The organism is Telluria sp. PB2R4, from assembly GCF_059685695.1.
In genome coordinates this window covers 1-54,837 of sequence record NZ_JCASIC010000021.1, presented here as the reverse complement: position 1 = coordinate 54,837, position 54,837 = coordinate 1, and the positions used below count along the sequence as shown (strand labels likewise).

At 66.2% G+C, this 54,837-nt stretch carries 54 protein-coding genes, 2 tRNA genes and 1 pseudogene (1 of these 57 only partly in view); 23 read left to right on the top strand and 34 right to left on the bottom strand.

What is annotated here, in order from left to right; genetic code table 11:
- The 6 genes from AC56LU_RS23605 to AC56LU_RS23580 form a co-directional block, all read right to left on the bottom strand.
- Positions 1 to 2,449 carry the 5' portion of an EAL domain-containing protein gene (locus AC56LU_RS23605; RefSeq protein ID WP_497178046.1) on the bottom strand. It extends 458 nt beyond the left edge of the window, so 2,449 of the gene's 2,907 nt are visible here — the first part of the coding sequence; the start codon lies at positions 2,447 to 2,449; the stop codon falls past the left edge of the window.
- Between the two features lie 217 nt (positions 2,450 to 2,666).
- The gene (locus tag AC56LU_RS23600) at positions 2,667 to 3,368 is read right to left on the bottom strand and encodes an MBL fold metallo-hydrolase (protein WP_497178037.1); all 702 of its coding nucleotides are present in this window, start codon (positions 3,366 to 3,368) and stop codon (positions 2,667 to 2,669) included.
- Positions 3,369 to 3,399: 31 nt separating this feature from the next.
- Positions 3,400 to 4,194 carry a sulfite exporter TauE/SafE family protein gene (locus AC56LU_RS23595; RefSeq protein ID WP_497178036.1) on the bottom strand — a complete coding sequence of 265 codons (795 nt, stop codon included), beginning with the start codon at positions 4,192 to 4,194 and terminating at the stop codon, positions 3,400 to 3,402.
- Positions 4,195 to 4,259: 65 nt separating this feature from the next.
- Positions 4,260 to 4,694, bottom strand: a complete 435-nt coding sequence (locus AC56LU_RS23590) for a YeeE/YedE family protein (RefSeq protein WP_497178035.1) — start codon at positions 4,692 to 4,694, stop codon at positions 4,260 to 4,262.
- A 13-nt stretch (positions 4,695 to 4,707) separates the two neighbouring features.
- Complete coding sequence (locus AC56LU_RS23585; protein WP_497178034.1) at positions 4,708 to 5,139, bottom strand: YeeE/YedE family protein; 432 nt, start codon at positions 5,137 to 5,139, stop codon at positions 4,708 to 4,710.
- A complete protein-coding gene (locus AC56LU_RS23580; protein WP_497178033.1) occupies positions 5,136 to 5,468 on the bottom strand; it encodes a metalloregulator ArsR/SmtB family transcription factor in 333 nt (110 codons plus the stop codon). The genes AC56LU_RS23585 and AC56LU_RS23580 overlap by 4 nt, the downstream gene beginning before the upstream one ends.
- A gap of 94 nt (positions 5,469 to 5,562) precedes the next feature.
- On the opposite strand from AC56LU_RS23580, the gene AC56LU_RS23575 reads away from it, so the two are divergent.
- Positions 5,563 to 5,922 carry a protein tyrosine phosphatase family protein gene (locus AC56LU_RS23575; protein ID WP_497178032.1) on the top strand — a complete coding sequence of 120 codons (360 nt, stop codon included), beginning with the start codon at positions 5,563 to 5,565 and terminating at the stop codon, positions 5,920 to 5,922.
- Positions 5,923 to 6,012: 90 nt separating this feature from the next.
- Entirely contained in the window at positions 6,013 to 6,762 is a 750-nt protein-coding gene (locus AC56LU_RS23570) for an MBL fold metallo-hydrolase (RefSeq protein WP_497178031.1), read from the top strand.
- 29 nt (positions 6,763 to 6,791) lie between these two features.
- Here the strand turns inward: AC56LU_RS23570 and AC56LU_RS23565 are convergent, their stop codons facing one another.
- The 3 genes from AC56LU_RS23565 to AC56LU_RS23555 form a co-directional block, all read right to left on the bottom strand.
- Positions 6,792 to 7,643 (bottom strand): universal stress protein, encoded by an 852-nt coding sequence (locus tag AC56LU_RS23565; RefSeq protein WP_497178030.1) that lies wholly within the window; start codon positions 7,641 to 7,643, stop codon positions 6,792 to 6,794.
- A 175-nt stretch (positions 7,644 to 7,818) separates the two neighbouring features.
- On the bottom strand, positions 7,819 to 8,580 hold the full coding sequence (locus AC56LU_RS23560) for a helix-turn-helix domain-containing protein (protein WP_497178029.1): 762 nt from the start codon (positions 8,578 to 8,580) through the stop codon (positions 7,819 to 7,821).
- A 227-nt stretch (positions 8,581 to 8,807) separates the two neighbouring features.
- Positions 8,808 to 9,164 carry a hypothetical protein gene (locus AC56LU_RS23555; protein ID WP_497178028.1) on the bottom strand — a complete coding sequence of 119 codons (357 nt, stop codon included), beginning with the start codon at positions 9,162 to 9,164 and terminating at the stop codon, positions 8,808 to 8,810.
- Between the two features lie 92 nt (positions 9,165 to 9,256).
- Here AC56LU_RS23555 and AC56LU_RS23550 point away from each other — a divergent pair, with 92 nt between their 5' ends.
- Both AC56LU_RS23550 and AC56LU_RS23545 read left to right on the top strand, forming a co-directional pair.
- On the top strand, positions 9,257 to 10,093 hold the full coding sequence (locus AC56LU_RS23550) for a universal stress protein (protein WP_497178027.1): 837 nt from the start codon (positions 9,257 to 9,259) through the stop codon (positions 10,091 to 10,093).
- Between the two features lie 40 nt (positions 10,094 to 10,133).
- Positions 10,134 to 11,189 carry an NAD(P)-dependent alcohol dehydrogenase gene (locus AC56LU_RS23545; protein WP_497178026.1) on the top strand — a complete coding sequence of 352 codons (1,056 nt, stop codon included), beginning with the start codon at positions 10,134 to 10,136 and terminating at the stop codon, positions 11,187 to 11,189.
- Here AC56LU_RS23545 and AC56LU_RS23540 read toward each other — a convergent pair.
- From AC56LU_RS23540 to AC56LU_RS23520, 5 genes are all read right to left on the bottom strand, one after another.
- Complete coding sequence (locus AC56LU_RS23540; RefSeq protein ID WP_497178025.1) at positions 11,179 to 11,775, bottom strand: universal stress protein; 597 nt, start codon at positions 11,773 to 11,775, stop codon at positions 11,179 to 11,181. The genes AC56LU_RS23545 and AC56LU_RS23540 overlap by 11 nt on opposite strands.
- Positions 11,776 to 11,870: 95 nt before the next feature.
- Positions 11,871 to 11,946, bottom strand: a tRNA-His gene (locus tag AC56LU_RS23535).
- 82 nt (positions 11,947 to 12,028) lie between these two features.
- Entirely contained in the window at positions 12,029 to 12,898 is an 870-nt protein-coding gene (murI, locus tag AC56LU_RS23530) for a glutamate racemase (RefSeq protein ID WP_497178024.1), read from the bottom strand.
- A 68-nt stretch (positions 12,899 to 12,966) separates the two neighbouring features.
- Positions 12,967 to 14,502 carry a fumarate hydratase gene (locus tag AC56LU_RS23525; RefSeq protein WP_497178023.1) on the bottom strand — a complete coding sequence of 512 codons (1,536 nt, stop codon included), beginning with the start codon at positions 14,500 to 14,502 and terminating at the stop codon, positions 12,967 to 12,969.
- Positions 14,503 to 14,524: 22 nt separating this feature from the next.
- Positions 14,525 to 15,127, bottom strand: a complete 603-nt coding sequence (locus tag AC56LU_RS23520; RefSeq protein WP_497178022.1) for a TIGR00645 family protein — start codon at positions 15,125 to 15,127, stop codon at positions 14,525 to 14,527.
- Positions 15,128 to 15,321: 194 nt separating this feature from the next.
- Between AC56LU_RS23520 and acs the strand changes: the two genes are divergently transcribed.
- Complete coding sequence (acs, locus tag AC56LU_RS23515) at positions 15,322 to 17,319, top strand: acetate--CoA ligase (protein ID WP_497178021.1); 1,998 nt, start codon at positions 15,322 to 15,324, stop codon at positions 17,317 to 17,319.
- Positions 17,320 to 17,369: 50 nt separating this feature from the next.
- On the opposite strand, the gene AC56LU_RS23510 is transcribed toward acs, so the two are convergent.
- Entirely contained in the window at positions 17,370 to 17,843 is a 474-nt protein-coding gene (locus AC56LU_RS23510; protein ID WP_497178020.1) for a GNAT family N-acetyltransferase, read from the bottom strand.
- Positions 17,844 to 17,879: 36 nt separating this feature from the next.
- The gene (locus tag AC56LU_RS23505; protein ID WP_497178019.1) at positions 17,880 to 18,245 is read right to left on the bottom strand and encodes a VOC family protein; all 366 of its coding nucleotides are present in this window, start codon (positions 18,243 to 18,245) and stop codon (positions 17,880 to 17,882) included.
- An 80-nt stretch (positions 18,246 to 18,325) separates the two neighbouring features.
- Between AC56LU_RS23505 and AC56LU_RS23500 the strand changes: the two genes are divergently transcribed.
- From AC56LU_RS23500 to AC56LU_RS23475, 6 genes are all read left to right on the top strand, one after another.
- Positions 18,326 to 18,652, top strand: a complete 327-nt coding sequence (locus tag AC56LU_RS23500; protein WP_497178018.1) for a helix-turn-helix domain-containing protein — start codon at positions 18,326 to 18,328, stop codon at positions 18,650 to 18,652.
- A 77-nt stretch (positions 18,653 to 18,729) separates the two neighbouring features.
- Positions 18,730 to 18,820: transfer RNA gene (locus tag AC56LU_RS23495), tRNA-Ser, on the top strand.
- Positions 18,821 to 19,059: 239 nt separating this feature from the next.
- On the top strand, positions 19,060 to 20,673 hold the full coding sequence (locus AC56LU_RS23490; protein ID WP_497178017.1) for an ABC-F family ATP-binding cassette domain-containing protein: 1,614 nt from the start codon (positions 19,060 to 19,062) through the stop codon (positions 20,671 to 20,673).
- A 33-nt stretch (positions 20,674 to 20,706) separates the two neighbouring features.
- Positions 20,707 to 21,726, top strand: coding sequence for a lipopolysaccharide heptosyltransferase II (gene waaF, locus AC56LU_RS23485; RefSeq protein WP_497178016.1), 1,020 nt, complete (start codon positions 20,707 to 20,709; stop codon positions 21,724 to 21,726).
- Positions 21,727 to 21,748: 22 nt separating this feature from the next.
- Positions 21,749 to 22,750, top strand: coding sequence for an ADP-glyceromanno-heptose 6-epimerase (rfaD, locus tag AC56LU_RS23480; protein ID WP_497178015.1), 1,002 nt, complete (start codon positions 21,749 to 21,751; stop codon positions 22,748 to 22,750).
- Positions 22,751 to 22,906: 156 nt separating this feature from the next.
- Positions 22,907 to 24,064 carry a sensor histidine kinase gene (locus AC56LU_RS23475; RefSeq protein ID WP_497178014.1) on the top strand — a complete coding sequence of 386 codons (1,158 nt, stop codon included), beginning with the start codon at positions 22,907 to 22,909 and terminating at the stop codon, positions 24,062 to 24,064.
- Positions 24,065 to 24,164: 100 nt separating this feature from the next.
- Here the strand turns inward: AC56LU_RS23475 and AC56LU_RS23470 are convergent, their stop codons facing one another.
- The 11 genes from AC56LU_RS23470 to AC56LU_RS23420 all read right to left on the bottom strand — a co-directional run bounded on the left by AC56LU_RS23470 (position 24,165) and on the right by AC56LU_RS23420 (position 33,134).
- Entirely contained in the window at positions 24,165 to 24,563 is a 399-nt protein-coding gene (locus AC56LU_RS23470) for a putative quinol monooxygenase (RefSeq protein WP_497178013.1), read from the bottom strand.
- Between the two features lie 75 nt (positions 24,564 to 24,638).
- Complete coding sequence (locus AC56LU_RS23465) at positions 24,639 to 27,215, bottom strand: hybrid sensor histidine kinase/response regulator (protein WP_497178012.1); 2,577 nt, start codon at positions 27,213 to 27,215, stop codon at positions 24,639 to 24,641.
- 68 nt (positions 27,216 to 27,283) lie between these two features.
- Positions 27,284 to 27,541 carry a hypothetical protein gene (locus tag AC56LU_RS23460; RefSeq protein WP_497178011.1) on the bottom strand — a complete coding sequence of 86 codons (258 nt, stop codon included), beginning with the start codon at positions 27,539 to 27,541 and terminating at the stop codon, positions 27,284 to 27,286.
- Complete coding sequence (gene ureG, locus AC56LU_RS23455) at positions 27,538 to 28,176, bottom strand: urease accessory protein UreG (RefSeq protein WP_497178010.1); 639 nt, start codon at positions 28,174 to 28,176, stop codon at positions 27,538 to 27,540. The genes AC56LU_RS23460 and ureG overlap by 4 nt, the downstream gene beginning before the upstream one ends.
- Before the next feature lie 2 nt (positions 28,177 to 28,178).
- Entirely contained in the window at positions 28,179 to 28,850 is a 672-nt protein-coding gene (locus tag AC56LU_RS23450) for an urease accessory protein UreF (protein WP_497178045.1), read from the bottom strand.
- A gap of 8 nt (positions 28,851 to 28,858) precedes the next feature.
- The gene (ureE, locus tag AC56LU_RS23445; RefSeq protein ID WP_497178009.1) at positions 28,859 to 29,374 is read right to left on the bottom strand and encodes an urease accessory protein UreE; all 516 of its coding nucleotides are present in this window, start codon (positions 29,372 to 29,374) and stop codon (positions 28,859 to 28,861) included.
- 9 nt (positions 29,375 to 29,383) lie between these two features.
- Positions 29,384 to 31,084, bottom strand: a complete 1,701-nt coding sequence (gene ureC / locus AC56LU_RS23440; RefSeq protein WP_497178008.1) for an urease subunit alpha — start codon at positions 31,082 to 31,084, stop codon at positions 29,384 to 29,386.
- Position 31,085: 1 nt separating this feature from the next.
- The gene (locus AC56LU_RS23435; RefSeq protein WP_497178007.1) at positions 31,086 to 31,400 is read right to left on the bottom strand and encodes an urease subunit beta; all 315 of its coding nucleotides are present in this window, start codon (positions 31,398 to 31,400) and stop codon (positions 31,086 to 31,088) included.
- On the bottom strand, positions 31,397 to 31,927 hold the full coding sequence (locus AC56LU_RS23430) for a GNAT family N-acetyltransferase (RefSeq protein ID WP_497178006.1): 531 nt from the start codon (positions 31,925 to 31,927) through the stop codon (positions 31,397 to 31,399). Before AC56LU_RS23430 ends, AC56LU_RS23435 begins: the two co-directional genes overlap by 4 nt.
- Before the next feature lie 38 nt (positions 31,928 to 31,965).
- Positions 31,966 to 32,268: an urease subunit gamma gene (locus AC56LU_RS23425; protein ID WP_497178005.1), complete on the bottom strand. Its 303-nt coding sequence runs from the start codon at positions 32,266 to 32,268 to the stop codon at positions 31,966 to 31,968.
- 23 nt (positions 32,269 to 32,291) lie between these two features.
- Complete coding sequence (locus AC56LU_RS23420) at positions 32,292 to 33,134, bottom strand: urease accessory protein UreD (protein WP_497178004.1); 843 nt, start codon at positions 33,132 to 33,134, stop codon at positions 32,292 to 32,294.
- A gap of 246 nt (positions 33,135 to 33,380) precedes the next feature.
- Here AC56LU_RS23420 and AC56LU_RS23415 point away from each other — a divergent pair, with 246 nt between their 5' ends.
- Complete coding sequence (locus AC56LU_RS23415) at positions 33,381 to 33,860, top strand: chemotaxis protein CheW (RefSeq protein WP_497178003.1); 480 nt, start codon at positions 33,381 to 33,383, stop codon at positions 33,858 to 33,860.
- A gap of 48 nt (positions 33,861 to 33,908) precedes the next feature.
- Entirely contained in the window at positions 33,909 to 35,519 is a 1,611-nt protein-coding gene (locus tag AC56LU_RS23410) for a methyl-accepting chemotaxis protein (RefSeq protein WP_497178002.1), read from the top strand.
- Between the two features lie 60 nt (positions 35,520 to 35,579).
- Here AC56LU_RS23410 and AC56LU_RS23405 read toward each other — a convergent pair whose 3' ends face one another.
- Positions 35,580 to 36,602 (bottom strand): porin, encoded by a 1,023-nt coding sequence (locus AC56LU_RS23405; protein WP_497178001.1) that lies wholly within the window; start codon positions 36,600 to 36,602, stop codon positions 35,580 to 35,582.
- 333 nt (positions 36,603 to 36,935) lie between these two features.
- On the opposite strand from AC56LU_RS23405, the gene AC56LU_RS23400 reads away from it, so the two are divergent.
- The 4 genes from AC56LU_RS23400 (at position 36,936) to AC56LU_RS23385 (ending at position 42,565) form a co-directional block, all read left to right on the top strand.
- Positions 36,936 to 38,000, top strand: a complete 1,065-nt coding sequence (locus AC56LU_RS23400) for an aldose epimerase family protein (protein WP_497178000.1) — start codon at positions 36,936 to 36,938, stop codon at positions 37,998 to 38,000.
- A 127-nt stretch (positions 38,001 to 38,127) separates the two neighbouring features.
- On the top strand, positions 38,128 to 40,866 hold the full coding sequence (locus tag AC56LU_RS23395; protein ID WP_497177999.1) for an ATP-binding protein: 2,739 nt from the start codon (positions 38,128 to 38,130) through the stop codon (positions 40,864 to 40,866).
- 19 nt (positions 40,867 to 40,885) lie between these two features.
- Positions 40,886 to 41,575, top strand: a complete 690-nt coding sequence (locus AC56LU_RS23390; RefSeq protein ID WP_497177998.1) for a fumarylacetoacetate hydrolase family protein — start codon at positions 40,886 to 40,888, stop codon at positions 41,573 to 41,575.
- A 132-nt stretch (positions 41,576 to 41,707) separates the two neighbouring features.
- The gene (locus AC56LU_RS23385) at positions 41,708 to 42,565 is read left to right on the top strand and encodes a hypothetical protein (RefSeq protein ID WP_497177997.1); all 858 of its coding nucleotides are present in this window, start codon (positions 41,708 to 41,710) and stop codon (positions 42,563 to 42,565) included.
- A 9-nt stretch (positions 42,566 to 42,574) separates the two neighbouring features.
- Here AC56LU_RS23385 and AC56LU_RS23380 read toward each other — a convergent pair whose 3' ends face one another.
- Positions 42,575 to 43,600, bottom strand: a complete 1,026-nt coding sequence (locus AC56LU_RS23380; protein ID WP_497177996.1) for an asparaginase — start codon at positions 43,598 to 43,600, stop codon at positions 42,575 to 42,577.
- 339 nt (positions 43,601 to 43,939) lie between these two features.
- Between AC56LU_RS23380 and AC56LU_RS23375 the strand changes: the two genes are divergently transcribed.
- Positions 43,940 to 44,350: a hypothetical protein gene (locus AC56LU_RS23375; RefSeq protein ID WP_497177995.1), complete on the top strand. Its 411-nt coding sequence runs from the start codon at positions 43,940 to 43,942 to the stop codon at positions 44,348 to 44,350.
- On the opposite strand, the gene AC56LU_RS23370 is transcribed toward AC56LU_RS23375, so the two are convergent.
- Positions 44,336 to 45,202, bottom strand: coding sequence for a pirin family protein (locus tag AC56LU_RS23370; protein ID WP_497177994.1), 867 nt, complete (start codon positions 45,200 to 45,202; stop codon positions 44,336 to 44,338). The two genes, AC56LU_RS23375 and AC56LU_RS23370, sit on opposite strands and share 15 nt — an antisense overlap.
- A 124-nt stretch (positions 45,203 to 45,326) precedes the next feature.
- On the opposite strand from AC56LU_RS23370, the gene AC56LU_RS23365 reads away from it, so the two are divergent.
- The 5 genes from AC56LU_RS23365 (at position 45,327) to AC56LU_RS23345 (ending at position 52,403) form a co-directional block, all read left to right on the top strand.
- Complete coding sequence (locus AC56LU_RS23365) at positions 45,327 to 46,862, top strand: dipeptidase (protein WP_497177993.1); 1,536 nt, start codon at positions 45,327 to 45,329, stop codon at positions 46,860 to 46,862.
- A gap of 372 nt (positions 46,863 to 47,234) precedes the next feature.
- Positions 47,235 to 48,365 carry a galactose-1-phosphate uridylyltransferase gene (gene galT, locus AC56LU_RS23360; protein WP_497177992.1) on the top strand — a complete coding sequence of 377 codons (1,131 nt, stop codon included), beginning with the start codon at positions 47,235 to 47,237 and terminating at the stop codon, positions 48,363 to 48,365.
- Positions 48,362 to 49,495 (top strand): M24 family metallopeptidase, encoded by a 1,134-nt coding sequence (locus tag AC56LU_RS23355; RefSeq protein ID WP_497177991.1) that lies wholly within the window; start codon positions 48,362 to 48,364, stop codon positions 49,493 to 49,495. The genes galT and AC56LU_RS23355 overlap by 4 nt, the downstream gene beginning before the upstream one ends.
- Positions 49,492 to 50,580 carry a galactokinase gene (gene galK / locus AC56LU_RS23350; protein WP_497177990.1) on the top strand — a complete coding sequence of 363 codons (1,089 nt, stop codon included), beginning with the start codon at positions 49,492 to 49,494 and terminating at the stop codon, positions 50,578 to 50,580. Before AC56LU_RS23355 ends, galK begins: the two co-directional genes overlap by 4 nt.
- A complete protein-coding gene (locus tag AC56LU_RS23345) occupies positions 50,577 to 52,403 on the top strand; it encodes a glycoside hydrolase family 2 protein (protein WP_497177989.1) in 1,827 nt (608 codons plus the stop codon). The genes galK and AC56LU_RS23345 overlap by 4 nt, the downstream gene beginning before the upstream one ends.
- 208 nt (positions 52,404 to 52,611) lie before the next feature.
- Here the strand turns inward: AC56LU_RS23345 and AC56LU_RS23340 are convergent, their stop codons facing one another.
- From AC56LU_RS23340 to AC56LU_RS23325, 4 genes and pseudogenes are all read right to left on the bottom strand, one after another.
- Complete coding sequence (locus AC56LU_RS23340; protein ID WP_497177988.1) at positions 52,612 to 53,280, bottom strand: hypothetical protein; 669 nt, start codon at positions 53,278 to 53,280, stop codon at positions 52,612 to 52,614.
- Positions 53,281 to 53,439: 159 nt separating this feature from the next.
- On the bottom strand, positions 53,440 to 53,877 hold the full coding sequence (locus AC56LU_RS23335) for a VanZ family protein (protein WP_497177987.1): 438 nt from the start codon (positions 53,875 to 53,877) through the stop codon (positions 53,440 to 53,442).
- 45 nt (positions 53,878 to 53,922) lie between these two features.
- Positions 53,923 to 54,243, bottom strand: coding sequence for a hypothetical protein (locus AC56LU_RS23330; protein WP_497177986.1), 321 nt, complete (start codon positions 54,241 to 54,243; stop codon positions 53,923 to 53,925).
- A gap of 413 nt (positions 54,244 to 54,656) precedes the next feature.
- Positions 54,657 to 54,837 (bottom strand): annotated as a pseudogene (locus AC56LU_RS23325) (IS1595 family transposase); the annotation flags it as partial.

The following is a 54,837-nucleotide window of genomic DNA, read 5'->3' as shown; positions in this document are numbered from 1 at the left end:
CGAGTTTCAGCAGCCGCGGGTCGATGCCGCTCTCGTTCACGATCTCCAGCACCTCGCGCACGAAGCCGGGCTGGCGGAACTGGTGGACGCTGACGTTGACCGCAACGCTCAGCCGGGCCATCTCGGGGGGGCGGCGCCATTCAGCCATCTGCCTGCAGGCGGCGCGCAGCGCCCAGCGGCCGAGCGGCAGGATCAGTCCCGACGCCTCGGCGACCGGAATGAATTCCGCCGGACCGACCGGCGTGCCTGCGGCATTGGTCCAGCGCAGCAGCGCCTCGGCGCCGCTGATCCGGCCTTCGCTGTCCACCTGGGGCTGGTAATGGAGTGCGAAGCCGGCATTGTCGAGCGATTCGCGCAGCTCCCTTTCCAGGGCAAGACGGCGGCTCACCTCCGATTCCATGTCTGGATGGAAGAAACACAGCGTATTCTTCCCTTCGCGTTTGGCGCGGTACATGGCCATGTCGCCGCGCTTCATCAGGGTATCGATCGCGCCCCCGGTACTCAGGGCGGCGCCCAGGCTGCACGTGATGTGATGCGTCATGCCGTCGATGTCGAAGGGTGTGCGCACCGCGTCGAGAATCTTCCTGCCGGTCACGGCGGCGTGATGGGCGGCTTCGGTTTCGTCCTGCCCGACGTTTTCGAGCAGGACGACGAATTCGTCGCCCCCGATGCGCGCGACCGTGTCACCGGTCCGGGTGCAGGCGCTGATACGCGTCGCCACCTGCAGCAGCAGGCGGTCCCCGGCCCCATGTCCGCGCAAGTCGTTCAGGTCCTTGAAATTGTCGAGGTCGAGGAAGAGCAATGCTGCTATCTGCCCAGCCCGCTGGTGCAGCGGCAGGCAGTGGTGCAGCCGCTCCATCAGCAGGCGGCGGTTGGCCAGGCCGGTCAGCGGGTCGGAATAGGCCAGCCGCACGATTTCGTCCTGCGCCGTTTTCTGTGCCGTGATGTCGCCCTGCGTGCCGACGTAATGGGTGATGCTGGCGGATCTGTCGCGCACCGCCGTGACCGTCAGGCGGGCCGGATACGCGCTGCCATCCTTGCGCGAGGTCCAGATCTCGCCTTGCCATTTTCCTTCGGCCTCGGCGGCCTCCCACATGACGGCACCGGCATCGCCGCCTTCGCGCGACAGCGAGACCGGCGGCAGCAAGCCGCCGGCCAGCTCGTCCGCGCCATGGCCGGTCATCGCGCTATAGGCTTCGTTCACGCGCAGGATGCGGCGGTCACGGCCGGCAATGAACATGCCTTCGGCGGACTGGAATACCGTCGCCGCCACGCGGTTCGATTCCTCGGCCTCCCTGCGCTCGGAGATGTCGAACGAAATCCCGCACAAGCCCTGGACGCTGCCGTCCTCGTTGAAGAGCGGTATCTTGGTCGTGAGCACGGTTACCTGCCGACCCTGGGCATCCGGCACCGTTTCTTCATTGACCACCCGCTGGCGTCCCACGATCGTACGCTGGTCGTGGCGATGGATTTCCGCGGCAACCGCTGGCGCGAACAGTTCGGTGTCGCGGCGCCCGACGATATCCTTGTCGTCGCGGCCGAGGAAGCTGCGCAGCGCCTGGTTGGCATAGGTGTAGCGGTAGCTTGCATCCTTGATGTAGACGAGGCTGTCCACGCTGTCCAGGATGGTGATCAGCCGTTGCTCCGTCTGCCGCAGCGCACCGGCCTTGCTCAGGTTCTGGCGTCTCAGCCATGCCGTCGTGCCCAGGGCAACGCCCAGCAGGACCAGCACGAGGCCCGCTGCCCACCGCAGGTAGGCGGGAACCTGCGCCAGCACGCCGCGCGACTGCCAGCGTTGGAGGATGGCGAAGTACACCGAGTCGGGGTTCGCCTGCCAGGCGCCGAGCCGGCGGTCGAACGCCGCCAGCAGCTCTCCATTCCGGCCCTTTCCCACTGCGTAGTAGAGACGGGATGGCTGGAACATGATGGGTGTCGCCACGATACTGCGTCCGGTCGCGTGAAAGGCGCCCGCGAAATGGCTGGCGACGACCGCATCGGCCTTGCCGGCCGCCACGAAGTCGAAACCTTCGGCGATCGATGTGACCGGCACCACCTGCGGATTGACCCCGAATTCGGTCGCGAAATCAATGAAGTAACGTTGTTGGATCGAGTCGGACAGGATGGCGACGCGCTTGCCGCCGATGTCGGTCATGGCGCTCAAGGCGACGTCCGCCCGCCGGAACACCTGCGACCAGCTGTGCAGGGCGGGGACCTGATGAAAGTCGAGCCGCCGGCTCCGCTCTTCCGACCAGGCCACGTCGGGCAGCACGTCGATGCTCCCCTGGCCAAGCGCGGCAAGGCACTGCGCCCACTGGCACCGGACGAAGCGTAACTCCCAGCCTTCGGCCTTGGCAACCTCGCGGAGCATATCGACAAGGATGCCTTCCGCCTGTCCTTCTCCAACGGGATACAGCTTTGGAGGATTGGCATAGACGCCGACACGGACCACGCGCGGTGCAGCCGCCGCCTGGGCCAGCAGGGCGAAGGTCAGCAGTAACAGGAGAAGTATCTGCCGCAGCAAGAAGGTCGAGCCTTTCGCGAGAATGGTAGGCCAGCCGGGGGCGTTTCTTGTGCGACGGCTGGACGGTAGTTACGTTTTACCAGATCGGCTGGAATGCGGTGCTTCGTTAGGTGTGCGCCGAATCGTCTCGCGACTGGCTGCCTCTTTAACCCCCATGAGGCAAGCCGAGGTTTTGATTCGCCGGCACGGCCACGTCGATCAGCTTCGGTTTCGGCAAATTGAGCTCACCCATGAGTTGAACGAAGTCGGCGCGGCTGCGCTTGGCCAGGCGTGCATTATGACGCCTTTCCCAGCCGATCGTCGACACCGCCTGGCCCTTGTAGTCGTGGCCCGGCCACATGAGGGTGTCGTCCGGCAGCGTGAACAGCTTGTCGTTGACGCTGTCATACAGGGCATCGGCACTGCCGCTCTGGAAGTCGGTACGCCCGCAGCCATCGATCAGCAGCGTATCGCCTGTGAAAACATTGCCGCGCCAGACATAGCTCATGCTGCCGGCAGTATGGCCTGGCGTATGCAGGACCCGGATCTCTTCACCAGTCCCGAAGGGGATCACCTCGCCATCCTTCAGCTGCATCTCGGCGGGGGCGATACCGCAACCGCTTGGGACCGCAGCGACCGCGCCGGTCAGCTGGCACAGCCTGCCGGCCGAGGTAACATGATCGGCATGCGCGTGCGTCTCGAGAACGTAACGCAGCTTCAGGCCCAGGCGCTGGAGATGCTGGAGGTCGCGTTCCCAGTGTCGCTCCACCGGGTCGATGATGACCGCTTCCTTTTCGCCCGGCGCGACCAGGATGTAGGTGAAGGTGGACGACTCGGTATCGAACAGCTGGATAGGGCTCGGGTTCATTTCGTTCTCCAAAAAATACCGCGTATTGCAATCAAGAGAGCAGGGCCTTGGCGAGCATGCCGAGCGCGACCAGGGCCGAGACCACGGCGAACGCCTTTTGCAAAGCCGGGCCCGCGACCCTGGCTGCAAGCGAACGGCCGCCCAGCATCCCGGCGAGGGCCCCGCCCGCGAATGGCGCGGCGAGCGACCAATCAATGCCTCCCTGCGCCGCCGAGGTGGCGACTGCCGCCACGGAAATGATGGCGATGACGGCAAGGGAGGTCGCCACCGCCGATTTCACTGTCAGGTCGGTGTAGCGTTGCAGGGCCGGCACCATCACGAAGCCGCCGCCGACGCCAAGCAGCCCGGAAAGAAGGCCCGCCAGGGCGCCTGACAGGCCGAGCGCCCGCATGCATGGGCGGGTCCAGACAAAGCGGCCGGTCTGTTCCCCACGTACGCAGACAAGCTTGTCGGGTACGTGGGCGGCTGCCGGCCCGGCAGCCTGGCGCCAGGTCTTGATGGCCACGTACAGCAGTGTCATGGAGAACAGCAGGCTCAGCCAGCGGCCATCGACCAGGCGCGCTGCCCAGAGGCCGGCCGGCGAGAGCAGCATGCCAGTCGCCGCGATCAGCAGCGCGGCCCGGTAGCGCACCTGCCCGTCGCGCAAGCCGAGGATCGCCCCCAAGGCTGCCGCCATCCCTACCGCCAGCAGGCCGACCGGCGCAGCCTCGGCAACGCCGATTCCGGTACCAAATACCAGCAGGGGAACGGCAAGGATGCCGCCGCCGGCCCCGGTCAGTGCCAGAATCAGCCCGACGACGAGACCGAGCAGGGTGGCCGTCAGCATGGCGAACCGCTGTGCCGAGTCACGGCGAGGACGATGTCAGGCTGGGTCGCACAGGCAGCCACGGCTCAAGCATTCCGAAGCGAGCGCGCACGATTCCATTCGAGCAGCTCGAACAGGCTCATGCCGGCCACCATGGCCAATGCAAAGATCCAGGGCTTGGCGCCGCCGGTGGCCAGCGAGGCCAGCGCCGGACCAGGGCAGTAGCCCGCCAGGCCCCAGCCGGCACCGAAGGCCAGCGAGCCGAGCACCAGGCGGCGGTCGATCCGGGTTGCGGTCGGCAGGCGCATGGCTTCCCCCAGCAGCGAGCGCTCGCGCCTGGCGGCAAAGCGGAATGCCACCAGGCCGACCAGGATCGCACCGCCCATGACGAAGGCCAGCGACGGGTCCCAGTTGCCGGCCAGGTCGAGGAAGCCGATGACTTTCGCCGGATCGGTCATGCCGGAGACAATCAGTCCGATGCCGAAAACCAGTCCCACAATCAGTGCCATCAGGATGTTCATATCGATGTCCTTGTCAAGCGAAGAGGTGACGCATCACGAAAACGGTGGCGAAGCCAGCGAGCATGAATGCCGCAGTGGCGGCCAGGGAGCGCGGCGATCGCCGTGACAGGCCACATACGCCATGCCCGCTGGTACAGCCGGCGCCATAACGGGTGCCCAGGCCCACCAGCAGTCCGGCGACGATCAAGGTCCCATCGTCGGCGGCAATGGTGGCAGTGGGGAGCGCCGCGAACATGGCGTAGGCGAGCGGGGCGCCAACCAGCCCCAGCAGGAATGCCAGGCGCCAGGCGATGTCGCCGCGGGCAGGGCGCAACAGGCCGCCAAGAATGCCGCTGATGCCGGCGATTCGGCCGTTGAACAGCACGAATGCAGCCGCGGCGGTGCCGATGATCAGTCCGCCTGCGAGCGAGGTCCAGGGTGTGAAGTTGATCCAGTCGATATTCATGTGCTGACTCCTTGGGTGGGCAGGCAGAACTGCTGGTACAGGACCTGCATGACCGCCAGCGCTTCATTGCTGTCGATGCGGTAGAAGATCTGTTTCCCCTCGCGGCGCGTACTGACCAGCTTTTCCTCGCGCAGTACGCCGAGTTGCTGGGACAGCGTCGGCTGGGCGATCCCCAGCAAGGCCTCCAGGTCGCTGACGCAATATTCATCTTGGGTCAGCTGGCACAGCAGCATCAGCCGGTCCGGGTTGCCCAGTACCTTGAGCAGTGCGCACGCCTGTCCCGCTGCAGCCCGCATGTCGTGCAAATTGAGTTGTTGTGTGTCCGGCATGGTCCACCTTTCTAATCTATTGGAATACATTATATCGACAGACAATCTATTTTTCAATATACTGTTGTTTTTAATCGATGCACAGGAGAACAGCGTGAGCATTCGTTACCTCAGCAAGAACTATGCGGTGGGACCACAGATCAGTCCGGCAGATGTCGCCCAGTTGAAGGAGCAGGGATTCGCAACATTGGTCTGCAATCGACCCGACGGCGAGGGCAGTAACCAGACAGCGTTCAAGGAGATCGCCGCCGAAGCGCACAGGCACGGAATCCAGGCGCTGCATCTCCCGGTGATACCGGGCAAGATCACGCCCGCTGACCGCGACGCCTTTGCCGCGCTGTACGCAGCGGCGCCCAAGCCCGTGTTCGGATTCTGCCGCACCGGCATGCGCGCCGAGACACTCTGGAGCGATACGCGGGATCGCTTGCAAGACGATGCAGGGCCTGCCGGCTAGACCTTTTGATGAGGGCAACGCGCGCCGGAAACCTCGGCGGCGACGTATACTGCGCTCACGAACACGCCCGTCTTCCAGAGGAGAAGCCGCATGGTTTTCCGCCAGCTTTTCGAGCCTTTGTCCAGCACCTACACCTATCTGATCGGCTGTCCGGAAACCGGGCAAGCGGTATTGATCGACCCGGTCATCGTCACGCTTGATCGTGACTTGGAAGAGGTCCGGCGGCTCGGATTGACGCTTGCATACAGCATCGATACGCACGTCCACGCCGATCACATCACGGCTGCCCTGGAACTGAAGAAAAAGGTGGGGAGCGCGATTGCTGCGCCCGCAGCCGAACGCGTTTCCTGTGCCGACGTTCAATTGGAGGAGGGGAGGCCATTCAGCGTGGGGGCGATGGACTTCCAGCCGCTTCACACGCCGGGCCATACGGCGGGCCATTTCGCCTACGTGCTGGGAGATCGCGTGTTCACGGGTGACGCATTACTGATTGAGGGGTGCGGGCGAACCGACTTCCAGCAGGGCGACGCGGATGCGCTGTATCACAGCGTGCGGGGCAAGCTGTTTACGCTGCCCGATGACACCCTGGTCTACCCCGCCCATGACTATCAGGACCGGTGGGTATCCTCCGTCATGCAGGAGAAAAAGCGCAATCCTCGTCTTGGGGGCGAGCGCACTGTCGAGGAGTTCCGGGAAATCATGGCTGGCCTCAATCTGCCATATCCCAAGTTCATCGACTATGCGGTACCGGGCAACCAGCAATGCGGGGTGTGCCCGGCTGACTTGCCTGCGAACCTGGGCAAATATTGCCGGCAGATGACCGAGAGTCCCCAGGGATAGATTGTGTCCGCGGGCGCGTGCCGCATGACTCAGTGCGCGACAAGCAGCGGAATCGCAGTGCGTTCCAGCAGCTCGCGCGTGACGCCCCCGAGCACCCATTCGCGGTAGCGGGTGTGTCCAAAGGCACCCGTCACGAGCAGGCCGGCGCCGCTATCGCGGGCCATTGCCATCAACGCCTCGCCTTCGCTCGAGGCAGTGCGCTCGAGGAGCACCTCGACACGTACGCCGTGTCGCGCCAGATAGAGCGCCATGTCGGCGCCGGGCTGCTCGCCGTGCAGCCCGGAGTGCTGGTCGGGATTGATCACGGCAAGCTGGACATTCGACGCCCGCTGCAGCAAGGGCAGCGCAGCGGAGATGGCGCGCAGGGCCTGCTTGCCGCCATCCCAGCCGACCACCGCGGTGCCCGGGATCACGCCGTTGGCATAGCCAGGAGGCACGACCAATACAGGACGGGCGCCGTGCAGTGCGACGTACTCAGGCAGGTGCGCGACGCGTCCGGGCGTGGCGGGTACGGTAATGCCGGCCTGGTCCTGGCCAAGCACGACCAGGTCGGCGTAGCGCGATTCCAGCAGCAGGGCATAAGCAGTGTCGTCGTCGGTTGCGCGCCCCTCGAACGATTCGAGCCCAAGGCGGACGGCTTCGCGCCTGAACACAAGGAGCCGCTCCTCGGCGGCATCGCGCAGGGCCTGGAAGTCGGATGCGGGGAGGGGGACCGGTGCACCGAAGGAAGCGGTCAGCACAGCATAGTCGAGCCAGCTAATGCCGGTCGCAGTCACGCCGACCAGGTGGGCGCCGTGGTCGTTTGCAAGCAGTGCGGCAGCGCGCAGGCGGCTGTCCTGTCCTGCTGCGCCATCGATATGCACGACAATCGTTTTATACATGTCAACTCCCTCAAGGAATCACTCGGCGCGCAAGGGCTGGAAATTGACATAACAATATCCGCTTGCTCTCCAAGGTGGCTTTGACGCAAATCAAAATAGCATCAGATGAATGTGGTAATGCCCGTCCATCAGCTGTGCTGTGGGACCGGACCGAGCTGCCGCCGCGCCATCCCCTTCATTGAGCGACCAGCGGTTTGTCGGCTGAAGCCGTCAACAGCGCTCGCAAGCGGCCGCGGTCGAGCAGCTCGATTTCGCGCTTGTCGAGGGCGATCCACCCCGCGTCGCGAAAGCGCCCAAGCAGGCGGCTGATGCTCTCGATCGTCAATCCGAGATAGTCGCCGATGTCGGCGCGCGACATGCGGAGAATGAAGCGGCGCCCCGAAAAACCGCGCTCGGCATACCGCGCGGACAAGTCCAGCAGCAGGCTGGCGAGACGCTCTGCCCCATTCATGTTCGCATACAGGATGAGCGATTGTTCGCGCGCGATCTCGTGGCTCAGCGCGCAGTGGAAGCGGTGCATGAGGGATGGCGAATCGTGCATTGCTTGCTGGAACCTTGCGTAGGGGATCTCACAGACTTCGCTGTCGTCCAGCGCCACAGTGGTGCAGGCGTGACGTCCCGTGTGAATCGCATCGAGGCCCATCAGGTCACCTGCCATATAGAACGCGGTCACGTGCGGGAGCCCATGATGGTCGGGACGCGACGATTTCAGGTGGCCGAAACGGACCGTGTAGATCATGGCGAAGGACTGGTCTGTGCGGTACAGGATGTCGTCGCGCTGGAGGCGCCGCCGGTAACCGATCAGGCCGCCAAGAAGCGAGAGATCCTGAGCGCTGGCGCCCGAAGGTCGGCACAAGTCGCGGGCAACGCAGCGGGGGCAGCCTGTCAGTATTGGAACCGGCACATGGATACCGTGTTGGAGCGACAACGCGTTCATACGTCCTCCCTGGCCTGTGGAAGGCCGCTTGGATAGTATCCGGCAAGCGCGCGGATTGGGCAAGGATGCCGAACGAAATTGAGCCGCGCGAACGCGCACGTGCAGGCCGGTTCGTTCGGGTGTGGAGGGCGTTAGCTCGGATCAATTTGATTTTAGTCAAACGCAATGGATAAGCATGCGCACAAACTTCGAGTAATGTTAAAGAGGGCGACTCGATGACTTCGTTTCTACTGCGCAAGCAGCATCCACACGCCACGATCCGGGCAATGGCGCATGCGCGTCAGCGCTTGCTCGTCCATGTCAACAAGGTCGCGGACGTATCGGACGAATGTTTTTGCCACGCCTTCGTTGGCCTGATTGCCGCTGTCGAAAGTGCTTTCTGCCAGGAGGAAATTCTCATGGAGGCAGCAGCGTATCCGGGCCTGCACGAACAGCGGCAGGACAACGCGCTGCTCCTGCAGGCCCTGCATCGCGCTGCGGTACAAGTGGAGGCCGGGGATATTGCGCTGGGACGCGAGGTGACGGCGGCATTGCCGGGCCTGTTGTCCTTGCATCGCTTGAGTGCGCTCCGCTTGCTCCGCCATGACGTGCGCGGCCAACGGGCGGGAGTGGTCCTCCGCAATGGCCGTCTCAGGATATACACGGGCTCCCGGCGCCGGACAGGGGAGGTTGCACGATGAGCTACCGGACCGTTCTGGTACATGCGGACCTGTCGCGCCATGCGCCGAAGCGCATTCGGGTCGCCTCGCAACTCGCCCGCGTGCACGACGCGCACCTGATCGGTGTCGCCGTCACGGGGGTGTCGCGCGAGGTCTTCCCGCACGGCTATCAGGCCGCGCCAGGCAGTCTGGAGGCCAGCTACTTCGATCCTCTCAGGGACAGCGCGGCGCGGGCGCTCGAACAGTTCGGCAGGATCGCGGAGGAAACAGGGGTCTCGCACGAGGCACGCCTGGTCTGGGACCTGGCCAGCGACGCGCTGGCCCGGCTGGCGCGGTTCAGCGACCTGGTGGTAGTGAGCCAGGACGATCCGAGCGAAGCGCTGGCTGAGACGATTGGGCGGATACCCGAATACGTCGCCTTCACCAGTGCCCGTCCGGTCCTGGTGGTGCCATGCGCGCCAGTCGCAGCGGATGCGCCCCAGCATATTCTCGTCGCGTGGAACGGCAGCAAGGAAGCCTCATCTGCGCTCCAGGCCGCGATCCCGCTGCTGCAGCGCGCGGCGCGTGTCAGCATCGTCTCGTTCCATTCGCCGGATGATGCCGATGTGCAGGAACTGCACTGCCGGGCGGACCTCGCCGCTTTTCTTGCCCGTCACCAGGTACGCGCGGAAATCCTGTTCTTCCACCGCCACGTCGATGGCGGACGCGCCCTGCTCGCCATGCTTGGGCAGGAGGGATACGACCTTCTTGTGATGGGCTGCTACGGCCATTCACAGTTCCGTGAATTGATACTCGGTGGCGTTACCAGGACGATCTTGCAAGACGCTACCGTACCCGTATTCATGGCCCGCTGATGTGGCCCGCGGGTCTGTCCGAGGTTCTCCAGGGGGTGACATGACAATGATGACTGCAGCAGTGTTCACCGGCCCGGGCCGCATCGCGCTCGACCGTAAACCAGTGCCGGTAGCCGGTCCCGGCGAAGCGATCGTCAAGGTGACGATGACCACGATCTGCGGGACGGATGTCCATATCCTCAGGGGAGAGTATCCGGTCGTTCCAGGCCTGACCATCGGGCACGAGCCGGTCGGCGTCGTCTCCGAACTCGGCCCGGGCGTGCAAGGAGTCGAATTGGGGCAGCGTGTCATCGTGGGTGCGATCACGCCCTGCGGCCAATGCCACGCGTGCCTGGACGCGCATCAGTCCCAGTGCGGAGGCCAGGCCATGGGTGGATGGCGTCTCGGGAACACAATCGACGGTTGCCAGGCCGAGTATGTACGGGTGCCGTTCGCGATGGCCAACCTGGCCCCGATTCCGGATGGCCTGAGTGACGAACAGGTGCTGATGTGCCCCGACATCATGAGTACCGGCTTCGGGGGGGCCGAGAACGGCGCTATCCGGATCGGCGACACGGTGGCCATTTTCGCCCAGGGCCCGATCGGCCTGTGCGCCACGGCCGGCGCACGCCTGCGTGGGGCCAGCCGGATCATTGCCGTGGACAGTGTGCCTGCGCGTCTCGAGATGGCCAGGCGGCTGGGCGCCGACCATGTGGTCGATTACCGCACAACCGACCCCGTCCAGGCGATCCTGGACTTCACCGACGGCCAGGGTGCCGATGTCACGATCGAAGCACTGGGCACCCAGCAAACCTTCGAGAGCTGCCTGCGCGCATTGCGTCCGGGCGGAACACTCTCGAGCCTGGGCGTCTATTCCGGCAAGTTGAGCCTGCCGCTCGATGCCTTTGCTGCCGGACTCGGCGACCATAAACTCGTCACCACCTTGTGCCCCGGCGGAAAACACCGCATGCGTCGCCTGATGAACATCGTGGCTTCAGGCAGGATCGACCTGCGTCCGCTCGTCACCCATCGCTTCCCCCTGGAGCGGATCGAAGAGGCCTACGAGCTGTTCGCGAACCAGCGCGATGGCGTGTTGAAGGTGGCAATCATGCCATGATGTGCGGAACTTCCGGAAAGTCCGGTGGCGACGTCTCACCGGGGACGCGCAGCAGCAGGACAGGGATCGCCGAGTTTGCCAGGACGTACTGGGCAACGCTGCCCGTAAAGCGCTCGTTGGCGTCGCTCGGTCCATGCGTCCCCAGAACGATCAGGTCACAGCCGTACTCCTCTGCCACCCGGATGATGTCGGGCCCCGGCGCTGTGGATAGCGGCGTGACCACCTCGCAGCTGACGCCACTCGCGCGTGCAATGCGGAGCACGGTGTCGACATGCGCAAGCGCGGCTTCGTGAGCACGCCTCAACTCCGCCTGCGCGTCGGGCATTGCCGCACTGCTGTCTCTCATCGAGAAACGTGGTTGTGCAACCGATACCGCAACGATGTGACCCGCCCCCGAACGTGCGAGCAGGGTCCCCATTTGCGCCGCGCGGACGGCGAGATCGGAACCATCGGTGGCAATGCATACCCGTTCGAGGAACATGATGGCTTGCCTGCGTCGAAAAAGAACAGCTTCGCCAATTACAACGCGGTTCAGTTTGATCGAAATCAAAAATATCTTTTGATTCTCGAAAAATGGCCAATGCATTCTTCACAGGCACGGTGTAGACGTCCGGACATGAGAAAACAAAAAAAAGGGTTACAAGCCGAGGCATGTAACCCTTTTTTCTTAATGCGAATTCTTGGGGTGGCTGATGGGACTCGAACCCACGACAACAGGAATCACAATCCTGGACTCTACCAACTGAGCTACAGCCACCATTGTCTTGCTTACATCTTGTTTGTCTCGCTGTTTCCGGGACAGAACAAGATTATACAAAGGTCTTCCCGAACTGGCAAATTTAAATGTGCGGCGCTGTCGGGTTCGAGGGCGCCGCCCCGATGGCGACCTCGTCTACCTGCGGTTCCTGGCCCAGCAGGCCGGCGAAAGCGGCGGACAGGGCCGCACCGCTCGCGCTGGTGAATCCGGTCAGGGACGGCGGCTCGCCGCCATGCTGGCGCAGCAGTCCGGCCGCCTCGAGCAAGCGCGCCAGCTGGCGCGCCACCGCATCCCCGGTGTCGATCAGCGCCACGTCGGCATCGGTATGGCGCCGGATCACGCGCTCGATCGATGCCTGCACCAGCGGATAGTGGGTGCAGCCGAGCACCAGCGTATCCGCACCCTGCGCCAGCAGCGGCGCAATATGGCGTTCCAGCATGGCGTCGAGGGCCGGCGCGCCGGGCTCGCCGAACTCGATCTGGTCGGCCAGGCCCACGCAGGCTTGCAGCAGGAAGCGCGCGCCGGTCGTGGCAACGATCTGGTCGCGCAGCAGCAGGAATTTTTCGCCGGCAAGCGTGCGCTCGGTGGCCAGCACGCCGACGGTACCGTTGCGGGTGGCGGCTGCGCCCGGCTTCAGGCCGGGCTCGACGCCGACGATCGGCATGTCGGGATAGCGTTCGCGCAGGATGCGCACGGCGGCCACCGTCGCGGTATTGCAGGCCACGACCAGCGCTTTCACGCCGCGCGCCACCAGGAAGGCGCCGATGCCCAGCACGCGCTCGATGACGACATGTTCCGGCTTGTCGCCGTAAGGGGCGAAGCCGGAGTCGGCGAAATAGAGGAGATGTTCTTGCGGTAGCTGTGCCTGGATATGGCGCAGTACGGAGAGGCCGCCGACGCCCGAGTCGAAGATACCGACCGGAGCGTCCTGTGGAGTGGTAGTGGATACCATGTGGCAGCGCATAGGGTGGTTGAACGCGTGGGCGGGAGACCCGCCCACCCTACGGAAGTGCGACGGGGTTACGCGGCGGTGACCGGGATGCCCTTGAGCGACTCGATCTTGGCCGACCATTCCTTCGGACCGGTGTTGTGCACCGAGGTGCCGGTGGAGTCCACGGCCACGGTGACCGGCATGTCGGCCACGTCGAACTCGTAGATCGCTTCCATGCCCAGGTCCTCGAAGCCGACCACCCTGGCCGACTTGATCGCCTTCGAGACCAGGTAGGCCGAGCCGCCGACCGCCATCAGGTAGGCCGACTTGTGCTTCTGGATCGATTCGATCGCGGCCGGGCCGCGCTCGGCCTTGCCGATCATCGAGATCAGGCCGGTCTTCTCCAGCATCATGTCGGTGAACTTGTCCATGCGGGTCGCGGTGGTCGGGCCTGCCGGGCCGACGACCTCATTGCCCACCGGGTCGACCGGGCCGACGTAGTAGATGACGCGGTTGGTGAAGTCCACCGGCAACTGCTCGCCCTTGGACAGCATGTCCTGGATACGCTTGTGCGCGGCGTCGCGGCCGGTCAGCATCTTGCCGTTCAGCAGCAGTGTCTGGCCTGGCTTCCACGAGGCGACTTCTTCCTTGGTGAGGGTGTTCAGGTCGACACGCTTCGATTTCTCGGTGTCGGCGGTCCACTGCACGTCCGGCCAGGTGGAGAGCGCCGGCGGTTCGATGTAGGCCGGGCCCGAGCCGTCCAGCACGAAGTGGGCGTGGCGGGTGGCGGCGCAGTTCGGGATCATCGCCACCGGCTTCGAGGCCGCGTGGGTCGGGTACATGTTGATCTTCACGTCCAGCACGGTGGTCAGGCCGCCCAGGCCCTGGGCGCCGATGCCCAGCGCGTTGATCTTGTCGCACAGTTCGATACGCAGCTCTTCCAGCTTGTTTTGCGGGCCGCGCTGCTTCAGTTCGTACATGTCGATGTCGTCCATCAGCGACTCTTTCGCCATCAGCATCGCCTTCTCGGCGGTGCCGCCGATGCCGATGCCCAGCATGCCCGGCGGGCACCAGCCGGCGCCCATCAGCGGCACGGTCTTCATGACCCAGTCCACCAGCGAGTCCGACGGGTTGAGCATCACGAACTTGGTCTTGTTCTCCGAGCCGCCGCCCTTGGCCGCGACCTTGACGTCGACGGTGTCGCCCTCGACCAGTTCCATGTGGACCACGGCCGGGGTGTTGTCCTTGGTGTTCTTGCGCTCGAAATGCGGGTCGGCCACGATCGAGGCGCGCAGCTTGTTGTCTTCGAATGCGTAGGCACGGCGCACGCCTTCATTGACGGCGTCGGTGACGGTGCCGGTGAAGCCTTCGAAGCGCACGCCCATGCCGATCTTGAGGAAGACGTTGACGATGCCGGTGTCCTGGCAGATCGGGCGCTTGCCTTCGGCGCACATGCGCGAGTTGGTCAGGATCTGGGCGATCGCGTCCTTTGCGGCCGGGCTTTGCTCGGTCTCATAGGCGCGCGCCAGATGCTGGATATAGTCGGCCGGATGGTAGTAGCTGATGTACTGGAGGGCTGCCGCGACCGATTCGATGAGGTCGCTCTGGGTGATAACGGTTGCCATGGAAGTTCTCGATCAGGAGGAATTAATGTTTTGCGTGCGTGGTCATGACGATGCGGTCGGTGTAGGCGATGGCCATGGCCGACAGCAGGAAAGCGCAGTGGATGACGGTCTGGAACAGCAGGGTTTTCTCGGTGTACGCAGCTGCGTTGATAAAGGTCTTCAGCAGGTGGATCGACGAGATGCCGATGATCGCCATCGCCAGTTTCGTCTTGAGTACCGAGGCGTTCACGTGGGACAGCCATTCGGGCTGGTCCGGGTGGCCTTCGAGGTGCATGCGCGAGACGAAGGTTTCGTAACCGCCGACGATGACCATGATGAGCAGGTTCGAGATCATGACCACGTCGATCAGGCCGAGCACCACCAGCATGATCGTGGTCTCGGTCAGCTTGATCGGGCGCGGGGCGCCCGGCACGGTGACCGCATCGAGAATGTGCGCAAGGGAATTGGCATTACCCATCGCGGCGCCGATCAGGTCCTTCAGCTCGACCCAGAAGTGGAACACGTAGACGCACTGCGCCAGGATCAGGCCCAGGTACAGCGGCAGCTGCAGCCAGCGGCTGGCGAAGATCAGGTTGTTGAGCGGGGTGAGCTTTTTTGCTTCGGTCGGGGGAATTAACTGCGCCATCGGGGTGCTGACTCCTGGAATGCTGGACGAATACAGCCGAGCATTCTACACCCGCCGGCACGCGCATGCCGGGTTCTTCGCCCCTTTGTGGCAAGGTTGGTAGAATGGCATTCGACCAGAAGCCCCCTGTAAGGGCTCAGTAAGCGTGCGCCCCTAAGGTGTTCGGTAAAAACCTACCAACTATGGAGACGATGATGGCCGAGAACGAGAGCAAACAGGAAGAATTCACCCTGCAAGAGAACCGCGTGTTCCCACCACCCGCCGAGTTCGCCAGCAAGGCCGCGATTTCCGGCATGGAAGCCTACGAAAAGCTGTGCGCCGAGGCTGCCAGCGACTACGAGGGCTTCTGGGCGCGCCTGGCGCGCGAGAACCTCGACTGGCACAAGCCGTTCACCAGCACCCTCGACGAATCGAACGCACCGTTCTACAAATGGTTCGCCGACGGCCAGCTGAACGCCTCGTACAACAGCCTCGACCGCAACCTGAGCAACGGCAACGCGGATAAAACCGCCATCATCTTCGAAGCCGACGACGGCACCGTCACCCGCGCCACCTATCGCGAGCTCTACGGGCGCGTCTGCCAGTTCGCCAACGGCCTGAAGTCGCGTGGGATCAAGAAGGGCGACCGCGTCATCATCTACATGTCGATGTCGATCGAAGGCGTCGCCGCGATGCAGGCCTGCGCCCGCATCGGCGCCACCCACTCGGTGGTGTTCGGCGGCTTCTCGGCCAAGTCGCTGCAGGAGCGCATCATCGACGCCGGCGCCGTCGCCGTCATCACTGCCGACGAGCAGTTGCGCGGCGGCAAATCATTGCCGTTAAAGTCCATCGTCGACGAGGCGCTGGCGCTGGGCGGCTGCACCACCATCCGCGACGTCATTGTCTACAAGCGCACCGGCGGCAACATCAATTTCCAGGAAGGCCGCGACACCTGGCTGCACGACCTGGTCGACAATCAGCCGGCCGAGTGCGAGCCGGAATGGGTCGATGCCGAGCATCCGCTGTTCATCCTCTACACCTCGGGTTCGACCGGCACCCCTAAGGGCGTCCAGCACGCCACCGGCGGCTTCCTGCTGTGGGCCGCGCTGACGATGAAGTGGACCTTCGACATCAAGCCCGATGACGTCTACTGGTGCACGGCCGACATCGGCTGGGTCACCGGCCACAGCTACATCGCCTACGGCCCGCTGGCGGTCGGCGCCACCCAGGTCGTGTTCGAAGGCGTGCCGACCTTCCCGCATGCCGGCCGCTTCTGGGAAACCATCGCCAAGCACAAGGTCTCGATTTTCTACACCGCACCGACCGCGATCCGTTCGCTCATCAAGGCCTCCGACGTGGACCCCAAGGTCCATCCGAAGAACTTCGACCTGTCGAGCCTGCGCCTGCTGGGTTCGGTCGGCGAGCCGATCAATCCGGAAGCCTGGATGTGGTACTACAAGAACGTCGGCCAGGAACGTTGCCCGATCGTCGACACCTTCTGGCAGACCGAGACCGGCGGCCACATGATCACCCCGCTGCCGGGCGCGACGCCGCTGGTGCCGGGTTCGTGCACCCTGCCGCTGCCGGGCATCATGACCGCCATCGTGGACGAAGCCGGCGCCGATGTGGCGAACGGGCAGGGCGGCATCCTGGTCGTCAAGCGTCCGTGGCCGTCGATGATCCGCACCATCTGGAACAACCCGGAACGCTTTAAAACCAGCTACTTCCCGGAAGAACTGGGCGGCAAGTACTACCTGGCCGGCGACGGCGCGGTGCGCAACAAGGACACCGGTTACTTCACGATCACCGGCCGTATCGACGACGTGCTGAACGTCTCGGGCCACCGCATGGGCACGATGGAAATCGAGTCGGCGCTGGTGGGACACCCGATGGTTGCCGAAGCGGCGGTGGTGGGCAAGCCGGACGAGACCACCGGCGAATCGATCTGCGCCTTCGTGGTGCTGAAGCAGGCACGCCCGAGCGGCGAGGACGCCAAGAAGCTGGCAACCGAACTGCGCAACTGGGTGGCGAAGGAAATCGGCCCGATCGCCAAGCCGAAGGAAATCCGTTTCGGCGACAACCTGCCGAAGACCCGCTCCGGCAAGATCATGCGCCGCCTGCTGCGCGTGCTGGCCAAGGGTGAGGCGATTACCCAGGACGTGTCGACCCTGGAAAATCCGGCGATCCTGGAGCAGTTGAAAGAAAGCGCGTAAGACGGAATCACCTCTGTCGCGCGTGCCCGCTTCCTCGCGAGAGGGGCGGGCTACGACAAGTTCTTGCTCATCACCGCGTTCCGCAAGGCCACGCCGCGCACGACCGGGAGCTGTTCTTCCTCCACCGTGAACCCGCAGCGCGCGAAGAATGGCTGCGCAGTCAGGCTGACGTGCGCGTGCAGCCTTGTGATGCCCTGTGAGGCGGCGACCTCATGCAGGTGCCGCATGAGCGCGCGCCCGACGCCCTTCCCGGCAAATTCCGCCGCCACGAAAAACTGGTCGATGTACCCGGATGGCTGCAGGTCGGCGAAGGCCGCCAGCTGGCCATCCAGCTCGACCACCCATGGCTGGTTCAAGGCGGTGCGCTCGATCCACGCCTGGCGGTCGGCGGGCGTGAGCGTGCGCGGCGCCCATGCGTCGATCTGCTCCGGGGTGTAGTCGCGGCAGGCCTGGCCGCGCACCGAGGACTGGAAGATCGCCAGCAGGGCGGTTTCTTCGCCCGGGATAAGGTAGCGGATGCGCATGCGCTTTACTCGAAGTTCTGCGTTTCGACCGGGTGATCAGGAGGAGGACAGCACGAAAGTATTACCGTCCGGGTCACGGAATTTCGCGAACGAACCCCAAGGCTGCACGGTCGGCGGCTCGATGAACTCAACCCCGCGCCCGCTCAGCTGGCGATAGGTGGCCTCGACGTTATCGCAGGCGAAGGAGCCGTTGAAAAAGCTGCCGATGCGGTCTTCCTGCCCGTCCGGGGTGAATAGCACGACGCGCGTGCTCGAATTGGCGATGCGCAGTTCGATCCAGCGCTTGCCCGGGCCCATCGGCTGGTCGGTGGCGATGTCGAAGCCGAGCTGTTCAGTGTAGAAGGCGAGGGCGCGGTCCTGGTCCGACACTGGGATGCTGACGAATTTAAGTTGAGTGATCATGGTGGTTCGTTGTGCTTGTCGTGGCGAGCATTATCGTGGGAGACTCGCGGCTGAGTGTGCGTTTAACTACTATAGTTTTTATGACTACCCGCCAGTCTTTGCTCGATGCCTATGTGTTCGAAGTCTTGATGCCCGACCTGGTCGGTCACGACCGGCGTCCGGCCGCCTTCGTCGTCTACCTGTATTTGTTGACGAGCGCAGAGGCGCTTGGGCGCGACCAGGTGCCGGCGAGCCTGCAGACGATCGCGGTCAGGACGGGGCTATCGAAGTCGGCGGTGCAGGTGGCGCTGCGTCACCTGAAGCGGCGCGGGTTGGTAGGAGAGGATGAGGTCGGCACCCAGGTGAACCCGGTGCGGCAGGTGCTCAGACCGTGGCGCCGGCGCTGGCCGGTCGAGGGTGCGTCATGACGCATGCAGGAACAGTCTTGTATAGCAGAGAATTATTGCTATAATAGGCGGCTTCGTGGATACACGAGACCCCATCAGGAGAGATGGATGAGTGGTTTAAGTCGCACGCCTGGAAAGCGTGTGTAGGTTCATAGCCTACCGGGGGTTCGAATCCCCCTCTCTCCGCCAAGAAATAAGAAAATGGCCACCCTCGGGTGGCCATTTTTGTTGCTCCACGGTGGAACCAGGCAGAGTCCTGCGGACTCGGCGTGGTTACGCTTCCGACCCACCAAATTTTGATATCATTCCCCTACATTCATTTTGGAGGTGTTCGTCCAATGCGCCATTGATGCCGCCGTCTGCTTGACGGCCAGTTCTCCCACCTTCCCGCATAACGCAGGGGAGTTCCGGCATCCTTGGAGGTACGCATGACGCACCCTTACCTGGCGCTCGACAGCGCCTCGTTCATTCTTCCCGACGGCAGGGCCCTGCTGTCCGGCCTCACCGAACAATTCGACACGCACCACACCGGCCTGGTCGGCCGCAACGGCGTGGGCAAAAGCGTGCTGGCGCGCCTGCTGGCAGGCGAGCTTGCGCCATCTTCCGGTCGCTGCATCCGCTCAGGCACGGTGCACTACCTGTCGCAGCAAGTCGACCAGGCCATGCATGGCTCGGTGGCCCTCCTTGCCGGCGTGCAGGATGTCTTCGAGGCCCTGGCGCGCATCGACGCCGGCAGCATCGCCGAGTCCGATTTCGAGCTGGTCGGCGAGCGCTGGGATTTGCCGGCGCGCTTCAGGCACGCGCTGGACGCGGCAGGCCTTGGCCATCTGGACGCCGGCACGCCGGCCGGCACGCTGAGCGGCGGCGAAGCCATGCGCGTGGCGCTGCTGGGCGCCATGCTCTCGAACGCGGAATTCCTGATCCTCGACGAGCCCACCAACCACCTCGACGGCGCTAGCCGCGCGGCGCTGGCGGCGCAGCTGCGTGGGTGGAAGCGGGGACTCATCGTCGTCAGCCATGACCGCGCGCTGCTGGGGCAAATGAAGCGCATCGTCGAACTGTCGCCGCAGGGCCTGCGCAGCTACGGCGGCAACTATGCCTTCTATGCCGCGGCGCGCGCCGCCGAACAGGAACACGCCCTGCGCGAGGTCGAACACGCGCGCCAGTCGATGCGGCGCGAGGAGCGCAGCATGCGCGAACAGCGCGAGCGCCAGCAGCGCCGCCAGGCGCAAGGCGCGCGCGAGGGCAAGACGGCGAACCAGGCGAAGATTTTGCTGGGACGCCAGAAGGAGCGCAGCGAGAACAGCGCCGGCCGCCTGCGCCAGCAGCATGACGAAGCGCGCCAGGAACTCAGTGAACGCGTGCGCGAGGCGGTGCAGGCGCTCGGCGAAGATGGCGCCGTGCGCCTGCACGCCACGCAGGTGGACGCCGCCGCGCAGCGCCGCGTCGCCGAACTCACGGATGTGGAACTGCCGTTCGCACTGCCGGTCCTGCGCCGCATCAGCCTGGTCATCACAGGCCGGCAGCGCATCGGCATCACAGGGCCGAACGGCAGCGGCAAGTCGACGCTATTGAAAGTGATCGCCGGCGAGTTCAAACCCTTGGCTGGACACGCCGCGCGTGACCCGGCCTGCGCCTGGCTCGACCAGCGCCTCGGCACGCTCGACCCGGCCCGCAGCACCATCGACCAGTTGCTGGACCTGAACCGCGGCTCAGGGCAAGACCGGCTGCGCACCTGGCTGGCGCAGATCGGCCTCGACGCGCACAAGCTGGTGCTGCCCACCGGACAGCTGAGCGGGGGCGAGCGCCTCAAGGCGGCGCTTGCCTGCGCGCTGTACGCCGATCCGCCGGCCCGGCTGCTCCTGCTCGACGAACCGGGCAACCATCTCGACCTGGCATCCACCGAGGCGCTGGAAGCGATGCTGCGCGAATACACGGGCGCGCTGGTGGTGGTGTCGCATGACGAGGTCTTCATGGAACGCATTGGTCTGACTCACCGCCTGGAGGCGACGCCCGCCGGCTGGCGGCAGCGATTGTTATAATCGCGGATCACATTGCAGGAAGACGAAAGACCCATGTTGCGCACGCTTGTCATCTCCCCCAACTGGATCGGCGACGCCGTCATGGCCCAGCCGCTGCTGCGCCGCCTGCGCGAACAGCATCCGGATCGCCCGATCGACGTGCTGGCGCCGACCTGGGTCGCGCCGGTCTGGCGCGCGATGCGCGAAGTGGACGAGGTCATCGAATCGCCCTTCAAGCACGGCGCGCTGCAGTGGAAGGAGCGCAAGGCCTTCGCGAAGATGCTCAGGGCGCGCGGCTACGCCGATTCCTACGTGCTGCCGAACACGCTCAAGTTCGCGCTGATCCCCTGGCTGGCGGGCATCAAGCGGCGCGTCGGCTACAAGGGCGAGATGCGCTACGGCCTGGTCAACGTCATGCACCACGACGACAAGGCTGCCCCGCGCCCGATGGCGCAGTTTTACGCGGCGCTGGCCGACGAGCCGGTGCGCCTTCTAGCGCGCCTAGAGAGGCTGCCCGAGCCGGAGATGGTCGTGGCGCCAGAAATGGCCGACGCCGCCATCGCCCGTTTGCAGCTGCCGCCGGGTACCTACGTGGCCTTCGCGCCCGGCGCCGAATTCGGCCCGGCCAAGCGCTGGCCGGCTTCCTACTTCGCCGAGCTGGCGCAAACCATCCGCGCCAACCGGCCGGACGCACAGATCCTGCTGCTCGGTTCACCGAAGGACCGCGCCGTCTGCGACGAGATCACCGCCATCGTGCCGCAGGCGCACAACCTGGCCGGTTCGACTTCGCTGAGCGAGGCGATCGCCCTGATCGCGCGCGCGGCCGTGGTGGTGACCAACGACTCCGGCCTGATGCACATCGGCGCCGCGCTGGGCCGTCCCGTGGTGGCGATCTATGGCCCGACCGATCCGCGCCACACGCCGCCGCTGTCGCAACTGGCCAAGGTGCTGTGGCTGCACATCGAGTGCTCGCCCTGCCAGCAGCGCGAGTGCCCGCTGGGCCACCAGAATTGCATGAAACAGATTTTGCCCACCGATGTGTGGCAGCCGCTGCAGCCGATGCTGGCAGCCTGATTGAACTGAAAGAGGTAAAAAAATGATACTCGTTACTGGCGCAGCAGGCTTCATCGGAGCCAACCTGGTCCACGCGTTATCAACGCGCAAGCCATTCAGCGTGTTCGCGGTCGATAACATGTCGCGTCCGGAGAAGTTCCTGAACATCGTCGATGCCGAAGTGGCCGATTACCTTGATAAGGAAGATTTTGTCGTACGCCTGAAGGCGGGCGAATTCGACGGCAAGTTCTCGGCGGTGCTGCACCAGGGCGCCTGCTCCAACACCATGGAGACCGATGGACGTTACATGATGAGGAATAACTACGAATACACCATCGCGCTGGTCGAGTACTGCCAGCGCGAGCGTATTCCCTTCATCTACGCCTCCTCGGCCGCGGTGTACGGCGGCGGCACGGTCTTCAAGGAAGCGCGCCAGCACGAGCGGCCGCTCAACGTCTACGGCTATTCGAAATTCCTGTTCGACCAGTACATGCGCCGCCATTGGCAGCAGCACGGCATGGGCAGCGGCAGCCAGGTGGTGGGCCTGCGCTACTTCAACGTGTACGGCCCGCTCGAAGGCCACAAGGGCACGATGGCCTCGGTGCCCTTCCACCAGTTCCACCAGTTCCAGAAAGAGGGCAAGGTCAAGCTGTTCGGCGCCAACGAAGGTTACGAAGCCGGGACCCAGATGCGCGACTTCATCTACATCGACGACGTGGTGAAGGTGAACCTGTTCTTCCTCGACCACCCGGACAAGCGCGGCGTCTATAACCTCGGCACCGGCCGCGCCCAGCCTTTCAACGACCTGGCGGTGGCCACGGTGAATGCACTGGCGAACGAGGGCGGCACGCCGCTCACGCTGGAACAGATCGTCGACCAGGGCCTGCTGGAATACCTGCCGTTCCCGGACAAGCTGAAGGGCAAATACCAGAGCTTTACCCAGGCCGACATCGGCGCGCTACGCGCCGCCGGCTATGCCGAGCCCTTCACCGATGTGGCGACCGGGGTGGCAAAATACATGGACTACCTGAAGGCAAAGGCTTGATTTATCAGCTTTGCTAATAGTGCAAGTTCATTCATAAGCTAAGCTGATGAGTTAGTCTCGCTGGCATTCACGCGCCGCGCATAAAAACCGTCGTGTAGACTCGGATCACGTTCTCATTTGACAACGCGACCGATATCTCAGACGTACTGAGCAGCAATGAATGCCAACCTGACCGGACACCTGTCCCCGGACGATCCCGAGCTCTCGCCCGTCACGCGGGCCATCGTGGCCCTGCGCGAGCCGATCCTGGATGCCTGGATGGACGAGGTACGCGGCACGGTGGCGCAGGCCAGGGAATTGCCGGTGCCGATCCTGGCGAACACGCTGCCGGCCTACTTCGACACCCTCGCCGCGCTGCTCACGCCGGGCTTTTCGGCGCGCGTGGTCACCGACCTCGGCGCCGTCGCCAGCGAGCATGGCGGCGAGCGTGCGCGCTTGACGAGCTACGACGCCACCGCCCTGATCCACGAGCTGCAGATCTTCCGCGACGTCCTGCTGCGCGAACTGGCGCGCCACGGCGTGACGCTCGACGAAAGCCAGCGCGCCACGCTGGTGGCCCACCTCGACGCCACCATCCGCGAAAGCGCCAATGCCTTCACGGTGGTGCAGGCGGCGCTGCGCGAGCAGTTCGTCGCGGCGATGGCGCACGACCTGCGCACTCCGCTGTCCACCGCCCAGCTGGCGGCCGAGATGATCAACCACACGAGCAGCGACGAGAGCGTACGCCGCTACGCCGACAAGATCGTGGCCAGCACCCAGCGCATCGACGGCATGACACGCGAACTGCTCGACCGCATCGCCTTCTGCAAGACCGGGAAGGTAGCGCTGCAGATCGAGCGCTTCGACATGGTGGCGCTGGTGCGTGAGGTGGTAGGGTCGGCCGAGGCCTTCCATCCGATCGAACTGGTGCCGGGAGACGAGGCGGTAGAAGGCTGGTGGTGCGGTGAGGCGGTGCGGCGCGCGATCGAAAACCTGGTCAACAATGCGATCAAGTATGGCGCGCGCGAAGCGCCGATCTGCGTGACGGTATCGACCACGGTCGGGCGCGTGCAGGTAATGGTGCATAACCAGGGACCGCCGATCTCGCCGGAAGACAGCGAGAGCATCTTCCAGCTCTTCCGCCGCGCCGGCAACCAGGGCCTCGGGGAAAACAAGGGCGAGGGCTGGGGCCTGGGCCTGCCTTACGTGCGGCGCGTGGCCGAGGCGCACGGCGGCAGTGTGCTGATGTCCAGCTCCGTCGAGGATGGCACCGTGTTCGTCATCGACCTGCCGGTGGATGCCCGGCCCTTCGCCGGCGCCCCCACCGCCGCTTGACGGGCGCCTAACAACCCCCCATTGCTGCGTTGCATTCGTCTCGCCGTACTAGCGTACTGTCTTCGACGATGCGCCTTGCCCTGGGGGCTTGTTAGACGCTTTATAGCGACTTTTTCGACATGGTGCCGTGCCCACCCACCGGCTCGGTCTCGAAGCGCTCGCCGAAGCCGGCGATCAGCGGCCGGCCCTTGGCGATCGCCGCCTGCACGGCGGGCAGCGACAGCGAAGCCTTGTGGCTGGCCTGGTCGACCCAGGTCTCGGTGATCCACAGCGCGTCCGCTTCCAGCTTGTCCTTGGCGATGCCGTAGCTCAGGCAACCCGGCATCGCCGCCGTGCCTTTCAGGAGGATGGCGATGAGGGCGTCGCGCTGGCCCGGCTGGGCGCGCATTTTTCCGATCAATCCGTACATGAGTGTCGCTTCCTTCCTCTCTGGGGTGGCCTGGGCGGCCAGGGGCAGGGCGGCCAGCGCGGCAATGGTGCTGCGACGAGTGATGGTCATGGCGGGCCCCTGTTCAGTAAATGACGAGTATAGGCGCACCGGCCACGCTGCCGCAACGGGAAGCAGCGCATTGCACTACGCGCTGACCCATGCGCCGGCCACGCCGGCCACGATCTTGTCCAGGCTCGCCATGTCCACCGGCTTGACCAGGTGGTGGTCGAAGCCGGCCGCGGCGCTGTTGCGCCGGTCCTGTTCCTGGCCGTAGCCGGTCACCGCAACCAGGGTCGCGCCGGCGGTGGCCGGATGGCGCCGCAGGCGGCGCGCCAGCTCGTAGCCGTCCATCTCCGGCAGGCCGATGTCGAGCAGGCACAGGTCCGGCGCGAACGCGGCCGCCTGCGCCAGCGCCTCGAGCGAATCGTGTTCGACCCGCAGTTCATGGCCTTGCGCGCCCACGTACAGCGCCAGCATCTGGGCCGCGTCGACGTTGTCGTCCACCACCAGCACTTTCAGGCGCCTTCCCTGCGCCGTGACGAAGTCGAGGCTATCTTCCGTGCCGGCGCCGCGCTCCACGCAGCGCGGCAGGCGCACCGTGAAGCTGGTCCCCATGCCCTGGCCGGCGCTGGAAACGTGCACGCTGCCGCCGTGCAGCTCGACCAGGCTGCGCACCAGCGCCAGGCCGATGCCCAGGCCGCCGAGCGAGCGGTCGGGCGTGCGCTCGCCCTGCACGAACATGTCGAAGGCGCGTTCCAGTTCGCTCGGCAGCATGCCGATGCCGTTGTCGCGCACTTCCACCAGCACGGCCTCGCCGGCCCCACTGACCGTGACGGCGATCTGGCCGCCGCGGTCCGTGAACTTGGCCGCGTTGTGCAGCAGGTTGCCCACCACCTGCACCAGACGCTTGCGGTCGCCCAGCACGAAGCCGGGCTGCGGCATCAGCCGCACATCGAGTTGATGGCCCTTGCCGTGCACCAGCGCCTGCACCTGTTCCGCCGCGTCCAGCACGACGGCGTTGATGTCGATGCGCTCCTTGGCCAGCACCACCAGGCCGCGCGTGACGCGCGAGACATCGAGCAAATCGTCCACCAGGCCGGCCATGTGGCGCGCCTGGCGCGCGATGATGGCGCTGATCTGCTTGGTGCGCGCCGGGTCGAGGCCGTCCTGGCCGAGCAGCTGGGCGCCTGAGGAGATCGGCGCCAGCGGGTTGCGCAGCTCGTGCGCCAGCATCGCCAGGAACTCGTTCTTGCGCTGGTCGGCCTGGCGCAGGGCCTCCTCGGCGCGCACGCGCTCGGTGATGTCCTGCATGCTGCCGCGCAGCGCCACCACCCGTCCGTCCGGGCCATGCACGCTCTCGGCGCGGTAGTCGAGCCAGATGCGGCGCCCGTCGGCGTGGACGGCATGCAGCTGCAGCTTGCCGCTGCCGCCCTGGCGTATCAGTTCCCCGGTCAGGCGCTGCACCTGCAGCCACGATTCGTCGCCCAGCACGCTGCCGCGCTGCTGCGCGAAAGGCGGCAGGCTGCGCCCGAAGATGTGCGGCACCGAATCGGAGACCTCGATCTCCTCGCTTTCCAGGCTCCAGTGCCAGGTGCCGAAGCGCGCCAGCATGTGGGTTTCGCGCAGCGCCGATTCCTTGGCGGCCAGCTGGCGCGAGCGCTCCGCCAGCAGCGCCGCGGCGTCGCCCATCGCGGCCGCCACGTCCGCCGCCTCGCGCACGTGCACGTCGGTGATGGGCGGGGGCGTCTCGCCCTTGCCGAGCGCCTCGGCCTGGCCGGTCAGCGCCTGCACCGAGCGCGCCAGGCGGCCGCCGATCAGCCATGCCAGGCACAGGCCGATCGCGAACAGCGCCGCGGCGACGCCGCCCACGAGCGCCAGCTGCCCGAGCAGTTCGGCGCGCAGGATTTCGCGCGGCATGCCGATCGCGACGCCAAAGCCGCTGAAAGACGAGCGCGCGTAGGACGTCAGCAGGGGCTTGCCCTCGCGCGAGCGCGAATCGATACTGCCTTCCGGCGCGCGGTTGAATGCGTTGCGCAGCAGCGGGTTGACCGGGTGCCCGATCGACTGATCGCGGTTGATGTTGCGATAGAAGATGATGCCCTGACGGTCGAACAGCGACGCCACCGCGCCCTCGGGCACCGATTTCGGTGTCAGGATGCCCGTAAAGTCGTCCGACCCCATGCCGATGCTCAGGACGTAGCGGATCTCGCCGTCCACCCGCACCGGGACATCCACACTCACGACCGGACGCTGGCGTACCGCGCCGATGAATACGTCCGATACCGCCGGCTGGCCGGTGGCGAACACGCGTTCCAGTTGCGCTGAAGGTTCGCGCGGCAAGGGCAGGCCATGTTCGACCAGGGAATTCATCAACTGCTGGCCGCGGCGGTCGCGCAGCACCGCGCTCATGCCTCCGCCGGCCAGCGACAGCGCTTCGCGCGCCTGGCGGTGCACCCGGGCGAAGTCCCCGGTGTCGAAGGCGTCGAGCGTGGTCAGGGTCTGTCCGACGGCCAGGCCCTGGCGCAACTTGTTGTCGGCGCTATGGACCAGGGCACGCGCCGTCTGCAGCGTGTTCTTGTCGATCTGGGCGCGCGCCTTCTGGTACTGCTGGGCGAACAGGATGGACGCGCCGACCACGCCGGGCAATAGCGTCGCCAGCACCAGCCAGAACAGGTAGGCGCGCAGGGGCCTGCGGACGATCGAAGAGGTAGTGCCGGTCACGTTTTTTGCTGGACATACGGTAATGTCTGATTCTACGTGAGTTTCGCCGGCACACCGTTCGGATTGTTTCAGAGCGGCAGCGCGGCCCCCGCCGTTCCGGCGCCCAGCATGACCGCGATGACGATCGCCAGCGGCAGCGGGCCGCGCCGCCGGCGCAGCCCGCCCCAGGCCAGCACCCCGGCGATCGCGGCGCAGGCCAGTGCCTGCAGGGCCGCATGCTCGTGCCAGGCATGGCTAGGTGCCGCGCCGTGTCCCGGATGGGCGAAGGCGGGCACGCTGACGAGCAGAAAGGCGAACAGGTTGGCGAGTGAGCCGAGGCGTTTCATGATGGTTCTCCGTGACGGTGGTCGAGCAGGCCCTGCTCGCGGATGAAGGCGACGACGTCGCGCACGCCCTCGCCGCTGCGCAGGTTGGTGAACACGAAAGGCCGGTCCCCGCGCTGGCGGCGCGCGTCCAGCGCCATCACGCCCAGGTCGGCCCCGACGTGGGGTGCGAGGTCGGTCTTGTTGATGATCAGGAGGTCCGAGCGGGTGATGCCCGGCCCGCCCTTGCGCGGGATTTTCTCGCCCCCGGCCACGTCGATCACGTACAGCGTCAGGTCCGACAGCTCGGGGCTGAATGTCGCGGCCAGGTTGTCGCCGCCCGATTCGACCAGCACCAGCTCCAGTGCCGGAAAATCCGCCTGCAGGCGGGCGATCGCTTCCAGGTTGATCGAGGCATCCTCGCGGATCGCGGTATGCGGGCAGCCGCCGGTCTCCACGCCCATCAGGCGCTCGGGCGGAAGGGCGTTCGCGCGCAGCAAAATCTCCATGTCCTCGCGCGTGTAGATGTCGTTGGTGATGACCGCCATGTCGTAATGCTCGCGCATGGCCATGCACAGGCGCTCGCACAGGGCGGTCTTGCCGGAGCCGACCGGGCCGCCGATGCCGACCCGCAGGGGAGTTGAAGTTGTCATCGTCATCCTCAGGAACGGTACAGGCGTCCGTGCTGCACCTCGTGCCGCATCGACAGCATCGACAGGCCGGGCGACCAGTTCGACAGCGCCTCGTCGCCCACGCCGCGCGCATGCAGGGCGGCGCGTTCGATTTCCGGGCGCAGGCCCAGGAGCAGGCGCTGGCCCGCCACCTGCCCGAGCGGCACCGATTTCACGCAGACCAGCACCTGGTTCTCGGCCCAGGAAAACAGCATGGCCAGCAGGGCTTCCTCGTGCGGGACGCCGAGCGCATCGACCGCGCAGGCAAAGGCCGCCGGCAGCGGTATCTCGCCGCCGGGCAGGGCGGCCGGCGTGTCGCCCACGCCCAGTTCGGCCAGCAGGCGCGCCAGCGAATAACCCATCTGCACGGTCTCGGCGCGGAACTCGGCCGTGTCGCGCGAGGCCAGGTAGCACTCGCTCCAGAATGCGAAGGCGGCGTCGTCGCGCACCGCGCAGGCGCCCAGCAGGCGCCAGAACAGCGGCGCGTCCCACTGGGCGACGACTTCGTGCAGGTGGCGCGTGATCCAGGCCTGGGCGCCGGCGGCGTCGACCACGAGCTTGTCTTCGAGGGCCGCTTCCAGGCCCTGGGAATAGCTGTAGCCGCCCACCGGCAGCGCCGGGCTGGCGAACTGCAGCAGGTGGAGCAGGGCGGTGGCGTTCATCCTGGTGCTCATGCGCCGTCCACGTCCATCGGGCGGTGGATCTTCTGGCGCAGCGGCAACGGGGCCAGCGGGGTCTGCCCGCCGTGACCGTGGCCATGGCCCGCGCTGGAATAAGCCCCGGCTTCCGGCTCGAACGAGGCCAATTCTTCTTCTACCGCCGCGCCCAGGCCCAGCACCATGTCGCGCAGCACCGGGTCGGCGCGCATGCGCAGGCCCCAGGCGCATACCTGCAGCTGGGTGTGGCGGTTGCCCAGGTGATAGGCGCAGCGCGCCAGCACCAGCGGGTCGCGGCAGCGCACCGCATAGGTCGGCTCGGGCGCGGCGACGACGCGCACCACGCGGCCGTCGTCGCCGCGCAGCAGATCGCCGTGGCGCAGCGCGGCGCCGCGCGGCAGGAACAGCGCCACCTCCTCGCCGGACGCGAGGGTGGCGCGCATGCGGCAGCGCTCGCGCAGCTCCCAGGGCAACACCAGGGTGTCGTGCACCTGGGATGCGGTGTCGATGCGGGTATTCAGGGTCAGCATGTTTGCACCTCAGAAGAGGAAGTAGCGCTGCGCCAGCGGCAGCAACGTGGCCGGCTCGCACACCAGCAACTGGCCGTCGGCGCGCACCTCATAGGTTTCGGGATCGACTTCCATGCGCGGTGTGGCGCCGTTGTGCACCATGTCGGCCTTGCGCAGTCCGCGCATGCCGCGCGCCACCGCGATGGTCTTGCTCAAGCCCAGCCGGCCCGGGACCCCGGCGTCGAAAGCCGCCTGCGAAACAAAAGTCAGGGACTTGCGCAGCGCGCCCCCGAACGACCCGAACATCGGGCGGTAATGCACCGGCTGCGGCGTCGGGATCGAGGCGTTGGCGTCGCCCATCAGGCTGGCGGCGATCATGCCGCCCTTCAGGATCATCGAGGGCTTGACGCCGAAGAAGGCGGGGCGCCACAGTACGATGTCGGCCAGCTTGCCCACTTCCAGCGAGCCGACTTCGTGCGCGATGCCGTGGGCGATGGCCGGGTTGATGGTGTACTTGGCGATGTAGCGCTTGATCCGGAAGTTGTCGTTGCGCCCGCTGTCCGGCGCGAGCGGACCGCGCTGCGCCTTCATCTTGTGCGCGGTCTGCCAGGTGCGCAGGATGGTTTCGCCGACCCTGCCCATGGCCTGCGAGTCGGAGGACATCATCGAGATCGCGCCCAGGTCGTGCAGGATGTCCTCGGCGGCGATGGTCTCGCGCCGGATGCGCGACTCGGCAAAGGCGATGTCCTCGGCAATGGCCGGATCCAGGTGGTGGCACACCATCAGCATGTCGAGGTGTTCGTCGAGGGTGTTGGCGGTGTAGGGGCGGGTCGGGTTGGTGGACGAGGGCAGCACGTTCGGCTGGCCGACCGCGGCGATGATGTCCGGCGCATGGCCGCCGCCGGCGCCTTCGGTGTGGAAGGTGTGGATGGTGCGGTCCTTGAACGCGGCCAGGGTGCTTTCCAAAAAGCCGGCCTCGTTCAGCGTGTCCGAGTGCAGCGCCACCTGCACGTCCATGCGCTCGGCCACCGCCAGGCAGTTGTCGATCGCGGCCGGGGTGCTGCCCCAATCCTCGTGCAGCTTGAGGCCGATCGCGCCGGCTTCGACCTGTTCCTCCAGCGGCAGGGGCTGGCTGGCGTTGCCCTTGCCGAAGAAGCCCAGGTTCATCGGGAAGGCATCCGCCGCCTGCAGCATTGCGTGGATGTGCCACGGCCCCGGGGTGCAGGTAGTGGCGGCCGTGCCCACCGCCGGGCCGGTCCCGCCGCCCAGCATGGTGGTGATGCCGCTCATGAGGGCTTCCTCGATCTGCTGCGGGCAGATGAAGTGGATATGGGTATCGACCCCGCCCGCCGTGACGATCATGCCTTCGCCGGCGATGATCTCGGTGGCTGCGCCGATCGGAATGGTCACGCCGGGCTGGATGTCCGGGTTGCCGGCCTTGCCGATGGCAAGGATGCGTCCGTCCTTGATGCCGACGTCGGCCTTGACGATGCCCCAGTGGTCGACGATGACGGCGTTGGTGATGACGGTGTCCGCGACCTGCGCGTGGACGCGCTGCGACTGGCCCATGCCGTCGCGGATCACCTTGCCGCCGCCGAACTTCACTTCCTCGCCGTAGATGGCGTGATCCATCTCGATCTCGATGACCAGGCCGGTATCGGCCAGGCGGATCCGGTCACCCGTGGTGGGGCCATACATGTCGGCGTAGGCGCGCCGCGAGATGGTCGCCATGCTAGGGTCCCTCGAGCGGTCCGCCGACCATGCCGTTGAAACCGTGGACCACACGCGCGCCGCCCAGGGCCACCAGCGCGACGGTGCGGCGCTGGCCCGGCTCGAAGCGCACCGCGGTGCCTGCGGCGATATCCAGGCGCATGCCGAGTGCGGCGCCGCGGTCGAACTGCAGTGCGGCATTCGCTTCGGCGAAGTGGAAGTGCGAGCCGACCTGCACCGGCCGGTCGCCGCCGTTGGCCACCGTCAGCACGGTGCCGGGGCGGCCGGCGTTGAGCGCGATGTCGCCATCGTCCAATAGATACTCGCCCGGGATCATGGCCGCACCCGCGAGAACAGGGTCTTGTAGTAGATCGCGGTGGCGCGCCAGTGGCCGTTCGGGCTGCAGCAGTATTCGGGCAGTTCGCCCACCCGGGTGTAGCCGGCTTTCGTGTACAGGTGCTCGGCGCCGGAGCCGGCCTCGGTGTCGAGGAACAGCAGGCCGCGGCGCAGCGACAACGCCTCGATCTCGGCCGCCTGCAGCAGGGCGGTGCCGATGCCGCGCCGGCGCATCGTGCAGTGCACCAGCATCTTCTGCAGTTCGGCGCGGTTGCTGCCGTTCGGCTTCTGGCACAGGTCGAGCTGCACGCTGCCGACCAGCAGGCCCTTGCGCTCGGCCGCCAGCAGCACGCGGGTGCCGCGTGCGACGTCCGCTCCCACGCCGTTCCAGTAGTTCTCGAGCTGGATGTCGTCGAGGCCGGCCAGGAAGCCGAGCGAATGGCCATCCGCCACCGCGTCCAGCAGCAAGGTGGCGAGCTGGGTGCGCACGCCCTCGATGGCGCGCGCGTCGAGTCTGCGGATGATCATGCCTGCCTCCTCGCTCATGGAATCTCTCATGGAATGGCTCACGGAATGGGGTGGTGGACGGTCACCAGCTTGGTACCGTCGGGGAAGGTGGCCTCGACCTGGATGTCGGGAATCATCTCGGGCACGCCGTCCATCACGTCGGCGCGGCCGAGCAGCATGGCGCCCTCGGACATCAGCTCGGCCACGCTGCGGCCGTCGCGCGCACCTTCCATGATGGCGGCGCTGATCAGGGCGATCGCTTCCGGCACGTTCAGCCTGAGGCCGCGTGCGCGCCGGCGCTCGGCCAGCAGGGCGGCGGTGAAGATCAGCAGCTTGTCCTTGTCGCGCGGGCTCAGGTCCATGGGTTTCTTTCAGGTGTGCCGGCTCAGGTAGTCCAGATCCGTGGCGTGCGCGCCTCGAGCCCGAGCAGGTGCGGACGCAGCGCCTGCCAGACGCGGATGAGCGCATGGCGCGCGGCCTCGCTGTCGTCGCACAGGTAGCGCGCCACGAACACGCTCTTGAGCTGGGTGACCCCGAGTGCGGCGTCGGCGCTGCGCAGGCTGGCCAGCAGGTTCGCGGGCGCCGGAGGCCCGACCCCGAGCAGGGTGGCGCACACGTGGCGCCCGCCGAGCCCGAGCGGGCTGGCCATGCCGGGACCGCCGCCGCCGAGCCGTCCCTGCTCGTGCCATACCAGGCGGCCGGCCTGGCGGATGCGGGTGCGCTGGCGCAGGGCGCCATGGGTAAAGCGCTCGCCAGCCGCCGCACGGCCGAAGCACAGGATCTCGCTGCCGATGTAGGCGGCGCCGGGCGCCAGTTCGACCTCGTGCTCCAGGGTGACATCGGCGCCGTCGAACAGGATGGTCTCTTGCGGCAGCCATTCGAGCGAGGCATCGCGCCCCGCGCTCAACGCCACCGTCTGGCGCGCGCCGCGGCCACCCGCGCGGTACCACTTGGCGGCGCCGGGAGAGGTGAGCAGGGTGCGTGCGTTCGGGCCGGCCTCGACCCCGATGTCGAGCACGTCGCCGCCTGCCACGCCGCCGGGCGGATGCACGATCACCGCATGGCAGACCTGCGCGCCTTCCGGGTACAGCGCCTTCTGCACGCGCAGCGGTCCTGCATGCCGGCGTTCCGCCAGGCGGGTGCCATGCTGGTCGTGGGCAAAGCGCAGCCGCAGGCTGGCATGCCAGTCGGGATGCTGGGTTGACGGTGAAAGGGCGAGGTCGCGCATGCCCATTGTCAATGCACGATACGTGCCAGCCCGCTATCAGAGGCGAACGATCGTGCGATATGTGTTCTATACGACAAGCACCTCTGCAACAGCGAGTCAACAGCGTTGCACGCCCGCCATATTGCGCACCATTTTGGAAAAAAAACTCCCCGTTTTGCCTTTTTTCCATCGAGTCCGCACCCGATTGGACGTAATGTATTTGCGTTGCGGAAATAATATTTGCGGCAAAACATAGAAAGACACGATATGGACACTAACAAGACGAACCAGGACAACGAAGTCCTTTCCTTCCGCCTCGCCAGGGAAGAGTACGCAATCAGCATCCTGAAGGTGCAGGAAATCCGCGGCTATGAAGAGCCGACCCTGTTGCCGAGCGCACCGGCCTGCATCAAAGGGATCATGAACCTGCGCGGCGCGATCGTACCGATCGTCGACATGCGCATCCTGTTCAAGCTAGGCGAGCCGAGCTACGACCAGTTCACCGTCGTCATCGTCCTGAACATCAAGAACCATGTGATCGGCATGGTGGTGGACAGCGTCTCGGACGTGGTCACCCTGCTCGATGAGCAGGTGCGCCCGGCGCCCGAGATGGGCGCGGCCACGGACGGCGACTACATCACCGGCCTGGGCACGGTCGGCGAGCGGATGCTGATCCTGCTCGACATCGACAGGCTGATGAGCTCCGAGCAGCTCGGCCTGATCAGCAGCGTGCAGAAAGCCGCATAAACATACAGCACCGGCCACGCAGGACGCCTGGCATTTGGAGAATCCACCATGAACCTCGCCAATCTGAATATTGGAAAACGCCTCGGCCTCGGCTTCGGCCTCATCTGCGCCATGCTGGTCGGCATGATTGCGATGAGCACCGTGATGCTGGGCCGGATCAATGCCGGTACCGATGAAATCGTCAACAGCCGCATGCCGAAGATCGAGCTGACGGGTAGCATGCTCGGCGCCATCGACAGCATCGCGATTGCACTGCGCAACACCATGCTGTTCGAGGAACGCAGCGACCGCGCGAGGCAGTTCGAAGCGATCGTCGCCGCGCGCAAGGACATCGACCGGATACTGGTCGAGCTGGACAAGACCCTGGAAAGCCCGAAGGGCCGCCAGCTGCTGGAACGGATGAAGCAGCACACCGGCCGCTACGTGCAGGGCCAGGACCAGCTGCTCAAGCTCGTCAACGAGGGACTGGACGAAGAGGCGCGCCAATACCTGGCCGAGAATTTGCGCCCGCTGCTGGTGGACATGAAGAAGGACATCAACGAGCAGAGCGCGCTGCAGAAGAAGATCGCCATGGCGAAGGCCGAGGAGGCGCACCGCACCTATGAAAACACCACCCGCCTGATGTGGGCGACCGGCACGCTGGCCGTGCTGCTGGCGGCGGCCGTGGCATGGTGGATCACGCGTTCGATCACCCGCCCGGTGCAGCGCGCGCTGGAAGTGGCGAACACCGTCGCCGCCGGCGACCTGACCAGCCGCATCGACGTCACCACGCGTGACGAGGCCGGCCAGCTGCTGCAGGCGCTCAAGACCATGAACGAGAACCTGGCGCGCACCGTCGGCACCGTGCGCAGCGGCACCGGCGCCATCACCGTGGCCGCATCGGAAGTGGCGGCCGGCAGCCAGGACCTGTCGAGCCGCACCGAACAGCAGGCCTCCTCGCTCGAAGAGACCGCGTCGTCGATGGAAGAACTGACCTCGACCGTCAAGCAGAACGCCGACAATGCGCGCCAGGCCAACGTGCTGGCCGATGCGGCTTCGCAGGTGGCGCAGCGTGGCGGTGCGGTCATCAAGCAGGTGGTCGGCACCATGACCGACATCGATGCCTCGGCCGGCAAGATCAACGACATCATCGGCGTCATCGACGGCATTGCCTTCCAGACCAACATCCTGGCGCTGAACGCGGCGGTCGAGGCGGCGCGCGCCGGCGAGCAGGGACGCGGCTTTGCCGTCGTGGCGACCGAGGTGCGCAACCTGGCGCAGCGTTCGGCAGCGGCGGCCAAGGAAATCAAGGGACTGATCAACGACTCGTCGGACAAGGTCGCGAGCGGCAGCAAGCTGGTGGCCGAAGCCGGCGCCACGATGCAGGAGATCGTCGACAGCGTGCGCCGCGTGACCGACATCATGGGCGAGATCACCTCGGCCAGCCAGGAGCAGACCGCCGGTATCGAGCAGATCAACCAGGCCGTGCTGGAGATGGACCATGTGACGCAGCAGAACGCCGCGCTGGTGGAAGAAGCGACGGCCGCGGCCGAGGCGATGAAGGAGCAGGCGGCCAGCCTCGACGCGGCAATGGCGGCCTTCCGCATCGGCGCCGGCGCACCGGCCGCCGAGCAGCCGGTGCGCGTGCCGCAGCGGGCGCTGAAGGCACTGGCTGCATGATCCAAAAAAAACGGCAAGCCTCGGTGGCTTGCCGTTTTACCTTGAAGCGCCGTTCTTGGATTAGAACGAGTGACGCACACCCACGTTGAACACCGACGGATCGGCGCCGAGCGCGGTGGCCGGCGGGGCGAAGGTGCCGCCCGCGGAGCCCATGCCGAACGCGCCACGGCTGTTGTTGCGCACGCGGCCGTACGAGCTGTACAGGTTGGTGCGCTTCGACAGGGTGTAGCTGTAGGCCAGCGAGAAGCCGTTGCCCTTGGCGCCGGTTTCCAGTTTCTGCTGGTGGCCCGACAGGTAGAACTTGTTCGGACCGGAAGTGAACACGCCGCCCAGCGTGATGAACTTGTACTCGTTGTTCGCGCCGGTCGGGTCGGCTTCCAGGTAGGCCGCGCGCAGGTCGAAGGCGCCGAAGTTGTAGCCGGCGCCGAACGCGTATTCCTTGTTGTCGCCGGTGGCCAGGGCCTCGGTCTGCTGGTAGCCCGCGCCCAGGTACAGCGGTCCATTCTTGTATTCGACCGCGACGCCGGCCAGGTCGCCCGACGGGTTGTCGGTCTGGCGTTCGCCGGCGCTGTAGGCGCCGAGGACGGTGAAGCCGCTCAGGTCGTTGCTCTTGTAGTTCACCGAGTTCGACAGGCGGCGGGTCAGGCGGTTGGTGCCGAAGCTGGTCAGGGTCGAACCGTAGAAGCCGTGGCCGAGCGGGTCGGCCGACTGGGCCACCGCAGCGATCGGGCCGTATTCGCGGCCGACGGTCACGGTACCGAAGGAACCCTGCAGGCCGACGACGGCGCGGCGCTGGAAGGTGCCGGCGGCATCCTGGGCGCCGGTGTCGAGGGCGACGCCGGCTTCGATGTTGAAGAGCGCTTTCAGGCCATTGCCCAGGTCTTCGGTGCCACGGAAGCCGATGCGGCTGGTGGACTGGGTGCCCGAGCTGATCACGGTGCGGCTGTCCTCGCCCGGTGCGTCGGTGTCTTCAATGCCGATCGAGGCATCGGCAACCCCGTAGATCTGGACGCTGGTCTGCGCTTGGGCGGCTGCCAGCGGCAGGAGGGATAACAGGGCGATGGCCAGACTCTTCTTTTTCATTGATATCTCCAGTGTGGATGAATTGGGGGTTCCGAACGCCGTTCTTGTTGTCGTATTCAAATTGACAGAAACGTACAGTTGCAAAAAGCTCAGCTTAGCAGTGCAGTTGAAATGATGCCACGATTCACTTGCTCTTTGCTTATTCGGTTTTGTTGAAGCATGTGTGCGTAGCCAAAAAGCTGCACGATCCACCGCAAACTAAGTGGTTCTACTTAGACGACTGTTGTAATTAGGTAACGAAAGCACGGGGGCATCCAGGCAGGCTGCGTTGCGCGCGGCAGTGTTCGGCCCATGTTAGGATCGGCGCATTCGACAGACAAGGATGACAACAACGTGCGCACCGGTATCACGCAAGCGCCTTTCGGCACACTGCCGGGCGGCGAGACCATCACCCAATTCACGCTCGCCAATGCGAACGGCATGGTGGCAAGGATCATCGACTTCGGCGGCATCATCACCGAACTGCACGCGCCCGATCGCGAGGGCCGGCTGGCCGACGTCGTGCTGGGCTTTGACACCTTGGCTCCCTACCATGGCGACAGCCCGTATTTCGGGGCCCTGATCGGGCGCTACGGCAACCGCATCGCGAAGGGCCGCCTTACGCTCGACGGCCGGGAAGTCAGCCTGCCGGTCAATAACGGCAACAATCACCTGCATGGCGGTGCGCCCGGCTTCGACAGGGTGAAGTGGACCGCCACGGTCGACGGCGACAGCCTGCGCCTGGCCTATACCAGCCGCGACGGCGAGCAGGGCTATCCCGGCACGCTCGACGTCACCGTGGTCTACGAACTGACAGACGACAATGAACTGGTGGTGCGCTTCCACGCCGTGACCGACGCGGCCACGCCGGTCAACCTGACCCAGCACAGCTACTTCAACCTGGCCGGCAGCGGAGATATTCTCGGACACGTGCTGACCCTCGATGCCGATGCCTTTGTCGCCATCGATGACGAATCGATCCCGACCGGCGCGCTGGCGCCGGTGGAGGGCACGCCCTTTGATTTCCGCGCGCCGCGCCCGATCGGTTCCGCGATCGACGCCGACGACACCCAGCTGCGCAACGGCCAGGGCTACGACCACTGCTTCGTGCTCGACAAGCCGCAGGGCAAGGCGATGACACGTGCAGCCCATGTGCGCGAGCCGGTATCGGGCCGCGTGATGGAACTGTTCACCGAAGAGCCGGGCGTGCAGTTTTACAGCGGGAATTTCCTCGATGGCTCGCTGGCGGGCAAGGGGCAGGACTATGCCCACCGCAGCGGATTCTGCCTGGAGCCGCAGCATTTCCCCGATTCGCCCAACCAGCCGCATTTCCCGAACGTGATCCTGCGCCCGGGCGAGGTGTACCAGACCGCGTCGCGCTTTCGCTTTTCGGTGGATGCGCTGCCGCCCGGAATGTAACGCGCGCGGCTCATCCGGATAGCCCGTTATAATCCGCCGATTAATTGGCGGCGATACAACAAATCACGGCGACAGGCTTCCCATCCTGCGACCGGACCCCGCGCGGAACCACACTGGGGCTATCCTGATGAGCAATGAAAGCAGTCTTTCCTTCCTGCCGGGCCGCGCCTCCCTGGAACCGGCAATCAAGGCCGATCCGTGGCCGGAAGGCATGCAGGCCATCGCCGACCTGATCGTCGGTGCGCGCTTTCCGATGGCAATCGCCTGGGGCCCGGAGCTGCGCCTGTTCTATAACGATGCGTATGCCGACCTCCTCGGCGACATGCATCCCGAGGCCATGGGCCAGCCGTTTCCGCGGGTGCGCCCGGAACTCTGGCCGCGGCTGCAGCCTTTCTTCGCGCAAGCGCTGTCGGGCCAGCCTGCGCATTTCGAGAACGCGCTGACCGACTTCCACCGCAACGGCAAGCTCGAACGCCGCTATTTCTCGGCCTCGATCACGCCGCTGCGCCACGCCGACGCGATCATCGGCGTGTATTTCGTGCTGTCCGACTGCACCTCGCGCGTGCTGTCCGAGCAGCGCCACGCCTTCCACCTGAAGCTGAGCGAGACCTTGCGCGGCCTGACCGATGCGGTGCACGTGATGGAGGCGGCGAGCAGCCTGGCCGGCGACTACCTCGGCGTGGGCCGGGCCGGCTACGGCGAGATCGATGCGGCGGGCCGCACCGTGAGCGTGGACCGCGACTGGACCGACGGCAGCATTGGCAGCCTGGCCGGACAATCGCACGAGCTGGACAGCTTCGGGCCGGCGATCACCGAACAGCTGCGCGGCGGACGCACGCTGCGCCTCGACGACATCGCCCTCGACGGGCGCGCAGCCCCGTATGCGGCCGGCTATGCCAGCATCGGCGCGCGCGCGATGGTGATCGTGCCGCTGATCGAAGACGGACGCCTGGCCGCCATCTTCTACCTGCACGCCCAAGGCCCGCGCCACTGGAGCGACCAGGAAGTCGCGCTGGCCGAGGACGTGGCGCGCCATACCCGCGAAGTGGTGCGGCGCGCGCGCGTGGAGGAATCGCTGCGCGACGAAAAGCGCGTGCTCGAGATGGTCAACCGCACCGGCCAGGCGCTGGCCTCGACGCTCGACCTGGACACGCTGCTGCAGGCCATCACCGACGCCGCCACCGAATTGGCCGGTGCGCGTTTCGGCGCCTTCTTCTACCGTGCGCAGGATGAACACGGTGAGCGCCTGCAGTTGTTTACCCTGTCGGGCGCCTCGCGCGAGGCCATGGAGCGGCTCGGCGAACCATGTTCCACGGCGCTTTTCACAGCGCAGTTCACTGCGCGCTTCACGGATGTCTTGCGCCCCACCTTCGATGGCGAGTCGCCGGTGCGCAGCGACGACATCACGCGCGACCCGCGCTATGCGGAATCAGGGACCGGCAGCGGCTCGCCGTCCGGGCAGCTGGCGGTGCGCAGCTATCTGGCGGTGCCGGTGGTCTCGCGTTCCGGCGACGTGCTCGGCGGGCTGTTCTTCGGCCACCCGGAGCCCGGCATGTTCACCGGGCGTACCGAGCGCATCATCGCCGGCGTGGCGGCGCAGGCGGCCATCGCGATGGACAATGCGCGCCTGTACGAGGTGGCGCAAAAGTCCGCGCAGGAACGCGATGCGCTGCTGCAGAGCGAGCGCGCGGCGCGGGTGCAGGCCGAGCGCCTGAGCCACACCAAGGACGAGTTCCTGGCGATGCTGGCGCACGAGCTGCGCAATCCGCTGGCGCCGATCAGCAGTTCGGCCAGCCTGCTGTCGATGCAGTTCAAGGACGAGCCGCGCATCCGCCAGACCAGCACCATCATCAGCCGCCAGGTGCGCCACATGAGCCGCCTGATCGACGACCTGCTCGACGTCTCGCGCGTTACCCGCGGCCTCGTCAAGCTGAAACTGGGCGTGGTCGACTTCCGCGACATCGTCACCGGTGCGCTCGACCAGGCGCGTCCGCTGATCGAGGAAAAGGGGCACGCGGTCGAGCTGGCGCTGCCGCCCGTTCCCGTGTACGTGCGCGGCGACCAGACCCGCCTGGTGCAGAGCGTGGCGAATATCCTCAACAACGCCGCCAAGTACACCCAGAAGGGCGGGGCGATCCGTCTTGCCCTGGCGCCCGCCAGCGTTGACGCGCGCATGCGTTTCACCGTCAGCGACAATGGCTCCGGCATGCCGCCCGAACTGCTGCCGAATGTGTTCGACCTGTTCACGCAGGGGGCGCGCACGCTTGCCCGCTCGCAGGGCGGACTCGGGCTGGGCCTGACGCTGGTCAAGCGCCTGGTCGAACTGCACGAAGGTGAGGTCAGCGCGCACAGCGAAGGCGTCGGGATGGGCAGCTGCTTCACGCTGGCGCTGCCCTGCGTCGATGCGGCGCCGGATGCGGGCGGGGCCAACGCACCGGCGCAGGAGGAGAACGCGCCTCTGGACCGGCCCTTGCAGCTGTTGCTGGTCGACGACAACGCCGACGCGGCCGACAGCCTGTCGCAGCTGCTCGGCGTACAGGGCTATCGCACGGCGGTCGAGTACGACGCGCGCTCGGCGCTGCGCCGGGCCCGCGCCGAGCGGCCGGACGCCATGCTGGTCGACATCGGCCTGCCCGACATCGACGGCTACCACCTGGCCGAGCAGCTGCGCGCCATGCCGGACACGCGCGACACGGTGCTGGTGGCGATCACCGGCTACGGTCAGGCCAGGGACCGCGAGCGCGCCATCGAGGCCGGCTTCGCGCACCACCTGGTCAAGCCGGTCGACATGACGGCGCTGGGGCGCATCCTGGAGTCGGTCGGCGCCGCGGCGGCGCGGCGGCAGCCGCCGGCAACCACCGCCTGACACAAAAAAAAGGATCAGCATGTCCAGTTACGTCATCAACGCACCGGCACAAGCTTCGCTGGCCGTGGCGGGAAGCGAAGCGCGCTTCCCGATCCGCCGCGTGTTCTGCGTCGGCCGCAACTACGGCGCCCATGCGCGCGAAATGGGGAGCGACCCGAAGCGCGAGCCGCCGTTCTTCTTCGCCAAGCCGGCCGACGCCGTGGTGCCGGCCAGCGGCGCCGTGCCGTATCCGCCTGCCACCCAGGACCTGCACCATGAGGTCGAACTGGTGGTGGCGCTGGGCGCCGGTGGCGTCGATATCGATCCGGTTGACGCCATGGCGCTCGTGTGGGGCTACGGCGTGGGCCTGGACCTGACCCGGCGCGACCTGCAGGCGGTTGCCAAGGACGCAGGCAGGCCGTGGGACATGGCGAAGGGCTTCGACGCCTCGGCGCCGTGCAGCCCCCTGATTCCGGCCGCGACCCTCGGCCATCCGCAGGATGCGCGCATCTGGCTGGAAGTGAACGGCGCGCTGCGCCAGGAGGGAAACCTGGACGAAATGATCTGGCCGATCGCGGACGTGATCAGCCACCTGTCGCGCCTGGTCACGCTGGCGCCGGGAGACCTGATCTATACCGGCACGCCGGCCGGCGTCGCGGCCCTGAAGCCGGGCGACCGGGTGCGCGGCGGCGTGGATGGGGTGGCAACATTCGAATTGTCTATCGCGTAGCGTGGGCGGGTCTCCCGCCCACGCTACGATCCGCGTCCCGTTCGGGCTTGAAAACGCCATGGCAGCGCAGGCCGGGGGCGAAAACTGCTACGCTATCCTCATCAAATCGGGGCGCGGGAAGGGGAGGATGCCATGGCCGACGTGGCGCTGATCACGGTGCACGGAATGGGGGAAACCCCGCCCACCTATGCCGATGGGCTGATGGACCGGCTGCGCGGGCAGCTGGGGGCGCTGGCCGGAAAGGTGGTGATGCGCTCCGTGTATTACCAGAAGATCCTGCAGGATAACCAGAATTACGTCTGGGAGCGCACCCACGCGCATGCGGTCGTGCGGTACCACGACCTGCGCAAGTTCGTGCTCTTCGGCTTCGGCGACGCGGCCGGGCTGGAAAACCGCAAGGAGATCCCCGGTTCGGTCTACGAACTGGCGCAGGGCGAGATCGCGAAAACGCTGCTGTCGGCGCACGCGCTGCGCCCCGGCATGCCGGTGGTGTTCGTGGCGCAGTCGCTCGGCTGCCAGGTCTTGTCGAGCTATATCTACGATGCGCAGAAGGCCGCCAGGGGCCAGGCGGTCGGCGCCGGCATCTGGCGCAACATCGATGCCTGGGCGGAGAGCAGTGTGGGCCGTGCCTTGACCGCGAGCGAAAAAGCGTTCCTGGGCGCCGGCACCTGCGTGGCCCTGGTCACGACCGGATGCAACATCCCGGTGTTCGTCGCCGCGCACAAGATCATGCACATCGTCCCGATCGAGCGGCCCACTTCGCTGTTCAAGTGGATCAACTTCTACGACCCCGACGACATGCTGGGCTGGCCGCTGCAGCCGCTCCCGGGCGGCTACCACGAGCTGGTGGAAGACCGCGTCGTCAACGCCAGCGGCGGCGTCGCCGGCCTGCTGCTGCGCAGCTGGAACCCGCTGGCGCACAACAGCTACTGGGACGATGCCAAGGTGGTGGAGTCCATTGCCGCCATGCTGCGCCGCCTGGCGGCCTGAATCTCCCGTTCAGCCCGCCGGCGTGAGTGTGAACAGGGTGCGGATGTCGCCCGCCACCGTGCCGCGCGCATTGCGTATCGGCGGCTGGCGGTAGTGCTCGAGCCGGGCGCGGCGCGCATCGTCCAGCAGGCCGAGCTGGTCGAGCACCCCGAACACCGTCGGGTGCAGGGCGCGGCTGTTGCCGTCCGCGATCTTGATCGCGATACCCAGGCCCGCCGAGCGCACGCCGATGGCCTGCACCGCGTCGGCGCCGATCTTCGCCACCCAGTCGCCGCCGCCCGCTTCCATCCAGTCCAGGTCGGTGCGCGCCGTGCCGGACACCATGTCGGGCCGCGCCGTCATCGCATCGAACAGCATGCCCATGGCGCCGCCCAGCTGCGGGTCGGCGTCGCCCTGCGCCAGGCGCGCATACAGGTGCGCCAGGCGTGACAGCGGCATCGCATAGTTCGGCGCCGAACAGCCGTCCAGCGCCACCGGCATCCAGTCGGCCGGCATTCCCAGGGTGTCGGCCAGCGTGCTGCAAATCGCCTGCTGCAGCGGATGGCTGCGCTCGACGTAGCCTTGGGTGGGCGCGCCGTGCAGGCGGCACCATGCCAGGAAACCGCTGTGCTTGCCCGAGCAGTTGTGGTGCAGCGGCGTCCAGCTGCGTCCGTGCGGCACTGGCTGCCCGGTGAATTCATAGAACAGCGGCGTCGCACAGCCGCATTCGAGGTGGCCGGGGTCGAGCCCGATCTTGTCGAGGATCGAGGCCACGCCTTGCAGGTGCTTCTCCTCGCCCGAATGGCTGGCGCACAGCAGCGCCAGTTCGTCGCGGCTCAAGCCGAAGCGCGACGGACCATCGGACAGCACGAAAGGCAGGGCCTGGAAAGGCTTGAGCGCCGAGCGTGTGAAGGTGGGGTAGTGTGGATCGCCGCTCGAGTACAACAGGCGTCCCTGCACGTCGACGACCGCGATCGAACCGGCGTGCATGTTCTCGACGACATAGCCCGAATCGGGGTAGCCGCGCGTGGTGGCGACGAGGGAAATGGCTTGCATACGCGGTCATTCTCAGTGGATTTAGCCCTACTGTAAGGCATTGCGCGGCATGCAGACGCACGGTCCGAATCCGGCATCTGTACGGCGTGCAGACGTCGAACGCAGGCGGCAATATGCATGCCCCGTCTGGTACCGGTTTTTCGCATTTCGGACCACGTTTTCGGCGTTCCGGCGCGAACGGCTTGAGCCGCCATGGCGTATCGCTACACTTCCCTCATCGCCAGACAAACCCAGACAAACGCTGGCGAAACTGAACGAACACCGTGGACCGCGCGGCGCGTGCATCGAAGCCGCACAGGTCCGGACCAATTCACTTCGACCTGAAAGGAAGTACCCATCATGCGCACCAAACTCCTGCTGGCAGCCGCCGCCACCTTCGTCACCCTGAGCGCCTACGCTTCGCCGCAAGCGACACAAGCAGGCCAGGGCTCCGAGCGCGTCACCGTCGTCGGCGCCCAGCCGACGCAGACCCGGATGGCCCCCTTCATGTTCGACAAGGTGCAGGGCGACTATGCGCTCGACGACGGCCGCATGCTGACCGTCACCGGCAAGGTCGACGGCCGCAGCCGTACCCTGTACGCCGACCTCGGCGACGGGCCGACCCGGATCGTCCACGTCGGCAAGAACCGCTTCGTCGCGATGGACAAGGACCTGCGCCTGAGCTTCGACCAGATGGATAGCCGCAAGCTGCCGCACGCCGTGCACATCACCACCCAGGCCGGCCGCTCGGTCGCGCTAGCCCAGCGCTGATCCGAAGCGCCCGGCCTGGTAGTCGCTGATGGCCTGCGCGATTTCCTCGCGCGTGTTCATCACGAAGGGGCCATGCGAGACCACCGGTTCCCGGATCGGATCCGCATGGCCGAACACCAGCACGGCATCGGCGTAGGCGCGGATCTCCACCGTGTCGCCGGTCTCGTCGAGCTCCACCAGGTGCATCGGGCTGACCAGGTCGGCATGGTTGCCCACCTGGACCACCCCGCGCGCGACATACAGGAAGACGTTGCGCCCCTCCAGCCCACCAAAGCGGATGCTGCCTCCAGCCCGCATCTCCAGCGTGCTCATGAACACCCCGGTGAGCGACTGCACCGGCCCACGGCTGCCCTCCCATTCGCCCGCAATCAAATTGAGCCGCACCGTGCCGCCGTCCAGCGGCAGCGCGGGAATATCCGCGCGCTGCAGGCCCGTATAGGCAGGCTCGCTCATCTTCAGGCGCGCGGGCAGGTTGACCCACAGCTGCAGGATCTCGATCGGACCGCCGCGTTCGAGGAATTCGCGCGGCGAGACTTCCGCATGCACGATGCCGCGTCCGGCCGTCATCCACTGCACGCCGCCGGCGTGGATCACGCTTTCGTGGCCGGCATTGTCGCGGTGGGCCAGGCTGCCTTCGAGGATGAAGGTGACGGTCTCGAAGCCGCGGTGCGGGTGCGGGCCGAAGGGCAGGCCGCGGTTGTGCGGCGGGTAGGTCTGCGGGCCGTGGTGGTTGAGGAACAGGAAAGGATCGATCTGGTCGACGAGGCGGCCGGGAAGCGGGCGCTGCGTGATCAGGTCGCCGATATCGTCGCGCAGCGCGGGGTGCAGGCGGTGGACGGATCTGGCGCTCATGGCGGTGCTCCTGTGGATTGGCCGGGTGCCTCACAATAACCCGAAGGGCGCCGACCGGGCGCACAGGCCTGTGCTAGACTTCTTGCGCTATTGCAACCACAGCTTTCGCACTGGAGACGGCACCATGATTCGAACAACACTGCTCGCCAGCCTGCTGCTGGCTTCCTTCGCGCTGCCGGCAACTACGGTCGGCGCGGCCAACCCGGCCCCGAGCGACGCCGCCGTCAAGACCGCGAAATATGCGGCAAGCACCTACCGTAAAGACGTGGTCGACTTGCTGGCCAAGCTGGTCAGCTACAACACGGTGGCCGACAAGACCATCCCGTCCGACCAGAATCCGGTCCACATCGCCTTCAAGGAAGAACTCAAGGCGCAGGCCCAGCGCCTGGGCCTGGACTACGCGGACCACGGCTGGACCGTGATCATCGGCCTGGGTAGTGGCACCGAACGGGTCGGCGTGGTCACCCACGGCGACGTGCAGCCGGTCAACCCGGGCAAGTGGAAGAAGTCGCCCTTCGTGCTGGACCGCACCAGCGAACCGGGCAAGCTGCTGGCGCGCGGCGCCGAGGACGACAAGGGCCCGATCGCGACCGCGATGTATGCGATGAAGGCGATCCGCGACAAGGGCCTGCCGCTGTCCAAGCGCATCGAGCTGTACGTGTACATGGGCGAAGAGTCCAACTGGGCGCCGCTGGTCGAGTTCCTGAAAACCCACCAGCCGCCGCAGGTGAACATCACGCTCGACGCCGAATATCCGGCGGTGACGGCCGAGAAGGGCTCCGGCACGGTGGCCGTGACCGTGCCGAAGGCCGGCGCGACGCCGCCGCCTGAAGGGCAGCCTTATGTGGCCGAATTCGGCGGCGGCTTCTTCGGCACCCAGATTCCCGAAGACGCCAACGCCCTCATCGCCAATGCCACGCCGGAGATCGAGCAAGCGGTGCGCGCGCGCGGCGCGAAACAGGAAGGCATGCAGTACAGCTTCAGTTGGCAGGAAGCCGGCGCGGCCCGCCACCTGGTGATCAAGGCCAAGGGCGTATCGGCCCACTCGTCCAAGCCGGAAGACGGCGTCAACGCGGTGAGCATGCTGGCCGACGCCCTGGCCGTGCGCCCGTGGGCCAACACGGTGGCCGGCGGCGTGGTGAACTACCTCAACGAAATGGTCGGCACCGGCATCTACGGCGAGAAGTTCGGGAACGTCGCCTACCGCGACAGCTTCATGGGCCCGATGAGCTTTGCGCCGACCGTGATCCGCCAGCGCGAAGACGGCATCGAAGTCTCGATCAACCTGCGCCGCCCGCAAGGCAAGACGGCCGAGCAGCTGACGGGTGAGGTCAATGCCGCGCTGGCGCAGTGGCAGGCGCGCCAGCTGCCGCTGGCGAACGTCACGGTTCGCATCGGCGAGCCGTGGATCCAGAAGAGCGCCCCGCACCTGCCGACCCTCATGAACGTGTTCTCGTACTTCACCGGCATGAAAGACCCGAAGCCGGTGGCAATCGGCGGCGGCACCAATTCGCGCCTGTTCCCGGGCGCCGTGAGTTTCGGTCCGGCCATGCCGGGCAAGGTCTACACCGGCCACTCCGAGCACGAGTTCATCACCGAGAAACAGCTGCTGCTGAATCTGCAGATGTACACCGCGGTGCTGGTCGAGCTCGCGAAGTAGGGACCCGTTCGCTTCAACCGGACCCCGGCAATGCCGGGGTTTTTTTTCGTCGCGTCCAGGATGAGCTTGTAGGTTTCTGACGCGCCGAAATGTGTAGATAAGTCCAATCATCCTGTAGGATTGTACTTACACTGGAGCCAGTCTCTACTGGGGCAAATGCGGCTTTCCCTAGGCGCGGCTAGGCAGGCCGCAACGCAGGCTTTTTCCCTGCGCGGCTATGGCGTTGATAGGCGGAAAATGCAGCCGTGCTAGAGAGAAACTGTGGCGAAAACAGCATGATAGGATCGTTGTCACAGACTGCGACCAGACCGGGTTCCCCGGCGCCTGCTTGCGCTCGTTGCATTACCCATGCCCGACATTTTTTTGGATGCCATGCACAGCAAAGATCTCAAGAAGCCGGACGGACGCAATATCACCTTGTACAGTAACCATCCGATCCCGGATGGACTGACTGCGCCCAGCCCATTCCTTGACCCCCAGCATGCCAACCCCCATTTGCGCTGGCATCCGCTGCGCGGCGAATGGGTGACCTACGCCGCCTTCCGCCAGAACCGCACCTACCAGCCGCCGCCACAGTACAACCCGCTGGCCCCCATGAGCGACCCGCAGCATCCCACCGAGATGCCGGCCGGCGACTACGAGATCGCGGTGTTCGACAACCGCTTTCCTTCGCTGGCCCTGGAATCGCATGATCCGCCGGCGGTGACGGTGCCGACTGCGCCCGCGAACGGCCATTGCGAGGTGGTGGTGTTCACGCAGGAACCGAATGCATCGCTGGCCTCGTTGCCGCTGTCGCGCATCGAACTGCTGTTGTCGGTGTGGGGCGACCGCAGCAAGCGCCTCGAGGGCCGGCAGCATATCCAGTATGTGCTGCCGTTCGAGAACCGCGGCGCCGAAGTCGGCGTGACCCTGCACCATCCGCATGGCCAGATCTATGCCTATCCCTTCGTGCCGGCGGTGCCGGCGCGCATGCTGGCGCAGGAGCGCGACTACTTCCTGCAGCACGGCACCAGCCTGCTGTGCGACATGGCGCGCGACGAAGCCGCGGACGGCAAGCGCGTGCTGTACCAGGACGAGCATGCGATCGCCTTCGTGCCGGCCTGCGCCCGCTACCCCTACGAGGTGTGGGTGATGCCCAGCAGCCCCTGCAAGGACTTCGCGGCGCTCACGCCGGCCCAGCGCGCCGGCCTGGCGCGCGCGCTCAAGACCGTGCTGCTGAAGTTCGAGGCGCTGTGGAACCGCCCCTTCCCCTACCTGATGGCGTGGTACCAGGCGCCCCTCGATGGCGCCGCGCACCCCGAGACCCAGCTGCACGCGCAGTTCTACCCGCCATACCGGACCCGCGACCGCCTGAAGTACCTCGCCGGCACCGAGCTGGCGGCCGGCATGTTCGCGATGGACGTGCTGCCCGAGACCACGGCCTACGAACTGCAGCAGGTCGACGTCAGCCTGGACGCCGGTTTGGGCGCGCGGGGCGCGCCTGCCCCGGAGGATCGCGCATGACCCCGGTCCAGCAGCGCGCCGCCGAGGTCGCGGGCAAGCTGGCGGACCTGCGCGCGCACCTGGCCGCGGCGGACGCCGGCGCGCTGCGCCTGCGCGGGGCCGACTGGTTTGGCTGGGTGACGGCGGGCGGCTCCAGCACCGTGCTGCAGACCACCGACTGCGGCGTGGCCGAAGTGCTGGTCACGCTTGACGAAGCCTGCATCCTGACCGACGCCATCGAGGCCGAGCGCCTGCGCACCGAAGAGCTGCCCGACGGCTTCACTTTTCACGTCGAACCCTGGGCCGAGCCGGAGCTGCGCGAACGTTACGTGCTGAACGCGGCCGGCGGGCGCCGCATCCTGTCCGATCGTCCCGCCGCCGCAAACGGCGCGAACGCCGCGCGCGAGCATGCGCTGCCGAACGCGCTGCGCCAGCGCCGCATGGTGCTGGGCCTCGATGAGCGCGAACGCTACCGCGTCCTGGGCCGCGAAACCGCCGAGGCGATGAGCGAGGTGCTGCGCCGCGCCCAGCCCGGCTGGACCGAGTACCAGCTGGCGGGCGCCGGCGCCGAGGCCCTGTGGCGGCGCGGCATCCATCCGGCGCTGGTGCTGGCCGCCGGCGAGCGGCGCCTGCCGGCCTGGCGCCATCCGACCCCCACTGGCGAGCCCCTGGGGGCGCGCGCCATGCTGGTGTTCTGCGCGCGCCGCCACGGACTGTATGCCAACCTGACCCGCTTCGTCAGCTTCGGGGGGCCGCAATCGGCGCCGCTGGATGCACAGCGCGCCCTGATGGAAGTCGAAGCCACCGGACTGGCCGTGGTCCAGCCGGGCAAGTCACTGTCGGCCGTGTACCACGCGTTCGACGCGGCCTACCGGCATGCCGACCGCGAAACGGCGATCCGCGAGCACCACCAGGGCGGCATCACCGGCTACCGGGCGCGCGAGGTCGTCGCCGGCCCGAGCACCGCGACCCTGCTGGAAGAGGGCATGGCATTCGCATTCAACCCAAGCTTCGCGGGCGTAAAAATCGAAGACACTTTCCTGCTCGGCCCGGACGGGCTCGAGAATCTCACGTTCGACCCCGGCTGGCCGGCGGCGGACGTACATGGCCGCAAGCGGCCCCTTTGGCTGGAGGCGCAAGCATCATCATGATGAACACCGATACCTTCTTCGGCGGCGCGCCTGAAGTGAACGCGTCGGCTCCCGGGCGCGTCAACCTGCTCGGCGAGCATACCGACTACAACGACGGCTTCATGCTGCCGGTCGCGACCCCGCAGCGCACGCTGGTGGCGATGAGCCGCAGTGGCGACGACCACTTCCACTTCTATTCGCCGACCTTCGATAACACCGTCACCTTCGCCCACGACGGCAACGCGCCGCAGGGCTATGGCAGCTACATCGAGGGCTGCATCCGGCTGGTGCAGGCCGAGGGCATCGAGGTGCCGCCGGTGCGGGTCTACGTCACCACCGACCTGCCGGTCGGCGCCGGCCTGTCTTCCTCGGCCGCGCTCGAGGTGGCGACCCTGCGGGCGCTGCGTGCGCTGCTCGGCTTCGAACTCGACGACGTGAAGCTGGCCCGCATCGCCCAGCGCGCCGAGATCGAGTTCGCCCACGTGAACTGCGGGATCATGGACCAGATGGCATCCAGCCTGGCCGACGAGACCAGCATGCTGTTCATCGACGCGCGCACGCTGGAACACCGCCTGGTCCGAATGCCGCCGGACTCCGAACTGATCGTGATCGACTCGGGGGTGGCGCGCAAGCTCGCCGCCAGCAAGTACAACGAACGGCGCGCCGAATGCGAGGAAGCCTCGCGCAAGCTGGGCGTGCAGGCGCTGCGCGACGTAACCGATCCAGCATCGGTGGAAGGCCTGCCTTCGCCGATGCGCGAACGGGCCCGCCACGTGGTGCAGGAAAACCTGCGCGTGCTGGAGGCGGCGGGCGGCGTCAGCGCCGAGCGTTTCGGCGAACTGATGAACGCGTCGCACTTCAGCCTGCGCGACGACTACGAAGTATCGATCCCCGAGCTGGACGAGCTGTGCGCGCAACTGCGTGCGGCGCCCGGCGTGCTCGGGGCACGCCTGACCGGCGCCGGCTTCGGCGGCGCCTGCGTGGCCTTGTGCCGGGCAGGACAGGCTGGGCAAGCGGCCGCCGCCGCGCTGGCGGCCTATAACAAGCATGGACGACAGGGCCGGATCCTGATTCCGGTTCCGACTGAACAGAAAGGACAACAATGAATCAGTTCGAATATCCTCGTCCCCAATTGGTGCGCGACAACTGGATCAACCTGAACGGAAAGTGGCGCTTCTGCTTTGACGACGAGCTCAAATTCCATTTGCCGGACGCCAGTCCGGAATGGACCCACGACATCAACGTGCCGTTCGCGGTCGAGACGGAACTGAGCGGCATCCAGGACACCGGATTCCACCGCGCCGTCTGGTACGAACGCGAGTTCGAGCTCACGCCGAACAACAAGCGCACCATCCTGCACTTCGGCGCGGTCGACTACGCGGCGCGGGTGTGGGTCAATGGCCGCCTGGTGGCCGAGCACGAGGGTGGTCATACGCCCTTCCAGGCCGACATCACCGGCGTCATGCGCGCCGACGGCAAGCAGGTCGTGACCGTGTTCGTCGAGGACGATCCGGCCGACCTGGCCAAGCCGCGCGGCAAGCAGGACTGGCTGCTGGAACCGCACTCGATCTGGTATCCGCGCACCACCGGCATCTGGCAGACGGTGTGGGTCGAGCAGGTGGAAGACACCTACATCGCCTCGCTGCGCTGGACTCCGATCTTCGAGACCTACGAGATCGGCTGCGAGGTGTTCGCGGCCGGCCATACCCAGCAGGAGCTGTTCGTCGAGGTCAAGATCTGGCACGGCGAGCAATTGCTGGCGGACGACTACTACAAGCTGCTGGCCGGCGAGGCGAACCGCAAGATCGCGCTGTCCGACCCCGGCATCGACGATTCGCGCAACGAGATCCTGTGGAGCCCGGAGCGCCCGACCCTGCTGGACGCCGAGGTGACGCTGCGCTGCGGCGACCGCGTGCTCGACCGCATCCGTTCGTACACGGCGCTGCGCTCGGTCTCGATCAACCGCGACCGCTTCATGCTCAATGGCCGTCCGTACCAGTTGCGCCTGGTGCTCGACCAGGGCTACTGGCCGGAATCCTTCATGACGGCGCCGTCGGACGAGCACCTGAAGCGCGACGTCGAACTGGTGAAGCTGATGGGCTTCAACGGCGTGCGCAAGCACCAGAAGATCGAAGATCCGCGCTTCCTGTACTGGGCCGACCGGCTCGGCCTGCTGGTATGGGAAGAAATGCCCTCGGCCTATCGCTTCAGCTCGAAGGCGATCACGCGCATGGTGCGCGAGTGGACCGAAGCCATTCAGCGCGACTACAGCCACCCCTGCATCATCGTGTGGGTCGCTTTCAACGAATCCTGGGGCGTGCCGAACCTGACCCTGACGCAGGCGCACCGCAATGCGGTGGAGGCGCTGTACCACCTGACCCGCACGCTCGATTCGACGCGGCCGGTGATCGGCAACGATGGCTGGGAAGCATCGGCCACCGACATCCTCGGCATCCACGACTACGACTGCGACCCCGAGAAGGTGCAGGCGCGCTACGCGGTCACCGACCCGGTGCGTACCCTGTTCGATCAACGGCGCCCGGGCGGCCGCATCCTGACCCTGGACGGCTTCCCGCACCGCGGCCAGCCGATCGTGCTGACCGAGTTCGGCGGCATTGCCTACGATCCGAAGCAGGATCCGGACGCCGACAAGACGACCTGGGGCTATTCGCGCGCGCATTCGGCGGAGAGCTACCTGTCGCTGTACCGCGACCTGCTGCGGGTGGTGAACGAAACCTTCATGTTCAGCGGCTTCTGCTACACGCAGTTTACCGACACCTTCCAGGAAGCGAACGGCCTGCTCAACGCGGACCGCACGCCGAAGCTGCCGTTCGAGGTGATCAGTGCCGCCACCCGCAACGTGGCCTTGCAGCGCAAGGAGGTCGAGGCGGAAGGGGATGGTCTTCCCGGCGGAACCGGCATGCCGTAAAGGCTCGGCTGTAGAGGCAACGCGCTAAGCGCGCAGGACGTCATCGAGCGCTCAGCGAATGAAAACGCGCACCAGGCCTGGTGCGCGTTTGCTTATTGTCGTGGGATGGCGTGCGAGGGGCCGTCTCCACGCAGGACGACGGCGCCCCGGCGCCGAATGGGCGGCGGGGATGCTGCAGCAGACTGAGCCGCAGGGTGCTTGGGCTGTGCTAGCGCTGGATCACGCCGCTGGTGACGTTCACGCGGTCGCCGCTGCGGAATTCCGGTGTGCTGCCATGGTTGACGACTTGGGTGCTGCCGTCGTCCATGCGTAGCGTGACGCGATAGGTGTTCGTGCCGGCGCCGGCCGCGCCGGTGCTGCCGGCAGAGCCCGAGCTGCCCGCGCTGCTCGCGCTGTCACGCGGGATGACCTCGATGGCGAGGACGGTGCTGTTGGGGGCTGCACTGCCGGCCGCCGACGCGTCGGCCGATGCCGGCGGGCTGCCGGCGGCACTCGCGCTGCCCGCTGCGCTGCTGCCTGACTGGTCGAGGCTCGACGAGCCGCTGGTGCCGCTGGACCCGCTGCTGCCCGAGGTGCCGGCGCTCCCTGAGCTGTCGGTGGTGCCGGTGGTACCGCTGCCCATGGTGCCCATGCTGCTCGAGCTGCCGCTGCTGCCGGTGGGATTACCGGAGGCGTCGGTGGCGCTGCCCGCCCCGTAGCTGCTGGAACCGCTGCTGCCGGTCGCGCCGCTGGTGCCGCTGGAACCGCCCGAAGTGCTGCCGCTCGTGCCGCTTGCGTCGCTCGATGACTCGCCGCCGCGCATGCCGGCGCACCCGGCCAGGCCCAGCGATACAGCCAGCAAGCCCGCCAGGAGCATGCTCTGGTGTTTTTGCGTCATGGTCAACTCCTTATGGTGGATGTGGTATCGGATGCGTGACGATGTCAAGCCACCGGAGTGAGAGGCGAGAAGCGCGTCAGCGTTCCAGCTGACTCGGGTTAAAGCTGAGCTGCATCAAGCGGCCCACGAGGCCGGCGGATTTTTCGGGGGGCGGAAGGGTCAGCGTTGGCGCACGCTGCCGTGCTGGGGAACAATGACGGCGAGCAAGCTGCTGGCCAGCAGTGCTGCGCCGACATCGACCATCCAGTCGCGCACGTCGCCATTGCGGTAGGGGAGGAAGCTTTGCACCAGCTCGTCGCCGGCGCCCATCAGGGCGATCGCCAGCACGGCCTTGGCGGCGCGTACCGTGCCGCTGCCCGTGCTGCCGAGGAACCACAGCGCGCTCAGGAAAGCGTAGGTCAGTCCATGCAGCACCACCCCCGGCGCGAACTCGCCAACTTCGGCGCGGGCCCCGGGAATCGAACCGGCGACCAGGACGCCCGCATATAGCACGAGGGCCGTCGTGATGCGCGCGGAACGCAAGCGTGGATCGAGCAACAGGAACGACAGCAAAGCGGGCATGGCGATGGAGCGTTGGGCAAATGCCAACGATACCATGCCACTCGTTTTTCCAGCCACACCGGCGGACGGCCGCCCCGCCGATCAGATCGTCAGAGCCGGGGCGCCGTCCGTATAGTGGGCGTCGAAACAGCTCTCGCAACCGGCGCAGAACAGGTGTGCCATGCGTACGCTGTTCTGCCGTAGCACGAGCTTGAGGTGGGTGTGCTGGCACTTGGGACAAATTTCGCGCACGTTGCCGAAGGTGAGCAGGTTCAGCGGCGCGTTGGCGTCGTCGAGATGGTCGATGACGGCGAGCGGACTCAGTTCGCTCAGCACCAGGTTACCGTCGTTGTGGTGACGGCGTTGGACAGTGCCGGCGGATTCGGGCGGATGCGCGTAGGACTCGGATACACGTTGATTCATAGGACAGGCTCCCATTATCGTGTTGTATCCCGCCCTGCGGAAGCGCAGGGCGGGAGCTTCATCATAGCCAAATCCCACGCAGCTTCAAGCCCGACAAACCGTTTTTTGTTGGCGTGTTGCTAATATGAAGAAAAAAATGCCCGTCAGGGACTGACGGGCACAACCCAAGATCGGGCCAAGAGACGTAATCGGTTGGTGTGTTGCACCCGGTGCAGCACACCTGCTGCCATCACGCATATCGGTTACGTGTATCGCAGTTAAGTCAAAGTATATGGGCTGATTGTGACCACGCCATGACTAGGATCAAATGTGAACCGAGGTCGCCGAACCGGTTGGGCTTGCCGTGATCTCAACAATATCGGGCAGAACGCGCTGGCCGGGTGGTCGGTCACCCGGAATAAAAAAAGGCGCTGTCACCGTTTCGTATTGATGACTCCAACTGCGATGCGCAGCAATTGCTCAGCAGTAGTAACTCGGTCGCAATCAAGTGCCCGATGCCAGCCCAGGTAGTTCGGCAAGTAGCGCGAGGCCACGCCATGAAACCGGGCCAGCCATTGGCGCAATCGTTGGTGGTAGGCATTGACGTTCTGGACA

What these genes read in the sequence shown, in the direction of transcription:
- AC56LU_RS23600 (WP_497178037.1), bottom strand. Translation starts at nt 3,368, where the DNA reads ATGAACCCGAGCCCTATCCAGCTGTTCGATACCGAGTCGTCCACCTTC.
- AC56LU_RS23595 (WP_497178036.1), bottom strand. Translation starts at nt 4,194, where the DNA reads ATGCTGACGGCCACCCTGCTCGGTCTCGTCGTCGGGCTGATTCTGGCA.
- AC56LU_RS23590 (WP_497178035.1), bottom strand. Translation starts at nt 4,694, where the DNA reads ATGAACATCCTGATGGCACTGATTGTGGGACTGGTTTTCGGCATCGGA.
- AC56LU_RS23585 (WP_497178034.1), bottom strand. Translation starts at nt 5,139, where the DNA reads ATGAATATCGACTGGATCAACTTCACACCCTGGACCTCGCTCGCAGGC.
- AC56LU_RS23580 (WP_497178033.1), bottom strand. Translation starts at nt 5,468, where the DNA reads ATGCCGGACACACAACAACTCAATTTGCACGACATGCGGGCTGCAGCG.
- AC56LU_RS23570 (WP_497178031.1), top strand. Translation starts at nt 6,013, where the DNA reads ATGGTTTTCCGCCAGCTTTTCGAGCCTTTGTCCAGCACCTACACCTAT.
- AC56LU_RS23565 (WP_497178030.1), bottom strand. Translation starts at nt 7,643, where the DNA reads ATGTATAAAACGATTGTCGTGCATATCGATGGCGCAGCAGGACAGGAC.
- AC56LU_RS23560 (WP_497178029.1), bottom strand. Translation starts at nt 8,580, where the DNA reads ATGAACGCGTTGTCGCTCCAACACGGTATCCATGTGCCGGTTCCAATA.
- AC56LU_RS23555 (WP_497178028.1), bottom strand. Translation starts at nt 9,164, where the DNA reads ATGGCGGAGCAAGCGGAGCGCACTCAAGCGATGCAAGGACAACAGGCC.
- AC56LU_RS23550 (WP_497178027.1), top strand. Translation starts at nt 9,257, where the DNA reads ATGAGCTACCGGACCGTTCTGGTACATGCGGACCTGTCGCGCCATGCG.
- AC56LU_RS23545 (WP_497178026.1), top strand. Translation starts at nt 10,134, where the DNA reads ATGACAATGATGACTGCAGCAGTGTTCACCGGCCCGGGCCGCATCGCG.
- AC56LU_RS23540 (WP_497178025.1), bottom strand. Translation starts at nt 11,775, where the DNA reads ATGCATTGGCCATTTTTCGAGAATCAAAAGATATTTTTGATTTCGATC.
- murI (WP_497178024.1), bottom strand. Translation starts at nt 12,898, where the DNA reads ATGGTATCCACTACCACTCCACAGGACGCTCCGGTCGGTATCTTCGAC.
- AC56LU_RS23525 (WP_497178023.1), bottom strand. Translation starts at nt 14,502, where the DNA reads ATGGCAACCGTTATCACCCAGAGCGACCTCATCGAATCGGTCGCGGCA.
- AC56LU_RS23520 (WP_497178022.1), bottom strand. Translation starts at nt 15,127, where the DNA reads ATGGCGCAGTTAATTCCCCCGACCGAAGCAAAAAAGCTCACCCCGCTC.
- acs (WP_497178021.1), top strand. Translation starts at nt 15,322, where the DNA reads ATGGCCGAGAACGAGAGCAAACAGGAAGAATTCACCCTGCAAGAGAAC.
- AC56LU_RS23510 (WP_497178020.1), bottom strand. Translation starts at nt 17,843, where the DNA reads ATGCGCATCCGCTACCTTATCCCGGGCGAAGAAACCGCCCTGCTGGCG.
- AC56LU_RS23505 (WP_497178019.1), bottom strand. Translation starts at nt 18,245, where the DNA reads ATGATCACTCAACTTAAATTCGTCAGCATCCCAGTGTCGGACCAGGAC.
- AC56LU_RS23500 (WP_497178018.1), top strand. Translation starts at nt 18,326, where the DNA reads ATGACTACCCGCCAGTCTTTGCTCGATGCCTATGTGTTCGAAGTCTTG.
- AC56LU_RS23490 (WP_497178017.1), top strand. Translation starts at nt 19,060, where the DNA reads ATGACGCACCCTTACCTGGCGCTCGACAGCGCCTCGTTCATTCTTCCC.
- waaF (WP_497178016.1), top strand. Translation starts at nt 20,707, where the DNA reads ATGTTGCGCACGCTTGTCATCTCCCCCAACTGGATCGGCGACGCCGTC.
- rfaD (WP_497178015.1), top strand. Translation starts at nt 21,749, where the DNA reads ATGATACTCGTTACTGGCGCAGCAGGCTTCATCGGAGCCAACCTGGTC.
- AC56LU_RS23475 (WP_497178014.1), top strand. Translation starts at nt 22,907, where the DNA reads ATGAATGCCAACCTGACCGGACACCTGTCCCCGGACGATCCCGAGCTC.
- AC56LU_RS23470 (WP_497178013.1), bottom strand. Translation starts at nt 24,563, where the DNA reads ATGACCATCACTCGTCGCAGCACCATTGCCGCGCTGGCCGCCCTGCCC.
- AC56LU_RS23460 (WP_497178011.1), bottom strand. Translation starts at nt 27,541, where the DNA reads ATGAAACGCCTCGGCTCACTCGCCAACCTGTTCGCCTTTCTGCTCGTC.
- ureG (WP_497178010.1), bottom strand. Translation starts at nt 28,176, where the DNA reads ATGACGATGACAACTTCAACTCCCCTGCGGGTCGGCATCGGCGGCCCG.
- AC56LU_RS23450 (WP_497178045.1), bottom strand. Translation starts at nt 28,850, where the DNA reads ATGAACGCCACCGCCCTGCTCCACCTGCTGCAGTTCGCCAGCCCGGCG.
- ureE (WP_497178009.1), bottom strand. Translation starts at nt 29,374, where the DNA reads ATGCTGACCCTGAATACCCGCATCGACACCGCATCCCAGGTGCACGAC.
- ureC (WP_497178008.1), bottom strand. Translation starts at nt 31,084, where the DNA reads ATGGCGACCATCTCGCGGCGCGCCTACGCCGACATGTATGGCCCCACC.
- AC56LU_RS23435 (WP_497178007.1), bottom strand. Translation starts at nt 31,400, where the DNA reads ATGATCCCGGGCGAGTATCTATTGGACGATGGCGACATCGCGCTCAAC.
- AC56LU_RS23430 (WP_497178006.1), bottom strand. Translation starts at nt 31,927, where the DNA reads ATGATCATCCGCAGACTCGACGCGCGCGCCATCGAGGGCGTGCGCACC.
- AC56LU_RS23425 (WP_497178005.1), bottom strand. Translation starts at nt 32,268, where the DNA reads ATGGACCTGAGCCCGCGCGACAAGGACAAGCTGCTGATCTTCACCGCC.
- AC56LU_RS23420 (WP_497178004.1), bottom strand. Translation starts at nt 33,134, where the DNA reads ATGCGCGACCTCGCCCTTTCACCGTCAACCCAGCATCCCGACTGGCAT.
- AC56LU_RS23415 (WP_497178003.1), top strand. Translation starts at nt 33,381, where the DNA reads ATGGACACTAACAAGACGAACCAGGACAACGAAGTCCTTTCCTTCCGC.
- AC56LU_RS23410 (WP_497178002.1), top strand. Translation starts at nt 33,909, where the DNA reads ATGAACCTCGCCAATCTGAATATTGGAAAACGCCTCGGCCTCGGCTTC.
- AC56LU_RS23405 (WP_497178001.1), bottom strand. Translation starts at nt 36,602, where the DNA reads ATGAAAAAGAAGAGTCTGGCCATCGCCCTGTTATCCCTCCTGCCGCTG.
- AC56LU_RS23395 (WP_497177999.1), top strand. Translation starts at nt 38,128, where the DNA reads ATGAGCAATGAAAGCAGTCTTTCCTTCCTGCCGGGCCGCGCCTCCCTG.
- AC56LU_RS23390 (WP_497177998.1), top strand. Translation starts at nt 40,886, where the DNA reads ATGTCCAGTTACGTCATCAACGCACCGGCACAAGCTTCGCTGGCCGTG.
- AC56LU_RS23385 (WP_497177997.1), top strand. Translation starts at nt 41,708, where the DNA reads ATGGCCGACGTGGCGCTGATCACGGTGCACGGAATGGGGGAAACCCCG.
- AC56LU_RS23380 (WP_497177996.1), bottom strand. Translation starts at nt 43,600, where the DNA reads ATGCAAGCCATTTCCCTCGTCGCCACCACGCGCGGCTACCCCGATTCG.
- AC56LU_RS23375 (WP_497177995.1), top strand. Translation starts at nt 43,940, where the DNA reads ATGCGCACCAAACTCCTGCTGGCAGCCGCCGCCACCTTCGTCACCCTG.
- AC56LU_RS23370 (WP_497177994.1), bottom strand. Translation starts at nt 45,202, where the DNA reads ATGAGCGCCAGATCCGTCCACCGCCTGCACCCCGCGCTGCGCGACGAT.
- AC56LU_RS23365 (WP_497177993.1), top strand. Translation starts at nt 45,327, where the DNA reads ATGATTCGAACAACACTGCTCGCCAGCCTGCTGCTGGCTTCCTTCGCG.
- galT (WP_497177992.1), top strand. Translation starts at nt 47,235, where the DNA reads ATGCACAGCAAAGATCTCAAGAAGCCGGACGGACGCAATATCACCTTG.
- AC56LU_RS23355 (WP_497177991.1), top strand. Translation starts at nt 48,362, where the DNA reads ATGACCCCGGTCCAGCAGCGCGCCGCCGAGGTCGCGGGCAAGCTGGCG.
- galK (WP_497177990.1), top strand. Translation starts at nt 49,492, where the DNA reads ATGATGAACACCGATACCTTCTTCGGCGGCGCGCCTGAAGTGAACGCG.
- AC56LU_RS23345 (WP_497177989.1), top strand. Translation starts at nt 50,577, where the DNA reads ATGAATCAGTTCGAATATCCTCGTCCCCAATTGGTGCGCGACAACTGG.
- AC56LU_RS23340 (WP_497177988.1), bottom strand. Translation starts at nt 53,280, where the DNA reads ATGACGCAAAAACACCAGAGCATGCTCCTGGCGGGCTTGCTGGCTGTA.
- AC56LU_RS23335 (WP_497177987.1), bottom strand. Translation starts at nt 53,877, where the DNA reads ATGGTATCGTTGGCATTTGCCCAACGCTCCATCGCCATGCCCGCTTTG.
- AC56LU_RS23330 (WP_497177986.1), bottom strand. Translation starts at nt 54,243, where the DNA reads ATGAATCAACGTGTATCCGAGTCCTACGCGCATCCGCCCGAATCCGCC.